This is a genomic window from Mesorhizobium sp. B2-3-7, assembly GCF_006442695.1.
GTDB lineage: Bacteria > Pseudomonadota > Alphaproteobacteria > Rhizobiales > Rhizobiaceae > Mesorhizobium.
Genome location: NZ_VFVV01000007.1, coordinates 56024 through 112004 on the forward strand (window position 1 = coordinate 56024; position 55981 = coordinate 112004).

The window sequence follows — 55981 nt, forward strand, 5'->3', positions numbered from 1 at the left end:
GCCAAAACCGCCCGGCGCCAGGAGCGTCAGCGAGGCGACTTTTGCCGGCTCCGCCAACGCCATCAGCGCTGCAACCGCGCCGCCCATCGAATGGCCGACGAGGTGGACGCGCTTGATCGCGCGTGCGGAGAGGTCGGCAAGGATGGCGTTTGCCGCGACCTTGGCCGGTCCGGCCGACGGAAAGTCGAGCGACAGGCCGTGTCCCGGCAGATCATAGGCCAATGTGCGTACGGAAGGCGGCAGCAAGGAGATCACCTCGCGCCAGACATCGTGGCTGCCGCCAAAACCATGCAGCAGGACGATGGTCTTCGAACCCACACCCCGTTCGTCGGCATAAAGTGATGAAGTCATGAAAGATTGAGGCTTTATTCGAGAAGGCGCGATGGAAATGTGGCTGAATTGCTCCTAGTCCAGAGCGTTCGCCAGTAAAATTTTCGCGATTAGGCGATTGGCCGAACAGCGAGCCGGCTGCTGGTGGATGCCGCTCCCAAAAGCGACCTCGATTTGGGCGAACGACACGCACGAGCAAAAAGACCTAAGGCGTGTCGCATGAATCCGTTTCGACGCGAAACGCTTTTGGGCCTTTCATTATTCGATGGACTCGCTGTCCGCTTGAAGTCCTCATTTTCACGCAACTCCGGAAGGGAACCCGGCACTAGCTGCCCTGGAATGGCTCACATCTAGCTCGCGTTGAAGAGCCCGGCGGCACGCAAGGCGTCGACCAGCCGCTCGGTCAGATCGGCGGGATATTTTCTGTCGATGAAGGTTGCGCGCGGATTGGCGGCGAATTTCGGAAATTCGGTTATCAGCTCATCAAGCAGCCTGCGTGCCTGGTTGTCCCGACCGGCGATCTTGGCGCCGATCAGACGGGCGGCGAGATAGTGCGATTTCGCCGCAGTGGTTCTCAGAGCGCTGCTGGCTATCGCTGCCTTGCTGGTATCGCCCAGCATTAATTCTCCGGCGAAAAGCCCAAAGTCCCACCAGGTCGGGTGGCCGCTCGAGGCATCCACGGCATGCGCCAGAAGAGGTGTTCCTTCGGCGTACCGGCCGGCGAAAACCAGCCCGTAGCCATAGGCGGCGGCCATGGCGAGATCGTAGGGGTTAAGATCATGGGCCTTCCGCATCCATCGCAGGGCCTCGTCGGCATTGCCGAGGCGCGAATTGATGTAGCCGTAGGAGCGATGTGCGTACGGGCTGGTCGGCCCCATCTGCACGGCGCGATGGGCAAACGTCATCGCCTTCTCGATCGTTGCGTCCGGCGGGTAGGCGTAGTGGTCGGTCACGGCCTCCAAATGCAATGAGGCGAGTTCCGAATAAACCAGTGACGATTTCGCGCCACTGTTGGCAAGGGCTTCGAGGCAACGATAGGCGGTCTCGTGAGTCCTGGCGTTCTGGTCGAGATAGTACTTGTCGTTGAGCAGCAGGCACTGCGTCAGGCCGGTCTCCGCGCCGGACTGCTCGATGTAATTGTAGATGGTGCCAGAAGCGGGAAGTGCCGCACTGAGAATGCCGGATATGCGATCCTCGACTACGGTTGGTGCGCTGTCGGCGGCGGTCAGGTTGCGCGACAACAGCACCCGTCCGGACGCCAAGCTTTGCAGTTCGATGGTAACGTCGCCCGCGTCTGGTCCAGGCAGGATATCGAAAATGAAACTCGTCGCATCGGCGACCGGATCGGCTTTGTTGACGGTGTTGCGACCGATGAAGTCGATCGTGTCAAAGCCGCTCAGGCCGGCACGCAGCGATGCGGCGACGCGACTGGCATTGGGAGTGTTGGCCCTGAGGGCGATGTAGACGAGCGGCAGCGCTTCGACCATGGGCGACGGCGTGATGCTGCCGGTTTCGCCGGCGGTCTCGAACGTTGCCGGGATGTCGCCTCCCGCCAGCAAGGCACCGCCGCCCTGGCGCAGGATCAGAACGCCCAACATGGCGATAACCACGGCGATCGCGATCCAGAAGAACCTGAGATGGCGCGTCACCGAGAGGCCCGCCGCAGGAACCTGGCCGAGCAAGGCCGCCATGGGTGCGGCATCATCGGCGGCACCGGACTGTTCGGGCAGGCTGGCTGTCGGCTCTGCGTGACTGGCGGCTTCCGCTGCTTGCGGCAGGCGGATGGCATTGAGTTCGTAGGCCGGGACGTAACCGCCGCGCGGAATGGCTATGCGGACCGGCTCGGCAATGCCTTCATTGGCGAAATAATGTTGCAGCAGTTCGCGCAGGCGGCCCGCCTGCACCCGCACGACGGCATCGGTGGACGGATCGAAATCGCCGTCCTTGCCGAAAACATCCATAGCGATGGAAAAGCCCTTGAGCCTGTCGGCTTCCCCGGCCTGCTCGCGCTCGACGAGATAGCGAAGCAATTTGCGCGCGCGCTCGGATCTCCCGAACGTTTCGCTGGCAAGCAGTCGCTCCAGTGTCTCGCGCACTGCGGGGGCGGCAGGCGTGGCATGCTGCAAGTGTCGATCCTCTCGAAGTCGGCACAGGTTGAGGCGCGATCATATCGTTACCGCACCACCGTACAAGCATACACGTATTATGCGATCGCGTACCACACCGGATAATTTCCCGGTGGTTAATGACACAAAAGTCGGGACCAATCGCTAAACGACGATGGTCCCGAATTCGTTCCAGGCCTGTATCAACCGGCTCTTTTGCCGATAATCCGGTTGGCGGCGGACACCACGGCCTCCAGCGAGGCAGCGACGATGTTGGTGTTGATGCCTGCGCCGAACAGCTTGCCGTCAGGATGTTCCATCTCGACATAGGAAATGGCCGAGGCGTTCGAACCGCGCTGCATCGAGTGCTCGGAATAGTCGAGCACCGACATATCGACGCCGACATGGCGCGACAGCGCATCGACGAAGCCGTCGATCGGGCCTGTGCCTGTGCCTGATATCGTCATCTCCTTGCCGTCGTCGATAATGACCGCCTCGACAACGCGCCGGCCCTTTACCTCGGTGTCCGGATAGGTGTGGTGATCGAGGAATTTCAGCCTGGCGCCCGGCTGGTCGACATAGGTATCGAGGAAGCGCTCATAGATGCGCCTGGCCGGCACTTCCTTGCCTTCGGCATCGGTGATCGCCTGGATTGCCTGGCTAAACTCGATCTGCAGGTTGCGCGGCAGGTTGAGCCCGTAATCCGCCTGCAGCACATAGGCGATGCCGCCCTTGCCGGACTGCGAGTTGATGCGGATGATGGCTTCGTAGCTGCGGCCGACATCGGCCGGGTCGATCGGCAGGTAGGGAACCTCCCACACTGGCGTGTTGGCCTTCTTCAGCGCCTTCATACCCTTGTTGATGGCATCCTGGTGCGAGCCGGAAAAGGCGGTGTAGACGAGTTCGCCCACATAGGGATGGCGCTCGGGAATCTTCAGCTGGTTCGAATATTCGTAGACATCCTTCATCCGGTTGATGTCGGAGCAGTCCAGCTTCGGATCGACGCCTTGCGTGTACATGTTGAGCGCCAGCGTGACGATGTCGACATTGCCGGTGCGCTCGCCATTGCCGAACAGCGTGCCTTCGACGCGATCGGCGCCGGCCATCAGGCCGAGCTCGGTGGTGGCGATGCCGGTGCCACGGTCATTATGCGGGTGCAGCGAAATGATCAGGTTCTCGCGCCTGTCGAGATTGCGGCACATCCACTCGATGCGGTCGGCATAGATATTGGGCGTCGACATCTCGACGGTCGACGGCAGGTTGATGATGAGCTTGTTGTCAGGCGTCGGCTTCACGATCTCGGTGACCGCGTTGCAGATCTCCAGCGCCACCTCGAGCTCGGTGCCGGTGAAGCTTTCGGGCGAGTATTCGAAACGGTAGCCGCCGCCGGCACCCGCTGCCATGTCGGTGATCATCTTGGCGGCATCGGTGGCGATGCGCTTGATGCCGGCGACGTCCTTCTCGAAGACGACGCGGCGCTGCAACTCGCTGGTCGAATTGTAGAAATGCACGATCGGGTTGGTGGCGCCCCTGAGCGCTTCGAAGGTGCGGGTGATCAGTTCGGGCCGGCACTGCACCAGCACCTGCAGCGAAACGTCGGCCGGTACGCTGCCCTCTTCGATGCACCAGCGGGCGAAGTCGAAATCGGTCTGCGAGGCCGAAGGAAAACCGATCTCGATCTCCTTGAAACCCATGTCGAGCAGCAGCGCGAACATGCGCGCCTTGCGTTCGTGGCCCATCGGGTCGATCAGCGCCTGGTTGCCGTCGCGCAGGTCGACCGAGCACCAGATTGGCGCCTTGTCGATCACTTTCGAGGGCCAGGTCCGGTCGGTGAGGCCGACGATTGGGTAGGGTTGGTACTTGCGGGCGGCGTCCGGCATGCCGCCGTTCTGCTGGCCCGCCGGGGCCTCGCTTACGCGGATTTCTTCTCGTGCGTTCATCGTCGTTTCTCCCGGCGACCCTCGAATCCGCCTTCAGGCGGATGGGTGGCGAGTGGCGCCTTTACCAGATTTTCGTTCGCTTGATGTGACTGCCAAGGAGCATGCGCTTGCGCGGCGGCTCGACCGCCGGGCGCTCCTTCAGCGAACCCGGCGATCGCCGATAAGGCCGAGAAGAAGAAGCAGCGTCGAGGCAAGCGCGCGCACGGTCTCGCCGGCAAAGCCGGTCTGACGGGAAGCGGTGGTGGCGCGCGTGTTCATGGCGGTTTTCATACAGGAGCGGCCAGCCGGAGGCAAGCCGTACCGAAAGCCATGCCGACAGCCGGGCGCGTGCCGGGCCACGTTCCGTCTGACGTCGCCGACGTGCGTGCCCTTCCAACAGGCCGAGGCCGGACCTGGCCGCCAACGGGACGTAGCGGTTCAATATATAAGATGACTTATGTATTCAAGTTTCTGTGGAAACTTCGGAACGTCTATGGCATGCCGCTGCCGGCGCGGCCCTCCTGCGGCCGATTGCTTCAAACCGTTTCGAAAGACGCGAACGATGGACCAACTGCGAGCGCAAACCCGGATCAGCGATGCGGCGATCAGGTCGGTGATGGACCGGCTGCGCACCGAGCACAGCGAATTCGAGGTCGAGACCGGTGTTGCCGATCGATGGGAACTTCGCCTGTACTACGGTTCGCTGAGCGCGGCACTCGAGGGCGACTCCATGCTGATCCGCGTCTCGGCCGTAGACGAAACCTGCCTGTCCTACATGAAGATGACGGTCGCCGGCCACGTCGCGCAGCACCTTGGAACGACGAGCGGACTGCGCTGGCAAGGCGACGGCAGCGACACCGGCACCCCAATCTTCTTCCGCGAAATCACGGTTGTGTCGTCAACGCGGATTTCTCCGCATATGCAGCGCCTGCGCTTTGCAGGCGATGATCTTGGCCGGTTTACTCATGGCGGCCTGCACATCCGGCTGCTGCTGCCGCCGCGGGGCAGGCCGCCCGTTTGGCCCTCGATGGGCGCCGACGGCCTGCTTGTGTGGCCTGCCGGTGAGGATGCGCTCACCGTCCGCATCTACACGATCCGGGCGGTGGATCCGATAAGCGGTTGGCTCGATGTCGATTTCGTGCTGCACCCCGACCATGACACGCCCGCTGCCACATTCGCGCAGAACGCGGTGGCGGGAGACGTGATCGGCATGATCGGGCCAAGCGGCGGCGAGACGCCGACGGCGCCGACCCTGCTGCTGGTCGGCGACGACACAGCGCTGCCGGCAATTGGCCGGATTCTGGGGGAACTGCGGCCGTCAACCCGCGTCGAGGCGCTCATCGAGGTCGATGGCCCGGACGACCGCATCGCGCTGGCGCAAGGCGACAACATCGAAATCACCTGGCTTTACCGGCACGACCGCGCGGCCGGCACCGCCGGCCTGCTGGCGGCCGCCCTGCGCGAGCGCAGCCACATGGCGCTTGCCGATAACCTCTACGTCTGGGCCGGATGCGAGTTCACGGACTTCCGCGAGATCCGCAAGATCGTGCGCAAGGAGTGGGGCCTGGGCCGCGACCGGCACCTGGTAACGGCCTATTGGCGTCGCGACGCGCAGGCCGAGGGCGACGACGAGGGTTAGGATCGATCCATAAGTATGCCGGCAGCCGGGGCGGAGCAGCCTATTCCTTCACCGCGCGCGCTACCAGCCGCGCGATGCTCGGGCCGACAAGCAGCACGATCAGGAAACGCGCCGACTGGAGCGCCATGATGAAGGAGATGTCGACGTTCTGGGCGGCGGCGGCGATGATGGCGACGCTGTCCATGCCGCCGGGGCTGGTCGCGAGATAGGCGGTCAGCGGATCGATGCCGAGCAGATGGCTGATCATGAAGGCGAGGCCGCCGCAAAAGGCGATCAGAGCCACGATCGAAGCGACGATCTGCGGCAGGGCACGTGTCGCATGGCGCAGGATCGGCCTTGTGAAGTTCAGCCCGATCGACCATCCGACCATGGCGTAACTGACAGCCAGCAGCCAAGGCGGCAATTGCATCGGCACGCCGAGGCCAAGGTGGATCACCGCGCCGAAGATGAAGGTGCCCAGAAAGGAGGGCGAAGGCAACCGGCAAAGCCTTCCCGCCAGCCCGCCGACCAGCGCGATGCCAATGGTTGCTGCTAAGGCTTGGGCATCGATCGGCGGAAACCAGATAATCGGCGGGATTTCGACGCCTGACGTGTCGACCCACATCTTGGCGACAATGGCCGCCGTCATCGAGACGAAGATGACACGCAGATACTGCATGAAGGCGACGAGGCGCTGGTCGGCGCCGAAGGCGCCGGCCATCAGCACCATTGCGGTGGCGGCGCCTGGGGAGGATCCCCAGACGGCGGTCGTGCCGGGCAGGATGCGCCACCGGCTGATCAGCCAGCCGAGCAGGCTGGACGCCGTGACGGTGGCTGTCACTGCGCCGAGGAACAGCGGCCATTCGGCATAGAAGACGCGAAAAATGTCGGCCGAGATCGAAGCGGCGATGAGGCAGCCGACGATCGCCTGGGCGGAGCCGAACAGAAGCCGCGGCACGCGCACGGTAGCGCCGTTGGTGCCGGCGACGATAGCCGCCAGCATCGGCCCGATGAGCAGCGCCGCCGGCAGCGCGGCCAGTTCGAGCGCACCGGCAAACAGCACGGAAATGACGAGGAGGGCCAGCCATTGCCAAGGCTTGCGCATGCGCGCCATGCGCTCGACGGCCGGCTGGCCAGGAGACGGCTGCTTGGGCGAGGAATCCATGTTCTGGTCTTAGACTGAGCGGTAAGGGATGCGAACCCCCGCTGCATCGAAAAGCGATCGCCTCAGATGTCTGTGCCGAACAGTTGCTCGATTTCTCCACCGCTCATGCGATCGAAACGGTCGGACACCGAAAACTGACCAGCCATAAAGCCAACCCGTCGCGATTGTACCGGCACCGATTGATCCATAGGAATGACCTTGACCAATGACTTGCCAGCCTTGGCGATAATGAAAGGTTCGCCGTTGGCGGCTCGCTGAACGAGACGTGAAAGATTGGCCTTCGCATCGCTAATGTTTACGATCTGCGTCGAGTCGTCCACCCGGATCAGCCCGTCTTGTCGTCAGCCAATCCAAAGCCGCCGACGGGGTTGGTTTCCACCTGGAACTCGAAGCCGGCGATGAAGGGCCTCGCCTTGGCGATGGCCGCCTGGACTTCGGGAAGCTGCAGCGAGGCCTTGTGGCTTGCCTGGTCAGTCCACACTTCTGTGACCCAGATGGCATCGGCATCGGCCGGGTCGGTGGCAACGATATAGCTCAGGCAGCCGGGCAGGGCGCCGGTGCTGGCGCGCAGGACGTCCATGACAGCGTCGCGCTGGCCGCGGGCCGCCCGCATCTTGCCGATCAGACCGTACATCCCTTCGTCTCCCTTCAGCGTTTTCGACAAGAGTATACCGTTCGTCAGTATGCAGGTCGCGGCTCAAGGCATCAACTGGCCACCATTCACCTCGATCACCTGGCCGGTGATGTAGCCGCTCAACAGATCGGAGGAGAGGAACAGATAAGCACCGACGCAATCTTCAGCCGTGCCGGCGCGCCCCTGCGGAATGGTGGCAACCATGCCCCTGATCTGCTCTTCGGTCGAGTAGCGTTCGTGGAACGGCGTGAGAATGGTGCCGGGTGCCACCGCGTTGACGCGAATGCCGAAGCCGATCAGTTCCTTGGCCATGCCGCGCGTGACGTTGGAGACGAAAGCCTTGGCCGAGCCGTAAAGCCCGGCGCCACCGCCGGCGCCGTTGCGGGCGGCGATCGAGGAGGTGTTGACGATGAAGCCGCCTTGTCTCTTCAACCACGGCATCGCCTTGCGCGAGGCGGCCAACACCGAACGCGCGTTGAGATCCATCACCGCGTCGTAATGCGCCTCTGTCTGCTCGGCGTAGGGCACGCGGCCGAGCATCCCGCCGGCATTGTTGACCAGCCCGTCGAGGCGGCCGAAATGCTGCGCGCTGTCCTCGACGACGCGTTCGACGTCGGCGGCCAGGGAAAAATCGCCCTGGACGAGAAGCACCTCGCCGCCATTGTCGCGAATGGCCTTGCCAAGTTTTTCGGCGGCGTCACGGCTGGAATTGTAGTGCAGTGCGACCAGACATTTCTGCGTCGCATAAGCCAACGCGAGTGCCGCGCCGATGCCGGTCGAGGCGCCGGTGACCAGCACCGCCTTGCCGGCGAGATCGGGAATGACAAGCCCGAGGGGAGTGGTTGTCGCTGGCACTGCCGTTTCTCCGGGATTTCGCGGTTCTTAGCTGGTCTTGCTACCCTTGCATTCAGTCCATGCAGCTTCAAGGCCTGAGATAGGCATAGCCCTGGCTTTGCAGTTCGGCGAGCTTGACGACGCCGCCACTGTCGGCCGCATGAAAACCGTCGAGCAGGTCGGCGAGCGAAATATCCATGCCGTGCATGGTGTTGGCGCAGGCATGCGGATCGAGCCCTTGCTGGACGAGACCGGTGAAACGACCGGAGATCGCCGCCGATATGCCCTTCGACTTGAAACCGGCAAGAGCCGGACCATGGACGACCAGCGCGATATCGACATTGCCGCCGGTGCCTTCGTAATGGTTCTTGATGTTGCCCAGCACGAAATTGACCTTGTCGAGGTCACTGAGATGATAGGCGACCTTCAATCTCGTGGCCTCGGTGGCCGCGGCTTGCGCCACCCGCAGTCCAATCAGCGTGCCGGCTCCGACGAGAATCGCGCGGAACATGTCGCGTCGACGCATGGCGATGGTTCCCCCGGGTTGAAAGATGGCAGCGAATTGCGTGGCCGCGACGCCGAGTGTAGCATAAATCGGCGTCGCGTCCTGCCGATGCGGAGGGTCACATGGCGTTCGAACAGAGACTGGCAAGCGTCCTGTCCGGAGCGGCCTTGTTGAGCCTGCTGGGCGCGACGGCTTTCGCCGACGAGGCGGCCAAGCTCACCGAACTCAGTCCCAACGGTCAGGACGCCTGTTTCGGCCGCATCTACGATGCCAACCACCTCAAGGCGCATCCGGACCAGAAGGTGGCCCGGATCTTCTTCTACTACGGCCATGATCCGGTCAGCAGGCCGAACGAGGAACCGGCCGCGAATGCCGGCACGTCCTACAATGGCTTCGTCACAACCACGGTGCGTGGCGCCAAGGCTCCGGAATGGGCCGGCGGCTGGTGTAGTCACCAATCCGAGGATGGCGCATCAAACCCGATCCATTGCGGCATGGAATGCGACCGCACGCTGGCGTCGCTGAAAGTCGACCACAAGGGCCGGCTGATCCTTTCGGACCTGCAGCCCGATATCTATCTCGATGCCGGTTCCGAGGAGGAACTCGGCACGACTGAATACAACAGGCAGGCGCTGGGGTCGCGGGACGACAATTTCCGCCTCGACCCGATGCCGGCAGCGACCTGCAAGGCGGAGTTCGCCCGCATCGACCCGATCGACCCAGCGATGGGTCCGCCGCTGCGCGACCGGCTGAAGCCCGACCAGGCCTTCTGCTACGGACGCGACTACGATGCCGCGCATTTCGGTTCGCATCCCGACCAACTGACGCAGTCGATCCGCGTGTTCCGTGGGCCGGTCGAACTGGCTTCATTCGCGGCGGGCGGCGACCTTGCCAATTGGCCTGACGGCGCCGACATCGCCGTTTCGGTCACGACGCGGCAAAAGTCGGGCAAGGTCACGCAGGTCTATTCCTGCCAGGGCGAGGCCGACCAGTGGCGCTGCGCGGCGAGTTCGAAGATGAGCGATTTCTCCTGCGATATCACGCAGAAGGAGATTTTCCTCAAGCGCGGCGCCAACGGCATGATGATGCTGGCCAATACCAACAACAGCCTGGCAATCGTCGATTTCTGTTCACAGGCAGCCGACGGCAAGACGAAGTCGGACGATAAGATCTACCGGCTGGAACCGATGCCGCAATCGGCTTGCGCGCCTTGAGCGGAGCCTTGTTTAGGTCAGCACGAAGGGATATATCTTTGCTATATCTCATTTGAGGATAGCACGATGGACAAAGCAAAAGTGTTCTGGTCAGGCAGATCCCAAGCCGTGCGCCTGCCGAAGCAGTTCCGTTTCGACACGGAGGAGGTCTCGATACGCCGTCACGGGCAAACCGTCATCTTGGAACCGCTTGCGCAGGACTGGGCGTGGCTCGACCAAGTGATTGGACCGCTTGATAATGATTTCGCCGAGGCAGCACTGGAACGTCAGGACGGGCAGGATCGACCTGCCTTGGACGACGTCTTCAAGTGATCTACCTGCTTGACACCAATGCCGTCATCGCGGTCATGAAGGGCGATGAGGATCTGCTTGCACTGCTGAAACGGCATAGGCCGCAGGACTTTGCCGTTTCAGCGATCGTCGTGCACGAACTGTGCTATGGCGCCGAAAAGAGCCAGCGTCGGGTCGAAAATATGGCGCGTATCGAAGCTCTGCTGTTTCCTGTGCTCGAATTCGATCGGGAAGACGCGAGACATGCCGGAGAGATTCGGGCAACGCTTGCCACATTGGGAACTCCAATTGGTCCCTACGATGCGTTGATTGGTGGGCAGGCGCGCGCGCGGAACCTCACGCTGATGACCCGCAATGTCCGGGAATTCGAGCGGATCAAAGCTCTGTCAATCGAGACGTGGTGAACTGCCTCACGCGAACGGCACCGCCGTCGTGCCCTTCGGCAGCTTGGCCTCATCATCGGGCTCGACATGGATGGTGACGCGCACGGAAGGGATTTCCGCCTGCAGCGCATCCTCGATGCGGTCGCAGATGACATGGCTGGCGCCGACCGACATGTCGGCATCGACGACGAGATGGAATTCGATGAAGGTGGCGCGGCCGGCGATGCGTGTCTTGAGGTCGTGCACTTCGAGCGCGCCTTTGCAATTGGCCGAAATGATGTCGCGGATGCGCATATGCTCCTGGGTGTCGACTGCGCGGTCCATCAGCCCGTTCATCGACGAGCCGATAACATGCCAGCCCTGCCAAAGAATGTTGAGCGCGACGATCACGGCCAGCGCCGGATCGAGGATCTGCCATCCGGTCAGCACCGCGCCGACAAGGCCGGCGAAGACGCCGACCGAGGTCACGACGTCGGTCATGATGTGTTGGCCGTCGGCGACCAGTGCCGGCGATCTTGCGTTGCGCCCTGTACGGATCAGCGCCCAGGCCCAGAAGGCGTTGATGACCGTCGCCACACCGTTGACGGCAAGGCCTTCCCATGGCTGCTGGAGCGGGACGGGGTTGAGCCAGGATTGCCAGACCTCGTTCAGGATCAGGAGTGCCGCGACCACGATCAGCACGCCTTCCAGGACGGCCGAGAAATACTCGGCCTTGTGGTGGCCGAACGGATGGTCCTGGTCGGCAGGCTTGTAGCTGACCTGGATCGCCCAGAACGCGGCGGCCGAGGCGATGACGTTGACGATCGATTCCAGCGCGTCCGAATAGAGTGCGACGGAACCGGTGATGTACCAGGCGGCAAGCTTGAGTGCGAGCACCACACAAGCGACGACGATCGACCAGAAGGCAAGCCTTGCGACCTTGCGCCTGGTCGCGGCCTTCGCCGCGACCGCCATCGTGTCCCGCGTTTCGACCATCGTCTCTAGGCGGCCTTGTCCTTGGCCTTGCGCGGCAGGTGGGCGACGATGTTCTCGATGATGCGCATGCCGGCATTGTGGCCGAGCGTCATGATCGATTCCGGATGGAATTGCACCGCGGCGATCGGCTCCTTGCGGTGCTCGAAGGCCATGATGACGCCGTCTTCGGTCTCGGCGGTGACCACGAAATCGTCGGGTAGCCGCACCGGATCGGCGAAGATCGAATGGTAACGGCCGACGGTGACTTCCTTGGGCAGGCCGGAGAAGATGATGCCGGGCTTGGAGACGCGAATGCGCGACGGCTTGCCGTGCATCGGCACATGCAGCTGCCGCAATTCGCCGCCATAGGCCTCGGCCAGCGCCTGCAGGCCGAGGCAGACGCCGAAGATCGGCAGCTCGCGGGCGCGCGCTCGTCCGATGGTGGCGGCGCAGTCGAAATCCTTGGGCGTGCCGGGACCAGGCGACAGCACGACGAGATCCGGCTTCAGCCGGTCGAAAACTTCTTCCGGCACGGGGGTGCGCACGGTCGAGACATTGGCGCCGGTCTGACGGAAGTAATTGGCCAGCGTGTGGACGAAGCTGTCTTCATGGTCGACGAGCAGGATGTTGACGCCGTCGCCGACGCGCGCGGTGGTGCGCTCGGTGCTGGCGGCATTGCCCGTCTTGGCGTCGCGGATGGCGGAGAGCATGGCGGAGGCCTTCAGTTCGGTTTCGGCTTCTTCTTCCTCGGGAATGCTGTCGAACAGTAATGTGGCGCCGGCACGCACCTCGGCAATGCCGTCCTTGATGCGGATGGTGCGCAGTGTCAGGCCGGTGTTCATATCACCGTTGAAATTGACCATGCCGATGGCGCCGCCATACCAGGCGCGCGGGCTCTTCTCGTTCTGCTCGATGAAGCGCATGGCCCATAGTTTCGGCGCGCCGGTGACGGTCACCGCCCAGGCGTGCGAGAGAAACGCGTCGAAGGCGTCCATGCCTTCGCGCAGCCTGCCCTCGATATGGTCAACCGTGTGGATAAGCCGCGAATACATCTCGATCTGGCGGCGGCCGATGACGCGCACCGAACCCGGCTCGCAGACGCGCGACTTGTCGTTGCGGTCGACATCCGAGCACATTGTGAGCTCGGATTCGTCCTTCTTGGAATTGAGCAGCTTCAGGATCTGCTCTGAGTCGGAAATGGCGTCGTCGCCACGCTTGATCGTGCCCGAGATCGGGCAGGTCTCGACACGGCGGCCGTTGACGCGCACGAACATTTCGGGCGAAGCGCCGATCAGGTATTCGCCTTCACCCAGATTGATGAAGAAGGAATAGGGCGAGGGGTTGATTGACTTCAGCTTGCGCGAAATCTCGGAGGGTTGGGTCTCGCAGCGTTCGTAGAACATCTGCCCGGGTACGACCTCGAACAGGTCACCGCGCTTGAAGCTGTCCATCGCGCGGCGCACAAGATTGGCGTATTCGCCGGGTTCATGGTCGCCGCGCGGCGGGATACGGTCGGCAGTCTTGAACGGCTCGGCGATCTCGTCGCGCGGCAGGCCTTCGGTCGAAAAACCCTTGCCGGCGTAGTCATATCGATCGGTCCAGGCCTTGGCCGAATAATGATCGACGACCAGGATCTCGTCGGGCAGGAACAGCACGAGATCGCGCTGGCTTGGCTTGCGTTCGAGCTTGTAGTCGACCGGATCGAACTGGAAGGCGAGGTCGTAGCCGAAGGCGCCGTAAAGGCCGAGATTGGCGTCTTCGGCGGTCTTGAACAAGGCGGTGATGGCGCGCAGAACCGTGAAGACGGAAGGAACGCGGCTGCGTTCTTCTTCGGTGAAGACACGGCCCGGCTTGGCGACGTCGAGGCGGATCAGCTTTTTCGACGCCTCGGCGATCGTGATCTCGGCGATATCGCCGAGCGTCTTGACGATGACCGGCAGAAGCACCTCGCCCCGCCGGTTCAGCGCCTCGATGCGCATGGACCGGCCACGCGCCGAGATCACCAAAGGCGGGTCGATGATGGCGGTGTCCCAACGCGTATAGCGGCCGGGATATTCATAGTTCGAAGAGAACACCGCGCCCCGGCGCGCATTCAGCCCGTCGACATAGGCGTCGATGGCGCCTTCATAGGGCCGGTCGTGGCGCTCGCGGGTGATGGTGATGCCACCCCCGGTCACAAAACTCTCTGCGCCGTTGTCCAGAACCTTCATCGTCATTGCCGTCTCCATCAGCTTCTTGGGCAACGGACCCGGGAATGGCTTGGAAAAAACAAATGGCCGCCCGGACATTCCGCTGCGGCCACCCTCTCTTTTCACGCGCACGCGTTCGAACAGGCCGCTGTCAGCAGGCCCACCACCAAACGGTCTTGATCGAACGCATGTTCATGGCGATTCCCATAGCGGCGATTGAGCGACCGCGCAACTGGATTCGATGGAGGCTCAATCTTCCAGTGTGCCGGACCTTGCGTCGGCGCTCTTCCTGTCGCCCACCAGTTTCAACAGATCCTCGCCGGCGCGGATGATACGGCGCGAGCGCCGGGTCAGGACGATGCCGGCCTGCGGCGCGAACACCTCGGTGCGGCCATCGGCTTCGCCCGGTGCGTGGACGATGACGGCAAGCCGCGTGTCCTTGGCGACGCGGTCGCCGGGCTCCACGTCATAGAGCACGGCACCCGCCCGGGGCGCCGGCATCATGTCGATGTTTTCGAGCGGCGCGACAACCCCGGTGAAGGCACCGGGTGAGGGCAGGGCCGGGTCGGCGACTACGCCGCGCGCCACCAGCAGCCGGTAGAGCCCCGCGGCGTCCGACGCCGCGAACGCGCCATCGACATCGAGGATGCCGCGATATTCGACCGTCGTGACGACGCGCCGGCCGAGCTTCGCCACATCGGCGGGAACGTTCTGATAGGGCATGATCGAGGCGCCCTCGAAAGTGCCGTCCGTGTCTTCACTCCACAGCACCACCGCCTCGACGCCCATGGCGGCGGCGCAGTCGGCCATTGCCGGCCACAGGCTTGTGTGGACATACAGGTAGGAGAGACCCTCGTCGTCGCAATGCAGGTCGAGCACGATGTCGTGGCCGAGCGAAAGCTGCACCAGTCTCGTCTTCAGCCGCTGGTCGGGCGTGCCATGCGCGGTGTCGGGCAGGAGTGCCGTGTCGGGCGCAGCGAGCAGCGGGAAACCGCGGTTGAAGTTGGTGCGCGTGCCCAGATGAAAACGGCCCTGATGTTCGCCGAAATGATACTGGGCGCGGCCGATCGGATTGGCCCAGGGCACGATGGTGATGTCGCCCTTGATGCGCCCCTCCGCCTCGGCCCTGGCCAGCATCGGCATCAGCGCGTCAATGGCGACGACTCCGGGCAGTTCGCCGGCATGAAGTGCTGCCTGCAGATAGGCCGAAGGCGCGGATTTGTCGGTTCCAGCGAAGCGAAACAGCGGGAATTCGTAGGAAACCCCTTCGCTGTCGCCGGCTATGCGTTCGATCGATTTCTGCATGGGGTCTTTCTCCGCCGAGAGGCGAGAAGACATGCCTCTTCGACTGTGCGCTTGTCGATTGGTCCAGGCTGTCGCGCTATGGGCGCAAGCAGCTACTGCGCGGCAGGTTGAAGAGTGACGACCGGAGCGCGCTGGTCCAGTGCCCGCGAGGCAACGGCTACGGCGACCGCCAGCAGAGCGAGTGCCGCGCCCACCAGCGGCAGGTTGGCATAGGAAACGCCCCAGGAGAGCGCCACGCCGCCGATCCAGGCGCCGCTGGCGTTGCCGACATTGAAGGCGCCCTGGTTCAGCGTGGCGGCAAGGTTCGGTCCCTCGGAAGCGGCTTCCACGACACGGATCTGCAACGGCGGCACGACGACGAAGACGAGCATGCCCCACAGGAAGACGATGCCTATGGCGACACTGGCGATAGCGCCGAACTGCATGAAGCCGACAAACAGGACCGCCAGCAGCAGCAGCGTGCCGATCACCGTCGGCATCAGCTTCCAGTCGGCCAGCCGGCCGCCGATGATGTTGCCGATGGTCATGCCGGCGCCGAACAGCAAGAGCACCCAGGTGACCGCCGCCGTGGACAGGCCCGACACGTCGGTGAGATAGGGCTTGATATAGGTGAAGACGGCAAACAGGCTGGCTGAGGCGAGCGCCGCGATCAGCATGGCCAGCCACATCTGCAGCTTGCCGAGCACGCGCAATTCGCCGCGCAAGCCGTCGCCGCTTGGTTCAGTGACATCCGGCGGCACTAGCCAAGCGATCGCCGCGACCGAGATCAGCCCGATGCCGACCACCGCCAGGAAGGTGGCGCGCCAGCCGAAGGCTTCGCCAAGCGCCGTTCCGGCGGGAACGCCGAGGATGTTAGCCAGCGTCAGGCCGGCGAACATCAGCGCGATGGCGCTGGCACGCTTGTTGCGGGGCACCAGGCTGGCGGCGACGACCGAACCGATGCCGAAGAAGGCGCCGTGGCCGAAGGCGGTGAAGACGCGCGCGCCCATCAGCATCCAGTAATTGGGCGCGATGGCGCAGAGCAGGTTGCCGACGACGAACAGTGCGGCCAGTCCGACCAGCACCGGCTTGCGCGGCAGATGCGCGGTGGCCATCGCCACGATTGGCGCGCCGAAGACCACGCCCAGCGCATAGCCCGTGACCAGCAGCCCGGCCGCGGGAATGGTCACGCCAAGGTCGGCGGCGACCTCCGGCAGCAGACCCATGATGACGAATTCGGTGGTGCCGATGCAGAAGGACGCAATGGCAAGCGCAAGGATCGGCAAAGGCATGGGAGGTCCAGGCTGAATCGGTTCAAATGGAAACTGCGCGAGCGCCCCATGGCGCACAAGCGCCATTGCCGCAATGCAGCAATGCAGAAAGCGGAGAGCAAAGAGGCACTGGCAGCGGTGCTTGTGCCGTGCCCTGCCGGGCTAGACGACCCTGACCGAACCCGCCCGAGCGGCCGAACCGACCGGCTGAGCCGGAGTTCAGACCAGCGGCTTCAACTCCTGGGCGATGGTAGGCAGCAGTTCCGAGACATTGGGGTGGATGTGCATGGCGCGCGCCAGCGTGTCCACAGGTGCCTTGGCGTACATCAGGTCAAGCACGCAATGCACGGCTTCATCGCCGCCGGGGCCAAGCACGCAGCAGCCGAGGATTTCCCTTGTGTCGGCGTCGACGAGGATCTTCATGAAGCCTTGCGTCTCGCCTTTCTCGATGGCACGGCCGACACGGGTCATCGGCCGCTGGCCGACCAGCGCGCGGCGTCCCGACTTCTTCACCGACGCCTCGGTCATGCCGCAGCGGCCGAGCGGCGGGTCAATGTACAGAGCGTAGGCCTCGATGCGGTCGGTGACCTTGCGCGGATCATTGTCGAGCAAATTGGCCGCAACGATCTCGTAATCGTTGTAGGACGTGTGGGTGAAGGCGCCCTTGCCATTGCAGTCGCCCATCGCCCAGATGCCGGGCACGCTGGTGCGCAACTGGTCGTCGACGGTGATGAAGCCGCGTTTGTCGACCTCGATGCCGGCCTGGTCGAGGCCGAGATCGTCGGTATTGGGCGTTCGCCCCAGAGCCAGGAGCACATGCGAGCCGACGGCCGGCGGCTTGCCGGCGGAGAAGGCAACAGCAATATCCTCGCCCTGCCTGGCGAAGCTTATGGCGTCGGCGCCGAGATGGACCGCGATGCCTTCGTTTTCGAGGATCGACAGGATGGCGTCGGACACATCCTCGTCTTCGCGGCCGATCAGCCGCGAGCCCTTTTCGACAATCGTGACCTCCGCGCCGAAGCGGCGGAACATCTGCGCGAATTCGAGCGAGATGTAGCTGCCGCCGACCACCACGAGGTGGCGCGGCAACACGTCGAGGTCCATCATCGAAGAGTTGGTGAGAAAGTCGATGTCGTGAATGCCGGGCAGATCCGGTACCGATGCGCGGCCGCCGGTGTTGAGAAAGATCTTGCCGGCGGTCAGGAGATCATCGCCGACGCGCACCGTGTTGGCGGATTCGAAACGCGCATGGCCGCGATAGAGCGTGCATTTATCCATGTCGGCGATCCAGGTTTCCAGATTGCCGCGGGCGTCGTTCGACACCTTGTCCTTGCGCGCCTTGACCCTGGCATAGTCGACGCCGACCGGGCCGGAGAGGGTCACGCCATAGTCCGGGCCGCGCCGCGCCAGATGCGCGGCATAGGCGCTGGCGACCATGGCCTTGGTCGGCATGCAGCCGGTGTTGACGCAGGTGCCGCCGACCAGCTTGCGCTCGATCAGCGCCACGCTCATGCCGGCCGCGGTCAGCCGGCCGGCCAGCGAAGGGCCGGCTTGGCCGGCACCGATGACGATAGCATCGAAGGTTTTCGCCGTCATGCCACCGCCGCCAGGATCAAGAGGCCGCCAACGATCGCGACCGCGTCCTCGATGAAGGCCGCGGGCTGGTCCTTGCCGAAGGCGGCCGCCAGCCGGCCGCGCGCCTCCGCGCCGCCGAGCGTGCCGATAACGGCCCCTATGGCGCCGGCGATCAGGCAGACGATGGTGGCGCCGCCAGTGGCGCCGATCACGGCGCCGCTGAAGGCACCGAGCAGGATACGGGCGCCGAATTGCTGCGGCACCTTGCGGCTCGGCGTCGACGGCAACTGGTCGGTGACCAGCTCGACGATGGCCAGGATAGTGAAAATGCCGACAGCGGCCCAGTGGCTCATGAAGCTTGCCCAGGTGCCGGCAACCGGCAGCCAGCCGAGCCAGGCGCCCCAGGCGACGGCGGCCGGCGCGGTCATGGCGCGCAGGCCGGCAATGACCCCGATCAGAAGTGCAAGAATGTAAAGCATGTTCATCCCCCTCGATCCCGGGCCGGGACAGCCCTGAAAAGGCAGGCTACCATAGGTCCGGTATTTGGCCAGTACTTGCATAGGCGCTCTCTTACGCCGCAACGGTGCGTGGCAATGATGACGGAGGCACCGCATGGCTGAGAGCGAACGCGCAAAAATGGCGGCGGGCGAGTGGTATACGTGCATGGATGACGAACTGGAGGCGCTGCGTGGCGTGGCTGCGGGCGCCGTATTCGAGCACAATTCGCTTGCGCCCCGTCAGCGCGGCAACATCGGGCCTGCCTTGCGGGATCTGCTCGGCGGCGCGGGCGAGGGCGCCCGCATCGAGGCGCCGGTCCACTGTGCCTATGGCTTCAACATCTTTCTCGGGGACGGCGTCTTTCTCAATGCCGGCTGCATCATTCTCGACACGGCAAGCGTGCGCATCGGCAAGGGAACGCTGCTCGGCCCCAATGTGCAGATCTATTGCGCCGAGCATCACAGGGAGGCCGCGGGGCGACAAGCCGGGCTGGAAATCGCCAGGCCGGTCGAGATCGGTGCCGATGCCTGGATCGGCGGCAGTGCCGTCATCCTCGGCGGCGTCAGCATCGGCGAGGGCGCCATCGTCGGCGCCGGCGCCGTGGTGACGCGCGACGTGCCCGCGAACATGACGGTGGTCGGCAATCCGGCGCGGGCGGTCAAACGCGGTTGAGTGCCCGGCGGGCGCTCAGTGCGAAAGCGCGTGCGGCGACCGGTCGCCCTGGTCGGCCCGCCTGGAAAATTCACGCCGGTATTGCGCCGGGGAGGTCCTGAGACGCGCCGAAAAATGCTGGCGTAGCGAAGCGGCGCTGCCGAAGCCGGCCTCGAAGGCCACGACGTCCATCGATTTTTCCGTCGCCTCGAGCAGACGCTGCGCCAGTTCAAGCCGTTGCTCGATCAGCCAATCGCCGAAACTGGTGCCGATCGATTTCTGGAAGCGGCGGGTGAAGGTGCGCCGTGTCATGCCGGCGGCTTCGGCGACGCGGTCCAGGCTGTGCGCATCGCCGAGCGTCGCACGCACCGCGTCGAGTGCTTGTGTGAACCTGTCGGTATCGGCGCTCCTCGCCAGCGGACGCTCGATGAACTGCGCCTGTCCGCCTTGCCGGTGCGGGGAGAGCACGATCTGCCGCGCGAGCCGCAGTGCTGCCTCGGCGCCGTAGCGGGCGCGAACGATATGGAGGCAGCAGTCGAGCCCGGCCGCGACGCCGGCCGACGTCACCACGTCGCCATTGTCGACATAGAGCACCTCGGCATCCACCGCGATGTCGGGATGAAGCTTCTGAAGCCGCTCGGCGTAGGCCCAATGCGTGGCCGCACGCCGACCGCCAAGCAGTCCGGCAGCAGCGACTGCGAACGTTCCCAGGCAAAGGCCGACGATCAGGGCACCATTGCGGTGGGCCCGCCGCAGTGCCTGCGTCAGCAGTTCCGGCAGCGGGTCTTCGAGATCCCGCCAGCTCGGCACGATGACGATGTCGGCGCCGTCGAGCCCCTCAAGCCCATGCGGCGCGGCGACGCTCAGCCCGGCCTCGGTGTGGACGGGCCCGGCCTCGATCGCGCAGATGCGGAAGTCGAAGCGCGGCAGGCCGAACGATGTGCGATCCTCGCCGAACACCAGGCAAGGGACGGAGAGATGGAACGGGCTGATGCCGTCGAAGGCGAGGACGGCGACGATCGGGTGGGTCATGTCTTTGCCAGGGATTTCTGCGCGGGTTATGGCGGATTGTCCCAATTCTTTCGAATGATGTCAATCGGGCCACTTTCGTCCGATGGTGGCGGACCTATGCTCGGGCATCACATCAAGCCTCAAAGGAATGCATCATGTCCGAACCAGCCAGCAAGACGCCGCGCCGCGCGCTCGTCGTCGTGGACGTCCAGAATGACTATGACGGCGGCAATCTCGCCATCCAGCATCCGCCGTTCCGCGACAGCGTCGTCAACGTGGCGCGCGCCATGGACGCGGCAGCCGCGGCCGGCATCAAGGTGGTGGTCGTCAAGCAGATGGCGCCGGAGACGTCACCAATCTTCGCCAAGGGCAGCCATGGCGCGGAATTGCATCCCGAGATATCGAGGCGGCCACGCGACCACTATGTCGAGAAGACGCTGCCTTCCGCCTTCACCGGCACCGATCTCGAAGAGTGGCTGCGCGCCAACGCTGTCGAGACGATCGTGGTGGTCGGCTACATGACGCATAATTGCGACCTGTCGACCATCATCCATGCCGTGCATATGGGCTTTGCCGTCGAGTTCCTGTCCGACGCGACCGGCTCGGTGCCTTACGCCAACAGCGCCGGCTATGCCTCGGCCGAGGAGATCCACCGCGTGGTGACAATCATCCTGCAGTCGCGCTTCGCCGCCGTGCTCAAGACCGCCGAATGGATCGAGTGCCTGAAGACCGGCACCTTGCCGGAACGCGATACGATCTTCGGCTCCAACCAGCGGGCGCTGTCGCGCAACGCTGCGTAGGAATTTCCGGAAACAGAAAGGGCGCCGCATCGCTGCGGCGCCCTTAGCACTTTTTGGAATTGAGGATTTCTAGAACAGGCCTTCGATCTGGCCGGCTTCGTTGAGGAAGATCTTTTCCGACGACGGCGCCCTGGGCAGGCCGGGCATGGTCATGACCTCGCCGCAGATGATGACGACGAAACCCGCGCCCGCCGAAAGCCTGACCTCGCGCACCGGTACGGTGTGGCCGGTCGGCGCGCCGCGCAGGTTCGGGTCGGTCGAGAAGGAATACTGCGTCTTGGCCATGCAGACCGGCAAGTGGCCGTAGCCGGCCTGCTCCCAGGCGTGCAACTGGTCGCGCACCGACTTGTCGGCGATCGCTTCCGAGCCGCGATAGATGCGCTGGACAATGGTGTTGATCTTCTCGAACAGCGGCATGGCGTCGGGATAGAGCGGCGCGAACTGCGAGGCACCGGATTCGGCCAGCGCCACCACTTTCTTGGCGAGATCCTCGATGCCGGCCGAGCCGTTGGCCCAGTGCTTGCACAGGATCGCCTCTTCGCCCATCGAGGCGACATAATCCTTCATCGCCTGGATTTCGCCATCCGTGTCGGAGTAGAAGTGGTTGATGGCAACTACCGCCGGCACGCCGAACTGCCTGATGTTCTCGATGTGGCGGCCAAGATTGGCGCAGCCCTTCTTCACCGCCTCGATGTTTTCCTTGCCGAGGTCTTCCTTCTTGACGCCGCCATTCATTTTCATGGCGCGTACGGTGGCGACGATGACCGCCGCCGCCGGCTTCAGCCCGGCCTTGCGGCACTTGATGTCGAAGAATTTTTCCGCGCCGAGGTCGGCGCCGAAGCCGGCTTCCGTCACGACGTAGTCGGCAAGCTTGAGCGCCGTCGTGGTGGCGACCACCGAGTTGCAGCCATGCGCGATGTTGGCGAACGGGCCGCCATGCACGAAGGCCGGATTGTTCTCCAGCGTCTGCACCAGACTCGGCTGCATGGCGTCCTTGAGCAGCACGGCCATGGCGCCGTCGGCCTTGAGGTCGCGGGCATAGACAGGCGACTTGTCGCGGCGATAGGCGACGATGATGTCGCCCAGGCGCTTCTCCAGGTCCTTCAGGTCGGTGGCGAGGCACAGGATGGCCATGACCTCCGAGGCGACGGTGATGTCGAACCCGGCCTCGCGCGGATAGCCGTTGGCGACGCCGCCGAGCGAGCAGATGATCTCGCGCAGCGCCCGGTCGTTCATGTCCATGACGCGGCGCCAGGCAACGCGGCGGGTGTCGATGCCGAGCTCATTGCCCCAATAGATGTGGTTGTCGATCAACGCCGACAGGAGGTTGTGCGCCGTGGTGATGGCATGAAAGTCGCCGGTGAAATGGAGGTTCATATCCTCCATCGGCACGACCTGCGCGTAGCCGCCGCCGGCCGCACCGCCCTTGACGCCGAAATTCGGACCGAGCGAGGCTTCGCGGATGCAGATGATCGCTTTCTTGCCGATGCGGTTCAGGCCGTCGCCGAGGCCGACGGTGGTGGTCGTCTTGCCTTCGCCGGCCGGGGTCGGGTTGATGGCGGTGACCAGGATCAGCTTGCCGTCCTTGTTGCCCTTCACCGATTTGATGAATTCGGCGGAGACCTTCGCCTTGTCATGGCCATAGGGCAAAAGGTGTTCGGTCGGGATGCCGATCTTGGCGCCGATCTCCTGGATCTGTTTTTTCTTCGCACCGCGGGCGATCTCGATGTCGGACTTCACTTCTGCCATGACGGCTTTCCTTTGGATTGGACGGTGGAGGGGACGGGTTGATCACTGGTGCATGTTCGATACGCCGCGCGGGCAAGGGCATGTTCTAGCCCTCTCGCTGCCGTGGCGTCAACTTTCATGCAACTATGTTTCCTATGAAGAAAATTCCTCTGCGGCGGGCCGACCTGCCTCCGGTTCTTTCTGGCTCCGCTTGCCGCGCCGTATAGAAGCCAGAGCGGGGACGCGTCCGCCGTCTCAAAACAGCCGCGCAATGCACGGAATGCGACAGACACGGCGGCGCAAATCCGCCATCGCCGGCCTAAAGCGCATCGCGCTTCAGGCATTTGTTTCCATGCATATCGTTCTTCCCAGGCCGGACCACTTTTGGGTGACATGCATTGGGCCGACCGGCCCTACTGCGTCAGCACGTTGCTGATTTCGACCATGTTGGAACGCACCCTGAGCACATAGAAACCCATGGTCGTCAGATGCGTGGGCAGCAGCCAGCCGTCCTCGCGGCCATTGGCGATGATGAAGGGCTGGATGCGCAGCGCCGAGACGAACTGCGCGTCCATCGTATCCCACAGGCTCTGCAGGTGCTTTTCCTTGATGACGTCCTCGAAGTCGGCCTGCGCGCCCTTCATCAGTCCGTAATAGGCGTAGAGCTGGCCATAGGCGAACCAGTAGCGGTCGTCGGCGCGGAAATCGAACCAGCCATTGTTATGGTTTTCGGCACGTTCCTTGAGGATGGCCGAGGTCGAGCCGATATCGCTGGCGATACGGTCGATATATTGCTTCAGATTGTCGGCACGGGCATCAAAGGTGGCCTGGCAGGTGGCGAGGCGGGCGTTGAAGGAGCGCAGCTTGCGCACGGCGTCGCGATAATAGCTCGGGGTCGGCGTCTTCGGGCCGAACGGGCTTACACCGAAATACCAGGTGTACTCGTCGAACTGCAGATTGCCGCGCGCATCCTGCAGGTCGGCGTCGATCTGCGATGTCGTGCGCACACGGCCGAGATTGTCGGCGAGCTCGGTCGCGGTGCGGCGCACCGCCTGGTTGATGCCGCGCTGGAACGAGGCCTTGTTGTCCATCCACGGCGTGTTGTCCCAGCTGATGCCGAACAGGCCGAGCTTGTAGAGGATCATCGACGAGATCCAGGCATTCTGGTTAACGTTGAAGTCGGTCAAATCGGCGGCAATCTGGGCGATGCCGGAGTTGCCACAGGTCCTGGCAGTGTCGGCACCGGCACCGGCTGCTACCTGTTCGCCCGCCGAGATGTTGCGCTTCTCGAACGTGTAGGTGTCGGGATAGCTCGGATTGAAATTATTCCACCACTGGGTGGCGTAGAAGAAATTGGCGTAGAGGCCGAGCAGCACCAACAGGGCGAGGCCGAGCACGGCCTTGAGGATCCAACCGCGCTGCGCATACCAGCGGCCGGCCCACATGAACGGCCACAAGATGACGCCGATCAGGAGGCCGATGCCGCGGCCGATCCATTGGAAAATCCTGACGAAGAAGTTCACGATCGGATCGAGCATGGCTGTGTCACCCCTCAAGGCATAATGTCAAAAAGTTGCGGACTTTTGGATAACATCATGCGCCAAAACAACAAGTTAGAACGAAATGACGGCCGGTTTCGTTCTAGTCAGTCAGGCCGTAGAGGCGCGTGCGGAACGCCACCTTGTCCTTCAGATATGTGGTTTTCAGAACGTCCACAACATGCGATCGCCAGGCGTCGCTGAAGCCCTCATAGTCCTTGTAGAAGCCCTGCTTGTTGAAGACGTAGCGCGAGACGAAGTCCGACGGCACGAAATCCGAGATCAGCCGGTTGGTCAGCCAGGCGTCGGGATGGTCGGGCTTGGCGCGGACCACCAGGAAGCGCTGCTGCGGGAACACATCCTCGATCTTGAGATGGCCGAGCTGGGCAATCTCGCGCTTGGCGGCGTTGAGGAAGGGGAAATTGCCGTCCCTGGTGATCAGGTCGGCATGACCCTGGATCCAGGTCTGCAGCCAGACCTTGTCGACGTCGGTCAGATTGCGGTTCGGCTCGGCGTCGCGGATCAGCGCACGCACCACCATCTCGGCGCGGTGCTCGAGATAGCCCGAGGCTTCGATCCAGGAGGCGCGCGGCAGTTCGATGCGGCCGGTGGCGGCGAGGAACTTGAACACCTTGTCGGCGTCCTTGATCGAGAGATAGCTTACCTGCCACGGCCGCGAGCGGCGGAAACCGGGGGCCGCCGGATCGCTGATGACGGTCGTCATGTCGGGGTCGACGAACACGTAGAGCCCGCCGAAATGGCTGGTCCAGTAGGCGTTGTGGCGGAAGATTACCTGGTCGGGCACCAGCGCGTTCTCGCGGATGTCGCCGCAGATCTTGGCCAGTTCCACCATGCGGGTGAGCATGGCGTTGTCGCGCCAGGCGTCAGGCTCCTGTTTCAGGCGGTCGACGAGCTTGCCGAGCTCCGCGGCCTTGCCCAGCACATCTTCGGCCGACAGCACCTTGAACTCGACCTGGTTGATCGACAGCAGATCCTCGATATCGTTGACCTTGGGAATGGAATCCTCGATCTCGCCGTAGATGACATCCTTGATGGTCAGCGCGTCGATGGCGCGCTGATTCCTGGACATGAACTCGAACATCAGCTGCGAGGTGTTGGAGAAGGCGGTGTGCACCACCGGCAGGTCGATCTGCGACGGCGTCAGGATGATGAAGCGGCGGTTGACCTCATTGGGATCGAGGTAGCCGTAGTCGCCGCATTCCTCCGCCACTTCCGGCGAAAAACCGGTGCGGTCGATCTGGAAGCTCTTCAGCTTGGTGGGCTCGAGGCCAAAGGCGGCAAGCGCCTTGTTGTAGCGCTCGATGAGATGCGGCTCGTCGACGACGAGCAGCCGGCCGTAAATGAGCTCGTTGTCGCGCAGGAGATCGGGTTTGCGGGCCATTATTCCTTCTCCCACAAGGGGAGAAGGAAAGGCCGGAGCGCATCACGCATTCCACAGCCCCTTTTTCTTCATCTCCTCCATCTCACGCGCTGCCCGTTCGCGCAGCCGCGCGTCACGCAGCAGCTTTTCCACGGCGGAGTCGTCGGACTTGTCGGAGTAGCGGAACTCGCTGTCGGCGTAGCGGTTGATCTCCTGCATGACCATGTCCATCGAGAACGGGCCGCGCAGTTGCTCGATCATCACTTTCTTCTCGTCATAGCTCTTGTGCATGAAAACCTCTGGTTTTTCGAACCAGTCGTCGGGAAGCTCGATGTCCATGGCGCGCATCTTGATGGCGTCGGTGACGTTCTTGATGGCGCGGCCGGTGAAGCGCGGCTCGGCCTGCTTGATCAGGTGCAGATAGGTGCCGATGTCGGCCATGGTCTTGGGCGCGCCATTCTCCTTCATGTAGCGCTCATGGACCCGCATCAGCCCGTCCTCCTGCGGCTTCTCGTGCTCCTCATAGGCTTCGGCCACGGCGCGCTGGATCTCCTGCGCGGCGTAGAGTTCGTGGTCGCCGAGCGGGATCTTGTGGTTCTTGCCGGCGAGCAGCACGAAAATGTCGATGTAATCGTCACGCGTCTGCGGCCCGTCGACCAGCCAGCGGGCGCCGGCGCGCTGGCGCAGCGCATCGTCGACATTTTCGGGATAGTTGGAGAACATGCCGAACGAGCAGTTGCCGCGCACCACTGTGGCGGCACCGGCGAAGGCGTCCATCAGCACGCCGGTGATCTCCTGCTGGCCGGCCGAGGCGCGGTCGTCGGAACGGCGCGCCGCCACCTGGTCGATGTCGTCGATGGTGCCGAAGCCGATGACGCGCGGGTTCAATACATTGTTGATGAACTGGCGGCAGTTCTGGCCGGACTTGCCCTGATATGACGAGATCTGGTCGACGCCGAAATTCTCGTAGGCGAAGGGATAACCGGCGACCTGGCAGTAACCATTGACAAGACCGGCAATCATCTGGATCAGGGTCGTCTTGCCGGTGCCCGGCGCGCCGTCGCCGATGAAGGTGAACAGGAAGCCGCCGAGCTCGACGAACGGGTTTAGCTCGCGCTCGAAATCATAGGCCATCAGCATCTTTGCGAGCTTGACCGACTGATATTTGGCGATGTGGTTGCCGACGACCTCTTCCGGCTTCTTGAAGGACATCACCAGCGGCTTGGAACGCTTGCCCGGCGCGACGTCGAAGCCGTCGAGCGTGAAATCGTCGGCATCGATGCGGATATGCGCGTTCTCGAATGGGCCGATGCCGTCGAAGCGGCCTTTTCGCGCCAGGAGGCCGTCAATGGCGACACGGGCGAAGGCGCGCGCCCTGGTCATCAGGTCGGCATCGTCGGATGCGCCCGAAATCGCCTTGTCGAGGCCGGCCAGGATCGACTTCACCGCGTCCTGCGGCGTGTCGAAGAGGAAATCCGGCTCGGGAATGTCGTTGGGCGCCTCGCCGTCGCTGTCGATGAGCTGGAACAGATAGGAGGACAGGCTGAAGGCGGCAATGTAAGCCGAGGCCGACAGAAGCTTCTTGAACGTGGCGGCCTCGTCGCCTTCGAGGGGAGCGCGGGTGTTCCTGGCCTGCAGGCTTTCGAGATCCGAGCCTTCGGCGAAAACATCCGATATGGCGAGCGCGAGCGCCGTACCGCGCCGGGCACGAAACAAAAGCGTGTGCTGCGGGATGGTCAGCAACTGGTCGTCGGGGTGAACGGCGCCGACGGTCTTCGCCAGCTCGACCTCGCGCGTGCGGCGCACCGAACCGACCGAGACGGTGGAGACGAAGCGGCGATTGGTGCCGGCAAGCGCGGAGCCGGAGGAGCTAGACGGGTCTTCCAGCACGACGATGCGGGTGATGAAGCTCTGCGCGGTGGCGCGGTGCTTCTCGATCGCCGCTTCCGGGATGGTGGTCAGGCCGGTATCCATGAAGGTTGCTCCGTGGTGTGACGGTCAGACGTCCGAGATGACCTGTCCGTTGGACAGGATATGGACCTTGTAGCCGGAAAAGATCTTCTGCGCCTCGCCGGCGGCATAGAGCGCCTGGTAGGCCTCGTGCGGGATCAATGCGTGGTTTTCGTAGCTCGACACGCCCTGGCGCGCGGCCTCGAGGTCGTCGGTGTTGATGAAGAACTCCTGCGTCGTCTTCTCGCTCGAAAACAGCCCCTTGCGGCCGGGCTTCTCGCCCTTGGAATAGACCTCCTGGATGGTCCAGGTCAGCAGCCAGGCGTTCTCCGGCTTGCGCACCTTGGCCAGAACCTCGGTCACCGTAGAATTGTTGTCGGTGATCCCGGCCGAATAGAAGGGGCCGAGCACGACGCGCCGAAGCTGCTTGGGGTGCAGCGGCTCGAAGTCCTTGTCGAGGTTGACGGCGATGGTTGCCGGCGACAGCGTGTAGGCCGAGTTCTTTTCGGTGAAATCGTCGAAGCGATGGGCAAGCTCGGGATTGAGCAGGCCATCGACTGGCAATGGAATGTCGATCTGGTCGTTGAGCTTGCCATTGCGGTCGACGAGCTGGCGGATCATGTCTTCGGAGGAATCTTCCACCGTCACCATGTAGACCAGCGGCAGGTTGGCGCTGCCGTCGAAGGTCGCCCAATGGACGAGGTAGTAGGGCCGCGCCGTCTTCGGATTGACGGAAACCTTGGCCGTCTGCGCCAGGGTGAAGGGGCCGAAGGTCTGCTCGCTCTTGACGTCCTCGAGATAAAGCCTCTCGGCCATCGACTTCTGCAGCGCTTGGGGGAATTCCTTGTGGCGCAGGATGAAGTCGGCCATCTCCTCGCGCAATTCGTCGGCCAGCGGGATGTTGGCGAGCCGCGTGTCAGCCTGGCGGCGGTCGTTTTCGAGCTCAAGCAGGTTCTGGAACACCGGGAATCCGCTTTCGGCGCGCGAAATGCGGAACGTGTCCATGAAGCCCAGCCGGTTGCGCCAGCAGGAGAACGACTTGTCGAGCCGGGCGATGTATTCCGCGACGATCTTGGCGACGATGCCGTGCCGGTAGAGCGGCGAGCGATCGTCGCGCATGAACACTTCCAGCCCGCTGAGCGCTGCCGTGATTGCCGAGAAATACCGCGCCGCCGCGTCGTTTTCGGAGGTCATGCTATTGGCCATGGCATTGTCGCACCGGTGCGGGCGGCAATTACGACTGCACGTAATTGGCCGAATTGTGCTTCTTCAGCACTTCGTCGAAACGGCGGGCGAAGGCGTCGTCGGCCAGCTTCTTGCGGCGCTGGATGTCGGCGGTGGCCACCATGTTCTTCTCGTGCATCTCGAGCAGGTCGCCAATGTGCTTCTGCGAGGCGGCACCAATGCCGGCCATGGTCTCCTCGGCGGTGTTGTCGACCTGGCTGCCCAGCGTGTTGATCTTGTGGGCGACGTCCTGCTGAGCCGCGGTCTTCAGCGAATCCTCCAGCGCCTTGTAGAGAACGATGCGCTGCTCGGTGTCGATGGTCAGCTTGTTGATCAGGGTCGACTGTGCGGCGATCTGGTTGTTGAGCGAATCGACGAAGGTCTGGAACATCGAGGTGTAGCGCTCCAGCGTCTGGCTCTCGGCCAGCAACTCCTGTTCCTTGGCCTGCTTCTCATTGTATTCCGTGGCGAGCTTGGAACGTTCGCCTTCGAGCTGCGTGCGTTCCTTCTGGCTGGTGGAGGCCGCGATCTTGTTTTCGATGTCGAGCAGCATCGGATTGAGCTCCTCGATGCGCTTCTGCACGGTTTCCAGGTTGGACATGGTGGCCTTGCGGCGCTCGATAACCTGCGACAGGCTGGTCTCGGAGGTCTTGTAGCGCTGGTCGAGGACTTCTTTCTGCGCCTTCAATATGCCGACGATGGTGTCGGACTTGGCCAGCAATTCCTGCAGGTTGCCCGCCAGTGACATGTTGCGGACGCGGTCGGTGCGCAGACGCTGCTTGCGTTGGCTGGAGAAGATGCCGATGAAGTTTTCCCAGCCGGTGTAGTTCTTCATGCTCTCGAACTCGGCGCCGAAAACGTTGGTGGCGTCCTCCAGCCCGATGATCAGGTCGGCGATGTTGCCTTCCATCACCTTCTGTTGCTTCAGCACGTCTTCGATGCGGGCGTTCTCGATATCGAAATTCGCATCGCCGATCTTCTTGTCGGCGGTGGCAAGTTTGTCGAGCACGGTGCCGGACTGGTCTATCTTGGTGCGCATGTCCTGGACGACCTGCTTGGTCCTGGCAATTTCGGCATCGAAATTCTGCAATGTCGCCATAAGGGCCTCCCGCTGCGGCATCAGGTCGCTGATTGCGAACAGCGGCGAATATATGTGGGGCTTCAGGGGATTGAAAGACGTGAAGACAGGGGCGCTTCGAAAACAAAAACCTTGCCCACGCCCTTGAAACGCAATCGATTCGCGATCATGGCGAAAGGATCGTTTGGAACGCGCGTGGTTCAACTGTCATTGAACTTCAACGTCGGTGGATGTCGGCCAGGCATTCAATCCCCGCTGCCACGAATGCCTGAAATCCGACAGAGCATTGAGCGCGGTGAGGACGGTGGCAGCTCGGCGTCCGTCGCGGGGACGGAATAATCCTGGCTCAGGGCTTGGGATCGGCCTTCAGATAAGCGATGACATTGGCGATGTCCTCGTCGTTGCTCAGGCCGGCAAAGGCCATCTTGTTACCGGGCACTTTTTGCCGCGGCGCCTTCAGATACTCGGCGAGGTTGGCCTCGTCCCAGACGAGACCGGCGGCGCCTGCACTCTTCATCGCTTCGGAGTAATGGCCGAGGAAGCTCTCGGCACTGCCGGCGGCGCGGCCGACGACACCCATCAGATGCGGGCCGACCTTGTCGCGGTCGCTCGCTGCTTCATGGCAGGCCATGCATCGGTTGAAGACCCTCTTGCCCAGTGCCGGATCGCCGCCGGCATGGGCGGCAAGGACGCCGGCAAGCAGAAAGGCTGCGGCAGACGAAGCGGCTCGAAACATGGCTGACCCCGACGAGTTCTGGCTGGAACGAGAGGACGCAGAATAGGACCGGGGCCTTAACAAACTTTGCATCGTGGCGGATCGCTGAGGACTGCACCATGGGGGCAAGAGCGGCGGCCGTGATACCACAGCCCGGTCAAGGCGCGACAAAGCCGATGAAATCGTCGGGGGCGGCGCGACCCATTTCTTCTTCCCAATGGCGACGGCAGAGCGAGACATAGACGTCCTTGCCGATCGCCACCTGCTCCCCCTGCCGAGCGACCTTGCCGTCGCGGCCGAGGCGCACCACCATCGTGGCCTTGCGGCCGCAGCGGCAGATGGTGCGCACTTCGCGCAGCTCATCGGCTATGGCCAGCAAAGCGCGCGAGCCGGAAAACAGCTTGCCCTGGAAATCCGTGCGCAGGCCATAGCACATGACCGGAATGTCGAGCCGGTCGGCGATCCGGGCGAGCTGCCAGACCTGCTCCTCCTCGAGGAACTGCGCCTCGTCGACGAAGACGCAATGCACGGCACCGTGCTGATGATGTTCGGCGACGCGGGCGAACAGGTCGTCGCCGTCACGAAACATCTCGGCTTCCGTTTCCAGTCCGATGCGTGACGAAATCAGGCCGGTGTCGCCCTTGCGGTAGTGGCCGGCGACGAACAGCATCGTCGTCATGCCGCGCTCGCGGTAATTGTACGACGCCTGCAGGAGCATCGTCGTCTTGCCCGCATTCATCGTCGCGTAGTGGAAATACAGTTTGGCCATGGCGCCCTTTTAAGCCCACTTGGCCGGGCCCGGGGAAGGCCCCTGGCAGGCCTTCCACCAAAAAAGCCGGCTTGCATGGAAAAAGCGGCAGACGTGTCGCTGATCGGCCAGCCAGCGCCGTTGATCGTGATTGCCTTAATGCTTGAAACCGCACGAGAATGGTGTTTGGCTGACGAAACAAGGCGGGCACAAAAACCGTGACTTCGCCTCGCCAAAGAATCGAATGGGAGAAAGTTCATGTCGCGTATGAATTCCTTCGTCGCAGGCCTCGGCCTTGCGGCTTTCTTGTCGACGAGCGCTGCCTTCGCCGGGGATCCGGCTAGCTGCAAGGCGGTACGCCTTTCCGATGTCGGATGGACCGATATCCAGGCGACGACCGGCATCGCCTCGGTGCTGCTCACGGCGCTCGGCTACGAGCCGCAGGTAATCCAGCTATCGGTGCCGGTGACGATGGCGTCGCTGAAGAACAAGGACCTCGATGTCTTCCTGGGCAACTGGATGCCGTCGATGACCAACGACATCAAGGACTACACGGCCGACGGTTCGGTGGAGACCATCAGCACGAACCTGACCGGCGCCGGCTACGGCATCGTCGTGCCGACCTATGTGGCGGATGCCGGCGTCAAGACACTCACCGACCTCGGCAAGTTCAAGGACAAGTTCGACGGCAAGATCTACGGCATCGAGGCCGGCAATGACGGCAACCGCATCATCCTCGACATGATCAAGAACCCGAAGGACAATCTCGAAGGCTTCGAACTGGTCGAATCCTCGGAGGCCGGCATGCTGACGCAGGCCGAGCAGTCGATGAAGAACAATGAGTGGATCGCCTTCCTCGGCTGGACGCCGCACCCGGTGATGGGCGCCATGAAGATCACCTATCTCGACGGCATGGGCGACAGCGGCTTCGGTGCCGCCACCGTCCACACCAATGTGCGCAAGGGCTACACCACCGAGTGCCCGAACGCCGGCAAGCTCATTGCCAACCTCAAGTTCAACCTGGACATGGAAGGCCAGTTGATGGACGCCATCCTCAAGGGCGGCGACGCCCAGACTGTCGCCACCGACTGGCTGAAGAAAAATCCGGATGCCGTGACACCCTGGATCGCCGGCGTGACCACCTTCGACGGCGGCGATGCGGCAGCGGCCATCAAGACCGCACTGGGGAGCTGAGCCGACTGACTTCGGCATGCACGCGTGAGAACAAAAGGGCAGCCACTGGAAAAGGCTGCCCTTTTTCATATGCTGTGAGAAGATGACGTGACGACAGCGGACACCGCGGCAAAGCGATGCCGGTAGGAGAGGGGGCAAGATGGATCCGATTTCCAAATTCCTGGTCAGCTACAAGATTCCCATCGGCCCATGGGGCAAGGCGTTCTTCGGGTTTCTCACCGACAATTTCGACACCGTCTTCAGGGCCTTTTCCAACGGCCTGAACTTCATCCTCGACGGCCTGGTCGACCTCCTGCTGGTGGTGCCGCCGGTGCTGCTGGCGCTCATCATCGCCATCATTGCCTGGCTGCTGCAGCGTTCGCGCCCGCTCGCGATCGGCGTCTTCCTCGGGCTGATCTTCATCATCAACCAGAACCTGTGGAAACAGACGGTGCAGACGCTGGTGCTGGTCGTGGCCGCCGCCGCCATGGCAATGGCCATCGGCGTGCCGCTCGGCATCTGGGCGGCGCACAAGCCGAAGGTCTACCGCTTCATGCTGCCGGTGCTCGACCTGATGCAGACGCTGCCGACCTTCGTCTACCTGATCCCGGTGCTGACCCTGTTCGGCCTTGGCAACGCGCCCGGCCTCATCGTCACCATCATCTTCGTCATCCCGACCGCGGTCCGGCTCACGCATCTCGGCGTCGTCTCGGTGCCCAAATCGATCATCGAGGCCGGCGAGGCCTTCGGCGCCACCAGGAGCCAGCTGCTGTGGAAGGTCGAGCTGCCCTCGGCGCTGCCCACCATCATGGCGGGCCTGACCCAGTCGATCATGCTGTCGCTGTCGATGGTGGTGTTCGCGGCGCTGATCGGCGCCGGCGGGCTCGGCACCGAGATCAACCGCGCGCTCGGTTCGCGCCGCATCGATCTCGGCCTCGAGGCCGGGCTCGCCATTGTCGTGCTCGCCATCGTGCTCGACCGCATGACCCGCATTGGCGTTGGAGGCAAGAAATGACCGTCGCCGTCGATTTCAGGAACGTCGATATCGTCTTCGGCGCCGACCAGGCGGGTTCGCTGGCGCTGATCGACAAGGGTGCGACGCGCGCCGAGATCCTCGAGCAGACCGGCAATGTGCTCGGTTGTGCCGGGGCCAGCCTTACCGTGCATGAGGGCGAGATTTCCGTCCTCATGGGTCTGTCCGGCTCGGGCAAGTCGACACTGCTGAGAGCGGTCAATCGCCTGAACGTCGTCTCGCGCGGCCAGGTTCTGGTCAAGGATGGCGACCGCACCGTCGATGTCGTCACCTGCGACGAGGCTACCTTGCGGCGCCTGCGGCAGAAGCAGGTTGCCATGGTGTTCCAGCAGTTCGGCCTGCTGCCGTGGCGGACGGTGGAAGAGAATGTCGGGCTTGGCCTCGAACTTGCCGGCGTGCCGGACGCCGAGCGCAAGGAGCGCGTGCACAGGCAGCTCAAGCTGGTCAATCTCGAGCAGTGGTCGAAGAAATACGCGCATGAGCTTTCGGGTGGCATGCAGCAGCGCGTCGGGTTGGCGCGCGCCTTCGCCACCGAGGCGCCGATCCTTCTGATGGACGAGCCGTTCTCGGCGCTCGACCCGCTGATCCGCACCAAGCTGCAAGACGAGTTGCTGCAGCTGCAGGCCGAACTGAAGAAGACCATCATCTTCGTCAGCCACGACCTCGAGGAAGCGCTGAAGATCGGCAGCCACATCACAATCATGGAGGGCGGACGCATCGTGCAGACCGGCGCGGCGGAGGACATCGTGCTCAAGCCCGCTAACGATTATGTCCGCGACTTCATCGCCAATGTGAATCCGCTGTCGGTGCTCACCGCCTGGAACGTGATGCGCGACCGCCGCGATCTCGAACAGGGCAAGGACGGCTGGGTGTGGCTCGACCGGCGCAAGACGACGCGCTTCAAGATCGACGACCATGGCCTCGTGGCGGCGGCTGAGCGTGACGGCAAGCCGGCGGTATGGGTGTCCTGCGCCGAGGTCGAAGGCCAGCCCGAGGAAGCGGCCCAGGTGTTCTGGGCCAATCCCGGAACGTCGCTGAAGACCGTGATGCTGGCCATGCACCGGTCGCAGACTGCGCCCGTGGCGCTGTTCGATGACCAGTCGCGCTTCGTCGGCGCGATCGGCATCAGGGACGTGCTGAGCGCGGTGCTGCGGCGGTAATCCCTCAGTCGCGTCTCAAGTCGCCAGCGGCAGACGCAGCTCCGTCAGCAGGCCGCCGTCCGGATGGTTGGACAGGCGGATCTCGCCGCCGGCGGCACGCGCGATGTTGCGGGCGATGGTGAGGCCGAGGCCGAGGCCGCCGGTCTGGCGGTTGCGGGACTGTTCCAGGCGCACGAAAGATCCGAACACGGCGTCGATCTGGGCTTGCGGAATACCCGGCCCTTCGTCGCGTATGGCCAGCGTGATCATGTCGCCCGACCGGTACAGGCTGAGATGCGCCTTCTTGCCGTAGGTGACTGCATTTTGCACAAGATTGGTGACGCAGCGCTTGAGCGCGACCGGCCGCGCCATGCAGATCAGACCGCGCGAGCGCGTATCATCATTGTCGAAGGAGACCTCGGCGTAGCCGTCGGCGATCGATTCCACCAGCGACCAGAAGTCGATGCGCTCGCTCTTTTCCTCGTTCACCTCGAAAGTGGCAAAGTCGATCACCGAGCTGGCGATGCTCTCGACATCGGCGAGATCGTGCGCCAGCGCCTCGCGAACCGCCGACTTGCGCAACAGTTCCAGGCGCAGCCGCATCCTGGTCATCGGCGTGCGCAGGTCGTGCGCCAGCGCGGCGGCCAGGTGCTCACGGTCCTCGACATATTCACGCAGTCTCGCCTGCATGGCGTTGATCGCCTTGGCGGCGGCGCGCACCTCGCGGCTGCCGCTTTCGGCGATCGGCGGGCTCTTGAGGTCATTGCCGATCCGGTTCACGGCGGTTTCCATCATTCGGTAGGGCGCGGTCAGCCGGCGCAGCGACCAGATCGACATGATCACCACCAGCCCCGCTATCAGCGAATAGAGCGGCAGGCTGTCGAAGCTCAGGATCGGGCCGACCGGCGTGATCGGCTCGGTGAAGTTCAGCCATTGGCCGTCGGCGAAGCGCAGCGAGGCGGTCAGCTTGTCACTCTGGGCGAAATTCGCCGCCAGCACCAGGAGATCGCGTTCCACCTGGCCGACGTCCCTGTTCATGACCTCGCCACCGGGGCTGTCGGATTCCTGCGTCGCCGGATCGCGCCGGACGCGCGCGTCGGTGACGCCGAACTTCGACAGCCGTCCAACGAGAATGTCTTCCAGCTCGGCGAGTTCATCGTCGCCGGCGATCGACGAGGTGACCGCGGGGGTGTCTGAAACCGTGAGAGCGTAGGTGGCGTTGAACAGGCCGGATGCGGTCGCCTTGCGCTCCTCGGGCGTGGCGGCATGCATCAGCTGCACCAGCGAATAGGCGCGGTCGTTGAGGCGGTAGAGATCGACCACGTCATTGGCGGCCGCGCGGTCGCGCGACACGATGTAGAGCGTCGCGACCTGACTGATCAACAGGCCGGCAATGACGATCAGCAGCACCCACACAGGCAGGGTCTGCGGCAGGAAACGTCTCATTCGGAAGTCGTTTCGGGGAGGAACTGATAGCCGCCGCTGCGCACCGTCAGGATCAGCTTGGGCGTCTTGGGGTCATCTTCCATCTTGCGCCGCAGCCGGCTGACCAGGATGTCGATGCTGCGGTCGAAGGAATAATCGCTATCGCCGCCGGAGAGTTCGATGAGCTGGTCGCGGGTCAGCACGCGCTGTGCGCTCTTGACGAAGGTCTGCAACAGATTGAACTCCGCCATGGTCAGTTCGACCCTGACATCGTCGGGCGCGGTCAGCCGGCGCCGCGAACAATCCATCGTCCAGCCGGCGAAGCGGTAGATCTGCTTCGATGTGACGCGTTTGGGCTCGGGGGCACCGTTGCGCCGCAGCACGGCGCGTATGCGGGCCAGCAATTCGCGGGGGTCGAAAGGTTTGGGCACATAGTCGTCGGCGCCCATCTCGAGGCCAACCACGCGGTCTGTCGTCTCGGTGACGGCGGTCAACATGATGATCGGCGTCGAATACTGGGCCCGGACGTCACGGCACAGTTCCAGCCCGCTCCTGCCGGGCAGCATGACGTCGAGCACGATGAGATCGACCTGTGCACGGCGCAGGATCGTTTCCATCTCGGTGCCGTCGGCGGCAACCGATGTGTGCAGGCCGCGCTTCTGGAAGAACTCCTGCAGCAGGTCGCGAATGCCCTTGTCGTCGTCGACGATCAGTATGTGTGCGTCGGATTTCACGGGGATCCTGTCTTCGTTGACCTGCCAAGCCGGCAGGCGGCCACCCACACGATAGAATTCGGGCCATATGTTGGCCAGTGCCTTGGATTTCAAGGCAAGGTAAATCTGGCAATCTCCACACCGAATGCGCTGGAGGCCTCCCGCCGGGGCGCACAGACACAATCCAGAAACAAAATTCTATAATCGGGAAAAACTCCTGAAAAACTAGGCCGGCATAACGGTGCCGTGGCGGTCAGGTCATTTGGCCGCGACGCAAGTCTCCGGGTTCACGGATTAACCGATGCCAAGGTTGTCGATCAGTTTGTTGGGTGCGTTGATGGGCATTTCGCTCGTCACAGCCGCTGCTGGACAATCGGATGCAAAAGTGACGCCCACCACCCGGACCGAGCGGTGTGCCAATCTCAGCCACCAATTCGATGAAGCCCTCGAAACCCATGCCGCGGCAACGCAGGTCACCGCGGCAAAGGCACTTCAGAGAAAGGGCAACCGGTACTGCGCCGCCAAGAAACAGGCACAGGGTATCCGGATGCTCGCCAACGCTTTGAAGTTGCTGGGGGTGACACCGAACGACCCGGTTCAGTGACACTCGAAACCCGACCCGCATGAAAAGGAAATGAAGCCATGAAAAAGTCCATCCTCTCCGCCACCGGTCTCGCCGTTGCTCTTGCCTTCGCCATGCCGGCTCTCGGCAACGCTGCTGCCACCACGACCGCCGCTCCGGCTGCTTCCTCGACGACCACCGCTCCAGCGACCACGACCGCCAAGCCTCCGGTGAAGAAGGTCGTTGCCAAGAAGCACAAGAAGGCGAAGAAGACTGTCAAGAAGACCGACAAGAAGGTCGCTCCGAAGGCTTAATCCAGGTCGGGCACAACTGCCTGCCTTATGACAAGGCCGCTCCAGTCGCGTTTTGCTGGAGCGGCCTTCTTCCTGTCCGAAAAAGCCGAAGGCCGTGTATCGGCAGTGAAGCGAACGGACAGGTCCGAACGATGTGGCCGAAGCCGGCGCCGGCGGCTTTGTCTCGATCGGCCTTAACCCGATTGCAAGGCCGGCGCCGTAGGACAATCCGCATGAAGAGGCGGCTTTCGTCCATTCTGCGCTCGATCGTGTTCGGCAGCCTGGTCGCCACCGGCGCCGCCCGGCTTATGATCCTGTTCACCGCCAGTCCCGTGCCGGATCCGGCCAGCGGCCGCACCGAGCCGTCACTGTTCGCGCCTGTGATTTCCACCGACTGGGATTACATCACGCCCGCGCAGACCTGGCTGCTCATCGCACTTGCCAGCGTGACGCTGATCTGCGTCGTCGCCTGGCCGGTCGCATCCTGGATGGAACGCCGGTCGGATGCTGCCGGAAACTTGCCCTCCCGGAGCGGCTTCGGCCGCCAGGGCCGTTGAACCGCGGGCCGCACTTCCCACATAGCTCTGTGATTGGACGCTCGCTTTCGCCCGTGCGAAAATAGGGGCGTAGCCGAGGCTCGCGCAATTGCCGGTTCCCATGCCTGAAATCACGACAAAACCCCGTACGCAGACCCTACCCAAGACCGAGCGGCCGAAGCTCTACAAGGTCATCCTGCTCAATGACGATTTCACGCCGCGTGAATTCGTGGTGACGGTGCTGAAGGGCGAGTTCAAGCTCAGCGAAGACCAGGCGCATCGGGTGATGATCACGGCGCATCGGCGCGGCGTCTGCGTCGTCGCCGTCTTCACCAAGGACGTCGCCGAGACAAAGGCGACACGGGCCACCGACGCCGGCAAGGCCAAGGGCTATCCGCTGATGTTCACGACGGAGCCGGAAGAGTAGAGCAGGTTTCTTCCCTTCTCCCACAAGGGGAGGAGGGAAAATGCTCCTATCGTCCTTCGCGGTACCACATCGAACCCATCGCCAGCAGCAGCAGGCCGAGGCCGAGAAAGCCGCCGAACAGCGGAACGCGCGAGACCGCCTTGAGCACGCTGTCGTCGGTGGTGCGCAGGCCGATCCAGTCGGCGCCGGACGCTTCTCCCGAGGACCGTACGGGGACGATCGAGGGCAAGGTCACGTCGCCGCCTCCAAGGGTCGATCCCGCAAGCCTGCGAACGCTGCCGCCGGTGGCTTCGGCGGGAGCCTTCAGCCGGTCCTGCGTGGAAACGACGTCGGCGAATTCGGGTGCGTTGACCGGCCCGACATGGGCGAGCGCGGTAAGGTCGCCATTGCCGACCTGGTAAAGGCCGATCTCGGAGGTCTGGGCGCTGCCCAGGAAGACACCGGGTTCGGATTTCTCGAGCTTGACGGTAATGGTCTTGCCGGAGGGCGTAATGATCTGGGCCGGGCCGGGGTCGTCGGCCATGGTCTGGCGGCGGATTTCCAGCACCATGCCGCGCCCGTCGGCGGTCAGCCGTTCCTCCTCGAGCTCTGGCTCCTTCATCAGCCAGTGGGCGATGCGGCGGTAGAGCTGGACATGCGGGCCGCCGCCTTCGAAGCCGCGCGCCCACAGCCAGCCCTGGTCGGACAGAAGCATGCCGACGCGGCCTTCTCCCTTGCGGTCGAGCAGGAGCAGCGGCCGGTTGTCGGCCCCCTTCATCACCACCTCGCCTTCGGGATTCTGCACGCCTATGGTGCGGAACCAGCGGCTCCAGTGCGGCGGCTCGCTGGCAGAACCGTCGAGACCGCGCGTCACCGGATGGCGCTGGCCGATGTCGGTGAGGCGTGGGTAGAACGCCTTGTCGACGACCTCGCCGGTCGGCATCGCCGGCAGCGCCGACATCAGCGGCGTGCGCGCGATCGAGCTTTCACCGGCATATTCGGGTCCGGCCGCAATCAGCAGCGCGCCGCCTTTTTCGACATATTCGGAGATGTAGTCGTAATAGAGGATCGGCAGCACGTCGCGGTGCTGGTAGCGGTCGAAGATGATCAGGTCGAAATCCTTGATCTTCTCGACGAACAGTTCCCGCGTCGGGAAGGCGATCAGCGACAATTCGTTGATCGGCGTGCCGTCCTGCTTCTCCGGTGGCCGCAGGATGGTGAAATGGACGAGATCGACCGAGGCGTCGGATTTCAACAGATTGCGCCAGGTGCGCTCGCCCGCATGCGGCTCGCCAGAGACGAGCAGCACGCGCAGGTTCTCGCGAATGCCGTCGACCAGCGCGATGGCGCGGTTGTTGGTGTCGGTGAGCTCGCCCGGCTCGCGATCGATGGCGAGTTCGATGATGTTGCGCCCAGCGCCGGGAATGGTCACGTGCAGCGGCATGGCCTGGCCGACGGTGGCATGCTCGACAGCGACCTGCTCGCCATTGACCGAAACGCGCACATCGACCGGCCCGGTCTCGTTGCTGGTTGAAATGACGCGATAGGTCATATCGAGCGGCTTGCCGACGAGGGCGAAGCGGGGCGCGTTCTCGAAACGTATGCGGCGATCCTTCTCGTGGTCGTTGCCGGTGATCAAGGCGTGCAGCGGGGCATTGAAATCAGGCGCGCCGGCGGGTGCGTCATGCACTTCGCCATCGGTGATCATGACGGCGCCGCCGATGCGCGAGGGCGGCACGTCGCGGAAGGCGTTTTCGAGCGCGCCGAACAGCCGCGTTTCCGTGCGTTCCTCGGCGGCTTCCGACTTGCCGGCCTCGACGACGCGGACGTCGAACTGCTTGAAGCGGCCGAGGCGCTGCTCAAGCCCGGCCAGCGCCTCGTCGGTCTGTTTGGTCCGTTCACCGATGTCCTGGCTCTGGCTCCGGTCGACGATCAGGGCAACCACGCTTTGCTGCGGCTCGCGCTCCTCGTTGAGGAACACCGGATTGAAGAGAGCGGCGGCGAGCGCCAGCAATGCGACGAGGCGCAGGACCGCGCCGCGCTGGCGAAACCACAGGCCGACGGCCGCGAGCAGGGCCAGCGGCACCAGCACAAGGGCCAGCAGCGGCCAGGAGATCAGCGGTTCGAAGGAGATCGACCAGTTCATGCCTTACCCTCCCCCTTGCAGGGAGGGCCGATCCGGGGAGCGAGCGCAAGAAGGAGCGTCATCTTACTGGCCCAACCGTTCAAGCAATATGGGCACGTGCACCTGGTCGGATTTGTAGTTGCCGGTCAGCATGTACATCATGATGTTGACCCCGGCGCGCAGCGCATAGATGCGCTGCATCGGATCGTTGGGCACGGTCGGCAGCAGCGGGTCGCCATTCTCGTCGACGGCCCAGGCGCCGGCGAAATCATTGGCGGTGATCATGATCGGCGAGACGCCGTCACCGGTACGCACCGGCCGGTTTTCGGCATTGCTGGCGTCGAGCGATGCCTCGACCCAGAGCGGGCTGCCGGCGAAGCGGCCGGGGAATTCGGGCAGGATGAAGAAGGATTTGGTCAGAACATGATCCGACGGCACCGGCTCCAGCGGCGGCACGTTGAGGTTGCCGAGGATGTCGCGCAGCCGCTCGGTGGCGGGGCTGGTCGAGTCGGCGCCGATGCCGTTGGCGAACTGGTCGCGCGTGTCGAACAGCACGGTGCCGCCCTGCTGCATATAGGCATCGATACGGGCAATCGCGGCCTGGCTGGGCATGGCTGCGGCCGGATCGATCGGCCAATAGATGAGGGGAAAGAACGAAAGCTCGTCCTTGGAGATGTCGACGCCGGCCGGCGCGCCCGGCTCGAGCGCGGTCTTCTCAATGAGGAAGCGGGTCAGGCCCTCGAGCCCGGCGCGACTGATCGAATCGTCGCCGGGCACGCCGGTCAGCACATAGGCTATCCGGGTCTTGGAGATGTCCTCTATCGCGGCGGTGTCGCCAGGCTTGGCATCGTCGGCGCGCGCGGGGCCGACATGGCCGAACAGCGCGCCGAGCCCGATCAGAATGGCCGCCATGGTGGTTACGGCCGCAGCGCGGCGCGGCCTGCGCGTCAACAGGCCGCCCATCCAGAACACCGCCAGCGTATCGAGCACCATCAGCGCCAGCGCGGCGGCCACCAGCGCGCCCTTCAAATTACGCGATTCGTCAAAGGCATACTGAATTGTGGTGACCGGGACAGTGATTTGCGGGCGCGCCAGCGGCGCAAGCGTGCTTGTCGCATCGAGCAAATTGTGGGCGAAAACGCCGGCTTCCGAGCCATAGAGGCCGGGCGGGTTTTCGAAGGTCACCGGCAGTGTACCGGCGCCCGGCACCAGCGGGCGCGCATCCGGCGTCGGCGGCACCAGCATTCCGTCGGCCGCTATCATGCGGTAGGGCGCCAGCGAGGTGGCGGCGGCTTCGGCATTGGCGATGGCGGCTCCCTGGTTGCGCGACAGCTGCACGATGCGGCGCAGCATCTCGACGAAGCTGCCTGAGATCGGCAGGTTCGACCAGGTTGCTTCGGGCGTGACGTGGAACAGCACGAGCGTGCCCTTGCCCTTCTTCAGGCCGGTGACCAGAGGCGTGCCGTCGGCAAGCGCTGCCCAGGTGCGCTCGACGATATCGGGCGTCGGTTCGGCCAGCACCTGCCTGGAAACGGTCACCTCGGTCGGCGGCGCCAGATCGGCGAAGGGGCCAGCCTTGGGGAATTCGGTGACCGGCTGCGGCGTGGTCCATGACAATGCGCCGCCGAGCGAGCGTTCGCCGGTGCGCAGACGCACCGGCAGCAGGTCGTCGTCATTGCCGGCGGCGGCCAGCCGCGACCCGGCGAAACGCACCAGGGTGCCGCCCTTTTCAACCCAGTCGACGAGCCTTGGCCTGATCTGTGCGGGAATGGTACCGATATCGGCCATGACGATCATCGCCGGCTTCTGGTCGAGGATCTGCGGAATGGCGTCGGCCAGGTCGGCGCTGGAAGGTTCGACCAGGTCGGCGAAGGGCTGGAGCGCGCGCCTGATATAGTAGAGCGGCGATAGCAGCGGCTGCGCCTGGTCGGCCTCGGCCTGCGACAGGAGCCCGACACGGCGGCGCTTGGAGCTTTCGTCCAGCACGCGCACCGCGCCCGCCTGACGCTCGCCGTCGAGCGCGATCGAGGCGAAATCGTTGCGCAACTCGAACGGCACCGCCATGGTGCCGGTGGCGGTTGATTGGCCGGGTGCGAAAGTCAGCGTCGCATCAGCGATGCGGCGGCCCTTGTCGTCGAAGGCGCCAGCGGTGACTTGCGCCGGGGCCGCATCGCCGGGCGCGCGGATGGCGGTGAGGGCAAAACCGTCGACGTCGTTCTCGGCGCCTGTCAGGCCGGTCAGCGACATCCGGTCGGCAACGGCCCACACGACGCGGGCGGCGTTTTTGGACAGGAGCGTGTTGAAGGCGGCCTCGTCGCCCTTCGCCGCCAGTCCGTCGGCCAGCACGGCGACGCTGGCGCCCGGCAGGCGCTCCAGGGCGGCGGCGACGCGGGCGTAGACCGCCGGCCGGTCGGTCGGGATCGGCCGCGGCTTTGCCGCGCGCAGGCGGTCGAGCGCCGCGGCCGCATCGAAGGGGCCGATCTCGGCATTGGGTTTTTCGGCGGTGAAGGCGATGATGACCGGCACGCCGTTCGAACCGGCGTCGGCGATCAGCCGCTCGGCGGTTGCGATGCGCTTGTTCCAGTCGGCGGCGCTTGCCCAGCCATTGTCGACGACCAGCGCCAGGGCCGCGCCCTCGGCCGGCAGTTTCTCGCGCGGATTGAAGACCGGTTCGGCAAGGGCGGCGACGATGAGCGCCGCCATCAGCAGCCTGAGCAGCGTCAGCCACCAGGGGCTCTGCTGCGGGGTTTCCTCGCGCTTCAGCACGCGCGCCAGGATCTTCAGCGGCGGAAACACCTCGGTCTGCGGCCTGGGCGGGGTCAGCCTGAGCAGCCACCAGATCACCGGCAGCGCCAAAAGACCCCACAGCAGCATGGGCGCGCCAAAGGAAAGCGGCAGCCAGCTCATGCGACGGCCTTTCCTGGCTGATCGCCACCAGCGATCATGCCGCCACGATCGCCAGCGATCGGCCTGGGCTGATCGCCACCGGCGATCATGCCGACGTGGCCAATAGCGGTCAGCCCGGGCTGACCGCCATCCGTCATCGCCATGTGCAGGCGTACCAGGGCGTCGGAAGCCAGCCGATCGGTGTGGTTGACGGTGAAGCTCCAGCCGAGCCGTTTGCACCAGCTGGCCAGTTCCTGGCGTCGGGCGCCATAGAGCAGGCGATACTCATCGGCCAGCATCTCGGCGCGGCCGGCGGTCAGCTTCTCGCCGCTCTCCGGGTCGGTGAATTCGGTGCGGCCGGCATAGGGGAATGTCTCCTCGGCCGGGTCGGCGACCTCGATCAGATGCGCGCGCACGCCATGGCGGGCGAGCACGTCGAGCCAGGCCATCGTTTCCTCGACCGGGTCGAGGAAATCACTGGCGATGACGATGTCGCAGAAGCGGCGGATGCCGGAGAGATCGGGTTTGGCCGGCAAGTCGCCGGCATGCATGAGCTGGGCGGCGATGCGCTCGGCGCCGTTGCGGGCGGTGAACGGATCGGTAAGGCCGGGCCAGGCGATGCGCTCACCGCTGCGCGACAGCAGCTCGGCCATGGCCAGGGCCAGCACCAGGCCGCGCGATTGCTTGGAAACGGCGGCACCGGTCGATTTGTAGAGCATGGACGGTGAGGGGTCGGCCCACAGCCACACCGTATGGGCCGCTTCCCATTCGCGGTCGCGCACATAGGTGTGGTCGTCGCGAGCCGAGCGGCGCCAGTCGATGCGCGAGGAATCGCCTTCGACATAGGGCCGGAACTGCCAGAAATTCTCGCCGATGCCGCGCTTGCGGCGGCCATGCCAGCCGGCGATCACGGTGTTGACGATGCGGCGCGCCTCGACCAGCAAGTCGGGCACGAGCGAAGCCCGCAACCGGCCGCGGGCGAGCGCGTCACGCGTCGCTGCCGGAGCCTGGAGCTCGCCGATGCGCGCCATCAAATCCCTTTCACGAGCTTGGCCACCACATCGCGCACGCTGGTGCCTTCGGCGCGGGCGGCGAAGGTCAGCGCCATGCGGTGCTGGAGCACCGGCTCGGCCAGAGCACGCACATCGTCGACCGACGGCGCCAGCCGCCCATCATAGAGCGCGCGCGCCCTCGTGCACAGCATCAGTGCCTGGCTGGCGCGGGGACCCGGGCCCCAGGCGACATGCCTGTCGGTTTCGGCATTGCCCTGGCCGGGGCGCGCCGAGCGCACCAGGGCCAGGATTGCCTCGACCACGCTTTCAGGCACCGGCATGCGGCGGATCAGCGTCTGAATATCCCTCAGCCGCGCCGGCTGCAGCACATTCTGTGCCTTCGCGTCCTCGACCCCAGTGGTTTCCAAAAGGATGCGGCGCTCGGCCTCGAGTTCGGGATAGAGGATGTCGACCTGCATCAAAAAACGGTCGAGCTGTGCCTCGGGCAGCGGATAGGTGCCTTCCTGTTCCAGCGGGTTTTGCGTCGCGAGCACATGGAAAGGCGAGGGCAGGTCGTGGCGGGCACCGGCAATGGTGACGTGATACTCCTGCATGGCCTGCAGCAGCGCCGACTGGGTGCGCGGCGAGGCGCGGTTGATCTCGTCGGCCATCAGCAATTGCGCGAAGATCGGCCCGGAAATGAAGCGGAAGGAGCGCTTGCCGAATTCGTCCTGCTCCATCACCTCGGAGCCGAGAATGTCCGAGGGCATCAGGTCGGGGGTGAATTGGATGCGGCGCGAATCGAGGCCGAGCACGATGCCCAGCGTCTCGACCAGCTTGGTCTTGGCGAGGCCCGGCACGCCGACCAGCAGCGCGTGGCCGCCGGCCAGAAGCGCCACCAGAGCGCGTTCGACGACACTTTCCTGGCCGAAGATGATGCGACCGACCCCGTCGCGGACCCTGGAAATGTCGGCCAGCGCCTTCTCGGCCTCGGCGATCATGTCTTTTTCGCTGATCGGGCTTTCCTTGACCATCACGCTCATGCAGCATCGATCCTTGTGGTTGGAAATACCAGCTTGACGCAGAATGCCGCGATTCGGCTCCGTCTGGCGCCTGCCTTCAAATTTAAATCACAGAGTTAGGCTGACAAGCGCAACAACAGTGACTATTTCGTGACGATGGCAGAGGGCTCCGAACAAAGACAGCAAAGCCTGGCGGCCGCGACCGAGGCGCGCGGCCTCGAGGCGCTGATCTCGCGTGCGGCCCGCGCCGGCAAGGGGCCGGCCCCGGTGGAGCGCTGGAATCCTGACTTCTGCGGCGATTTGGATATGGAAATCAAGGCTGACGGCACCTGGTTCTATCTCGGCACGCCGATCGGCCGCATGCCGCTGGTACAGCTTTTTTCCTCGGTGCTGCGCAAGGACGCGGACGGCAGGACCTATCTGGTGACGCCGGTGGAAAAGGTCGGCATCCGCGTCGCCGACGCACCCTTCATCGCCGTCGAGATGGATGTCTCGGGCAGCGGCGAGGGCCAGATCATCACGTTCCGCACCAATGTCGGCGACGTCGTCGAGGCCGGACCGGAGCGGCCGCTGCGCTTCGTCGACGAGCACGAGACCGGCGGGCTGAAGCCTTATGTGCTGGTGCGCGGGCGGCTGGAGGCGCTGGTGGCGCGGCCGGTGATGTACGAACTGGTCGAGCATGGCGAGGAGATCGAGATCGGCGGCAGGTTGATGTTTGCCGTTCGTTCGAAAGGCCAGGCCTATCCGATCATGCCGGCCGACAGGCTGAGGCAGCTGAGCGCGTGACGGACAGTTCATGATGGACCAGGTGACGCCGACGCCCTTTTCCATTGCCGATTTGCGCGCGCGCTTTGCCGCGCAGCCGCAGGCGCATGCCGGCGACGACTATGGCGATCATCGCTTCAATCCAGGCCATCCGCGCCTCCACCGGGCGAAACCGCTGCGCGAAGCGGCGGTGCTGATCCCGATCGTCGATCACCAGGACGATGCCACGGTTCTTTTGACCAAGCGGGCCGAGACGCTGCGCAACCATTCCGGGCAGGTGGCCTTTCCCGGCGGGACGATCGATCCGACCGACGCCAGTCCGGAAGCGGCGGCGCTGCGCGAGGCTTTCGAGGAGATCGGCCTTGGCCGGGACCATATCGAGGTCATCGGCCGCATGCCCGATTATGTCGCGGGCAGTGGTTACAGGATCGCGCCGGTGCTGGGCATCGTGCGGCCGCCTTTCCAGCTGACGCTCAATGCCGAGGAGGTCGACTTGGCCTTCGAAGTGCCGCTGCGCTTCCTCATGGATCCGGCCAACCACATCAGGGACAGCCGCATTTGGAACGATCTCGAATGGTTCTTCTATGACATGCCCTATGGCGACCGGCGCATCTGGGGCGTCACCGCCGGCATCATCCGCACGCTCTATGAAAGGCTCTATGGGTGAAGGTCTCGATCGCTGACAGGGCCGACTGGCTCGGCGACAAGCATCTGCAGCGCCTGCTTGCCATTCTGGCGAGTGGCGGCGAGGCAGCGCGGGTCGCCGGCGGCGCGGTGCGCAACACGCTGATCGGCCAGCCCGTCGCCGACATCGACATCGCCACCACCTGCCTGCCGCAGGAGACGATCCGCCGCGCCGAGGCGGCGAGGTTCAAGACGGTTCCGACCGGCATCGAGCACGGCACGATCACCGTGATTGCCGGCGGCAAGCCTTATGAAATCACCACGCTGCGCGCGGATATCGAGACCGACGGCCGCCGCGCCAAGGTGTCGTTCGGGCGAGACTGGAAGCTTGATGCCGAACGGCGCGACTTCACCATCAATGCGCTCTACGCGGAAGCCGACGGCACGGTCGTCGATCTGGTCGGCGGCGTCGCCGACATAGAGGGGCGCCGGCTGCGCTTCATCGGCGATCCGGAAGCGCGCATCCGCGAGGACTATCTGCGTATCCTGCGCTTTTTCCGCTTCTTCGCCTGGTATGGCGAAGGCCGGCCGGACGCTGAGGGGCTGAAGGCTTGCGCCCGGCTGAAGGGAGGGCTCGTGCAGCTCTCGGCCGAGCGCGTCTGGTCCGAACTCAAGAAGCTGTTGTCGGCGGCCGATCCGTCCCGCGCGCTGTTGTGGATGCGGCAGGCAAGCGTTTTGACCAGCGTGCTGCCGGAAAGCGAGAAATGGGGCATCGACGCGATCCACGGCCTGGCCAGAGCCGAGAAGGATCTGGGCTGGACCGCGGACCCGCTGCTCAGGCTGGAGGCGATCGTGCCGCCGGATGCGGCGCGCATGAAGACGCTGGCCGAGCGGCTGAGACTGTCGACGGCGGAAGCAAACCGTTTGCGCGACTGGGCGCTTACGCCGGGAATCGAGCCGAAAACGACCGAAGGCGAACTGGCCAAGACGCTCTACCGCGGCGACCGGCAGGGGGTCGTCGACCGGCTTCGCCTGTCACTCGCAGCGGCACGGGTGCGCGCGGTGGACCAGACCGATGCGCTCATCGAGGCAGGCGGCTTTTCCCGACTTCTCGCCTTCGCATTGAGATGGGAAAGGCCCGTGTTTCCGCTCAAGGGCGCCGATCTGACGGCGATCGGGGGGATGCCCGGGCCAAAACTCGGCGCGATCCTCAGGAATCTCGAAGTGGAATGGGTCGATGCCGGGTTTGGGCCCGATCGCGACGCGCTGCTCAAGCGCGCCGCGCAGGCCCTGAAGGCCGGATAGAGCATTCGTCAACGCAATCCGGGCGGAAATCGCCGCGATTTCCGGAACTTGCTCCAAATCAGGCCGCGTCGCGGACCTTCTCGATGCGCGAGCGGATCGCTTCGATCATCGTTTCGCGGATGATCGTCTCGCCATGCGTCTCGCGCATATGTTCGACGGCACGGCGCATGACCTCGGCTTCCTCCTCGGCGCGCGTGTGCCATTCACAACCTGGAACGAGCGAGCCGCAGTGGAATTCCTTCATGGGATTTCTCCTTTTCCTCCATGGAGTCCGGTCGACCGTCCTGCAAAAGGCGGCAGGGACTCCGCATCTTCTTGGCACGTTGTCCGACCCTAAGACCGGTTGGACCGCAAGCGGGTGAAACCATAACACAGATGGGGTGGCATTGATTGCCGTCAACGGAAAAAAAGGCGGAGCAGCGCTGCTCCGCCCTCTTACGCCAGCCCTATGGGCAGGTCATCACTTCATGATCTTGACTGCCTCGGCAACCTTATCCTTGCCGCTCATGTCCCATGAAACTCTGACCTTCTCGCCGACCTTCAGGCCAGGATCCTTGAAGGTCCGGGGAAGCGTAAAAGACGATCCATTGTCGAGAACCAGGCTTTTGGCCGCCGTATCAAAGGTCTTGATCGTGCCGGTGGTGTGCTTGACGGCGGCGAATGCCACCGAACCGGAAGCAAGAAGGGCAGCCGCTGCGGCCGAAACAATGATCTTGCGCATTGCGAAGTACTCCTGGAAAGCGCGGGCACCCTTTTGGCAGAGGTGTCCCGCATCGTCCTGGGCCGTCCGGTTGCGTCGAGTCGCGATCCGCTTCGTTCTGACGCAATTCCGAACGGAGCACCGCTCTGCACTCCTGGAATTGCGCAGGCGAACCGCCGGCGCTTCCCGACCCGTCCCGACAAATAGCCCAGTCTTTTCCGAAGCCTATTAGACGAAAAAGAAACTTTGCGACGGCTCCCGCGCCACATTCGATGCCCATTTCGAAGCGAATGGGACATCAATGCGGCTCACGGCGCGCTCACCATCTTTTTACGGCCAGCGGGCCTCCGGCGGCAGGCTGGAGAGGATCGAGGCGACATTGCCGCCGGTTTTCAGGCCGAAAATGGTGCCGCGATCATGAAGCAGGTTGAACTCGACATAACGGCCGCGGCGGATGAGCTGTTCGTCGCGGTCGCCATCGGTCCAGTTCTCGTTGAAATTGCCTCGCACGAGATGGCCATAGACGACGAGAAAAGCGCGCCCGACATCCTGGACGAAGTTGAAGTCGGCATTCCAGCCGCCTTTGTCCTCGCCCGAATGCAGCCAGTCGAAAAAGATGCCGCCGGTGCCGCGCGGCTCGTTGCGATGCGGAAGGAAGAAATACTCGTCGCACCAGGCCTTGAATTTCGCATGGTCGGCGACGCCGGCATTCTTCTCGCAGGCGAACTGCATGGCGCGGTGGAAGGCTGTCGTGTCGGGGTCGTCCTGTGTGCGGCGCCGGTCGAGCACCGGGGTGAGGTCGGCGCCGCCGCCGAACCAATGGCGCGAGGTGACGACCATGCGCGTATTCATGTGCACGGCCGGAACGTTGGGGTTCCAAGGGTGCGCGATCAGCGAAATGCCGGATGCCCAGAAGCGCGGGTCCTCCTCGGCGCCGGGCATCTGCTTCCTGAATTCGGGCGAGAACTCGCCGTAAACCGTCGAGGTGTGGACGCCAACCTTCTCGAAGACTCGGCCGTGCATCATCGACATGGTTCCGCCACCACCCTTGCCGGAATCACGCTCCCACGGCGTCCTTTCGAACCGGCCCGGCGACCACGAAGCGAGCGGGCCCTGGAGATCCTGCTCGATCTGCTCGAAGGCGCCGCAGATGCGTTCTCGCAGCGCCTCGAACCACAGCCGTGCCTTCATCTTCTTTTCTTCGATGTCGGCGGGCAGGCCAACCGGTATTTCAGGTCGTTCCAAGTGCTGTCTCCGGTTTCGGGGCGGCCGGCCCCTACAAATGACTCGTCTTTTGCCGGCGCGATCCCTAATCTCTTAGGGGAAAGGGTCAAGTCTGATCTGATCGGAGCAAGGAGACCTTCGTGCGCACCCCGGCAAGACCGCCGCTGGATGGCCTGAAGAAAAAGCTCGATCAAAGCCGGGCTGAACGTGCGCGCATGCCGCGCGACGGATTTTTGCGCGAAACCTTCGTCCTGCCGCGTTCGGACGCCCGCCTGAAGGCAAAGGAATGGTTCGAGCGCTTCCCCAAGCAGGCCTACTGGACCGAGATCGAAAGCTGGTTCGAACGGCCGGGCGATTTGATCGAATTCACCATAAGGCGCCTGCCGGCGGCGGATTAGAATTCCTCGCCCTGTTTACGGGGACAACCCAATACAGGCGTCGCCCCTTGTATCCGCCTTCACTACGCTCAGGCACCTTCTCTCCGTGAACCGAGAGAAGGAAGAACCAGCCTTCTCGCCCCTGTTCCTTCCCTGGCCAGCCGGTCATCCTTGTTGCGGAGCGGACATTTGTCGATCGACATGCAGCCGCAGCCGATGCAGTCGGTCAGCCCGTCGCGCAATTTCTTCAATTGACCGATCTTGCGGTCGAGCCCGTCGCGCCAGGCGGTCGACAGCAGGCTCCAGTCGTCGCGCGTCGGGGTGCGGCCCTCGGGCAGGGATTGAAGCGCCGTCGCTATCTCGGCCAGCGAAATGCCGACCTCCTGCGCGATTTTGATGATGGCCACGCGCCTCAGCACGTCGCGGCCGTAGCGGCGCTGGTTGCCTGACGTGCGGTGGCTGCGGATCAGGCCGCGAGCTTCGTAGAAATGCAGCGCCGACACCGCGACACCGCTGCGCGCGGCCACTTGGCCAACCGTTAATTCCGCTGCTGGCGCCATCTCGCACTTTTCCGCTTGACCTCAAGTTAAGTTGAGCTTGTAGCGAAGAAGCCATCGACATGCAAACGACAGGAGATGGCGATGTGCGCCTGGGTGAGAATGACGGGCGAGGGCAGTGTCGCGGGCGCCGGCGGGACCGTGGCCGCCGCTTCAGCGGATGGCATTCTGGCCCAGTTGTCGCGTGGCTTCGCCGGCCACCATGGCGGCGGAGAGCGCCACATTGATGCTGCGCGCGCCGGCCTGCATCGGGATCGTCAGCCGCGCGTCCGCCGCCTGATGGACCGGATCCGGCACGCCTGCGGATTCACGGCCGAACAAAAGGATATCGCCAGTGGCGAAGTTGAAGCTGGTGTATGGGGTCGCGGCCTTGGTCGACAGCAGCACCAGCCGGCGCGCGCGGGCCTTGCGCCACTCCTCGAAGGCGTGCCAGTCGACATGCCGGGTCAGGGCAGCCATTTCGAGGTAATCCATGCCGGCGCGCCTGAGCGCTTTATCGGAGAGCGGAAAGCCGGTCGGTTCGATGATGTCGACGCCGATCCCGAGGCAGGCGGCGAAGCGCAGGATTGTGCCGGTGTTGCCGGCGATGTCAGGCTGGTAGAGGGCGATGCGGAGACGGTCGTTCATTTCCGCATCCTTCTATTAAGTGGCAAATCGGCCACAGCGGCTTCGCGGTTTTGGAAATTGCTGGACCTGCGGGTGGCCATTTTCTGCGAAGTCGGGTATACAGCGTACATTGTCAACCCGAACCGAAGGAGGGGTAATTCATGATGACCATGCACATCCAGCACCCTCTCCGTGGGCTTACATGCCCGGTGGCGGTTTCGGTACGACGGTTCTCCTGATCTCTTAGACGCTTCCGCACCGATTTCCGCCGAAACCATTCCCTGGTCTTCGAAGGAATCCTGCGATGTTTTTCAAGCTGCCGAAGGGGCCGATGGCCCCGCCCCAACGCGTCTCGACTGATCAGCCGCCGATCCCGCGGCAGGACGTCGAGCACCCTTTTTATCTCTATTTTCACACGGAGGACGGACCGATGTTCGATCCCTACAGAATACCGGGCTCGAGGAGCCTGCATATCCACCGGCTGCCGACCTGGGCGCTGCTGATCGGCGAAACCTATTCGTCGGCGGTCCACGCCGAGGTTCGCCGGCGTCCGCATCGCGGCATGCTGCCCGATGTCGATTTCTCGCGCGCGGTTCCCGACCCGAGCCGGCCCTCGTTGGTGCGCCGTATCATCCGGGCGATCCGGCCGGGCGCGAAGATTCGCCTTGTCGACACCGCACCGTCAGGATCAACAAAAGAGCCTGTCGGCGAAAAGCCCGCGAACCCCTATATAGCGCGAAGCAGGGCCGACGGTCCGGATGATTCCGGACCGTCGGCCCTCGGCGCCATGCGGTCCGAGGACTTCGTACGTTCACGCGCCGCGTGAGCGGAAACAGATTTCATGAGCATGACCTATGTTGTTGTTTAGCTGGTTTGAAAAAAGGCTCGATCCGTTCCCGGGCGCGGAGCCGGTCGAGCCGCCCAAGACGCTGGTTGCCTTCTGCCTGCATTACACGCGCGGCGCATGGCCCTATATCCTGGTCGATGCGGTGCTGGTGGCGGCAATCGCCATCGCGGAAGTGTGGATGTTCGGCTTCCTCGGCCGCATCGTCGACTGGCTTTCGGCGCAGAACCGCGAAACCTTCCTGCAGACGGAGGGCTGGAAGCTCGCCAGCATGGCCTTTATCGTGCTGTTCGCGCTGCCTGGCACGGTATGGCTGCATTCGCTGCTCAACCAGCAGACGCTGATGGGCAACTATCCCATGCGTATCCGCTGGCAGGTGCATCGCTATCTGCTCAAGCAGTCGATGAGCTTCTACCAGGACGAATTCGCAGGCCGCATCGCCACCAAGCTGATGCAGACGGCACTCGCCGTGCGCGAATGCGTGATCAAGGTGATCGACGTCCTGAACTACGTCATCGTCTATTTCCTCGGCATGCTGCTCATCGTCGGCTCGGCCGACTGGCGGCTGGCCGCACCGCTCGGCGTCTGGATGGTCGGCTACATCCTTCTGCTGCGCTATTTCATTCCTCGGCTGGGCAAGGTCGGCGAGGAACAGGCCAATGCGCGCTCGGTCATGACCGGCCGCGTTGTCGACAGCTACTCCAACATCCAGACGGTCAAGCTGTTCAGCCATGCCCGCCGCGAGGCCTCCTTCGCCAAGGAGGGCATGATGGGCTTCCTCGACACGGTCTACCGGTCGATGCGGCTGGTGACGGTGCTGTTCGGCTCGCTCTACATCCTGAATGCGCTTCTCCTGTTCTCGGTTACCGCCATCTCGTTGTGGCTGTGGCTGGGCCAGGCGGTGACGATCGGCGCGGTCGCCGTGGTCATCGGCCTGGTTCTGCGGATGTGGGGCATGTCGCAGTGGATCATGTGGGAAATGTCGGGCCTGTTCGAGAATATCGGCACGGTGCAGGACGGCATCGCCTCGATTTCGCTGCCGCGCCTTGTCGAGGACAGGCCCGGTGCGAAGGAGATCACGGTCTCCAAAGGCGAGATACGCTTCGAGGACATCCGCTTCCACTATGGCAAGCAGAAGGGCGTCATCGAGAACCTGTCGCTGGTGGTGAAACCGGGCGAGAAGGTCGGCATTGTCGGCCGCTCCGGCGCCGGCAAGTCGACGCTGGTCAACCTTTTGCTGCGATTCTACGACCTCGAAGCCGGCCGTATCCTGATCGACGGCCAGGAGATCGCAGCGGTGAAACAGGATTCACTGCGCGCCCAGATCGGCATGGTCACGCAAGACACCTCGTTGCTGCATCGTTCGGTGCGCGAAAACATCCTCTATGGCCGGCCCGACGCCAGCGACGACATGCTTGTCGAGGCTGCGCGGCGCGCCGAGGCGCTGGACTTCATCGCCGGGCTTTCGGACCATAGCGGCCGCAAGGGATTCGACGCCTATGTCGGCGACCGCGGCGTCAAACTGTCCGGCGGCCAGCGGCAACGCATCGCCATCGCTCGCGTTATGTTGAAGGACGCGCCCATACTTATCCTTGACGAGGCGACGTCGGCGCTGGATTCCGAGGCGGAAGCGGCCATCCAGGAGAACCTCTACAAGCTCATGCAAGGCAAGACTGTCATCGCCATCGCCCACCGGCTGTCGACCATCGCGGCGATGGACAGGCTTGTGGTGATGGACCAGGGACGCGTCATCGAGGAAGGTTCGCACGAGGAATTGGTGGCCAAGGGCGGGCTCTACGCGCAGCTCTGGCAGCGCCAGTCGGGCGGTTTCCTGCTGGATGACGGCCCGATCGGTGCCGCAAGCGACGTTGTTGCCAATGACGTTGGCGCAAAGGGACAAGCCGCTGAATGATGGCCGCCGCCGCATGATGACAGCCGTCTATCGCTGGTTCGAGAACTGGGTCTATCCGTTCAGGGAGCCCACGAATCTTCGGCCGCCGTCCGGCGTCGCCGGTTTTCTCTGGCACTATGTCGGCCAGGCCAAGTTCGCCTTCTTCGCCATGCTGGTCATCGGCGGCATCGCGCCGCTGGTCGAGGCCGGGCTGTTCTACTTTGTCGGGCGGCTGGTCGACATCCTTGACCAGCTTCCCGGCGAACGCAGCTGGCATGCGCTGTGGACGGCCGCCGGGCCGGAACTTGTGTTCATGATCGTCGTGGTGCTGGTCGTCCGCACCATCGTCGTCGGCCTGTCGGCCCTGGTCGACGAGCAGACGATCACGCCTGGCTTCTACAACCTGGTGCGTTGGCAGGCGCACCGGCACGTGTCGCGCCAGTCCTACTCCTTCTTCCAGAACGATTTCGCCGGCCGCATCGCGACAAAAGTCTGGCAGGCTGGGCAAGCGACCGGCGACCTGATGGAAAGCTTCATCGAGGTCGTCTGGTTCATGATCGTCTATACGGTGACGACGCTGGCGCTGGTCGCGGGGCTCGATATCAGGCTCGCAGTGCTGGTGCTGATCTGGATCGCCGCCTTCGCCTGGCTGGCCAGGCTCTATCTGCCGGCAATCCGCAAACATGCCGAGGCGACCGCCGAGGCGGGGTCGATGATCACCGGCCGCATCGTCGATTCCTACTCCAACGTGCAGACGCTGAAACTGTTCTCCGCCGATGGCGACGACCGCTACATCAGGAGCGGCTTCGACATCTATCTCGACGCGTTGCGCCCGTTCACGCGCCGGCTGACCGGCGTGCGCATGGCGCTGACGACGCTGTCGGGCATCATGATCACGGCGATCGGTTGCTTTGCCGTCTATCTCTGGGTCGAGGGCTCGATCACCGTCGGGGCGGTCGCCTTCACGCTATCGCTGGTGCTGCGGCTCAACATGCTGCTTGGCCGGCTGATGATGCAGCTCAACAGCATCCTGCGCAATCTCGGCGTGCTGGAGAATTCCAAGGCGCTGATCTCGCAGCCGCTCGGTCTGGTCGACGCACCCGACGCCCGGGAACTGGTCGTGGCCGGCGGGCGCATCGAGGTGAAGAATGTCGAGTTCCACTACGGTAAGGGGTTCGGCGTGCTCAACG

General features: G+C 63.8%; 55 protein-coding genes (2 of these 55 cut by a window edge). 21 read left to right on the forward strand and 34 right to left on the reverse strand.

Annotated features, from left to right (window positions below):
* The 3 genes from FJ940_RS15155 to leuA form a co-directional block, all read right to left on the reverse strand.
* Positions 1-351, reverse strand: the beginning of a protein-coding gene (locus FJ940_RS15155; RefSeq protein WP_140518309.1) for an alpha/beta fold hydrolase. The gene continues 453 nt to the left of window position 1, outside the view; 351 of the gene's 804 nt are visible here — the first part of the coding sequence; its start codon is at positions 349-351; its stop codon lies beyond the left edge, outside the window.
* 329 nt (positions 352-680) lie between these two features.
* Entirely contained in the window at positions 681-2456 is a 1776-nt protein-coding gene (locus FJ940_RS15160; protein WP_140524941.1) for a hypothetical protein, read from the reverse strand.
* A 182-nt stretch (positions 2457-2638) separates the two neighbouring features.
* The gene (gene leuA, locus FJ940_RS15165; protein ID WP_140657050.1) at positions 2639-4375 is read right to left on the reverse strand and encodes a 2-isopropylmalate synthase; all 1737 of its coding nucleotides are present in this window, start codon (positions 4373-4375) and stop codon (positions 2639-2641) included.
* A gap of 595 nt (positions 4376-4970) precedes the next feature.
* On the opposite strand from leuA, the gene FJ940_RS15175 reads away from it, so the two are divergent.
* Positions 4971-5993, forward strand: a complete 1023-nt coding sequence (locus FJ940_RS15175; RefSeq protein WP_224518883.1) for a siderophore-interacting protein — start codon at positions 4971-4973, stop codon at positions 5991-5993.
* A gap of 40 nt (positions 5994-6033) precedes the next feature.
* On the opposite strand, the gene FJ940_RS15180 is transcribed toward FJ940_RS15175, so the two are convergent.
* From FJ940_RS15180 to FJ940_RS15200, 5 genes are all read right to left on the reverse strand, one after another.
* Positions 6034-7137, reverse strand: a complete 1104-nt coding sequence (locus FJ940_RS15180; RefSeq protein ID WP_140496085.1) for an AbrB family transcriptional regulator — start codon at positions 7135-7137, stop codon at positions 6034-6036.
* Between the two features lie 62 nt (positions 7138-7199).
* The gene (locus tag FJ940_RS15185; protein WP_140496084.1) at positions 7200-7457 is read right to left on the reverse strand and encodes a type II toxin-antitoxin system prevent-host-death family antitoxin; all 258 of its coding nucleotides are present in this window, start codon (positions 7455-7457) and stop codon (positions 7200-7202) included.
* Positions 7458-7462: 5 nt separating this feature from the next.
* A complete protein-coding gene (locus FJ940_RS15190; RefSeq protein WP_140496083.1) occupies positions 7463-7771 on the reverse strand; it encodes a putative quinol monooxygenase in 309 nt (102 codons plus the stop codon).
* A gap of 63 nt (positions 7772-7834) precedes the next feature.
* Positions 7835-8626: an SDR family oxidoreductase gene (locus FJ940_RS15195; RefSeq protein WP_140556137.1), complete on the reverse strand. Its 792-nt coding sequence runs from the start codon at positions 8624-8626 to the stop codon at positions 7835-7837.
* A 67-nt stretch (positions 8627-8693) separates the two neighbouring features.
* Positions 8694-9131 (reverse strand): DsrE family protein, encoded by a 438-nt coding sequence (locus FJ940_RS15200; protein WP_140524937.1) that lies wholly within the window; start codon positions 9129-9131, stop codon positions 8694-8696.
* A 101-nt stretch (positions 9132-9232) separates the two neighbouring features.
* On the opposite strand from FJ940_RS15200, the gene FJ940_RS15205 reads away from it, so the two are divergent.
* The 3 genes from FJ940_RS15205 (at position 9233) to FJ940_RS15215 (ending at position 11019) form a co-directional block, all read left to right on the forward strand.
* On the forward strand, positions 9233-10324 hold the full coding sequence (locus FJ940_RS15205; RefSeq protein ID WP_140556136.1) for a hypothetical protein: 1092 nt from the start codon (positions 9233-9235) through the stop codon (positions 10322-10324).
* A 66-nt stretch (positions 10325-10390) separates the two neighbouring features.
* Positions 10391-10636, forward strand: coding sequence for a type II toxin-antitoxin system VapB family antitoxin (vapB, locus tag FJ940_RS15210; protein ID WP_140556134.1), 246 nt, complete (start codon positions 10391-10393; stop codon positions 10634-10636).
* Complete coding sequence (locus tag FJ940_RS15215; protein ID WP_140496079.1) at positions 10633-11019, forward strand: type II toxin-antitoxin system VapC family toxin; 387 nt, start codon at positions 10633-10635, stop codon at positions 11017-11019. Before vapB ends, FJ940_RS15215 begins: the two co-directional genes overlap by 4 nt.
* A 6-nt stretch (positions 11020-11025) precedes the next feature.
* Here the strand turns inward: FJ940_RS15215 and FJ940_RS15220 are convergent, their stop codons facing one another.
* The 6 genes from FJ940_RS15220 to FJ940_RS15245 all read right to left on the reverse strand — a co-directional run bounded on the left by FJ940_RS15220 (position 11026) and on the right by FJ940_RS15245 (position 18750).
* A complete protein-coding gene (locus FJ940_RS15220) occupies positions 11026-11973 on the reverse strand; it encodes a cation diffusion facilitator family transporter (RefSeq protein WP_140556132.1) in 948 nt (315 codons plus the stop codon).
* Between the two features lie 5 nt (positions 11974-11978).
* Positions 11979-14168: an anthranilate synthase gene (locus tag FJ940_RS15225; protein WP_140624198.1), complete on the reverse strand. Its 2190-nt coding sequence runs from the start codon at positions 14166-14168 to the stop codon at positions 11979-11981.
* Positions 14169-14390: 222 nt separating this feature from the next.
* Entirely contained in the window at positions 14391-15446 is a 1056-nt protein-coding gene (locus FJ940_RS15230; RefSeq protein WP_140657054.1) for a succinylglutamate desuccinylase/aspartoacylase family protein, read from the reverse strand.
* A 92-nt stretch (positions 15447-15538) separates the two neighbouring features.
* Entirely contained in the window at positions 15539-16717 is a 1179-nt protein-coding gene (locus FJ940_RS15235; protein ID WP_140524932.1) for an MFS transporter, read from the reverse strand.
* Positions 16718-16915: 198 nt separating this feature from the next.
* Positions 16916-18292 carry an FAD-containing oxidoreductase gene (locus FJ940_RS15240; RefSeq protein ID WP_140657056.1) on the reverse strand — a complete coding sequence of 459 codons (1377 nt, stop codon included), beginning with the start codon at positions 18290-18292 and terminating at the stop codon, positions 16916-16918.
* A complete protein-coding gene (locus FJ940_RS15245; protein ID WP_140567131.1) occupies positions 18289-18750 on the reverse strand; it encodes a DUF4126 domain-containing protein in 462 nt (153 codons plus the stop codon). Before FJ940_RS15245 ends, FJ940_RS15240 begins: the two co-directional genes overlap by 4 nt.
* A 133-nt stretch (positions 18751-18883) precedes the next feature.
* On the opposite strand from FJ940_RS15245, the gene FJ940_RS15250 reads away from it, so the two are divergent.
* The gene (locus tag FJ940_RS15250) at positions 18884-19441 is read left to right on the forward strand and encodes a sugar O-acetyltransferase (RefSeq protein WP_140624194.1); all 558 of its coding nucleotides are present in this window, start codon (positions 18884-18886) and stop codon (positions 19439-19441) included.
* Between the two features lie 15 nt (positions 19442-19456).
* On the opposite strand, the gene FJ940_RS15255 is transcribed toward FJ940_RS15250, so the two are convergent.
* Entirely contained in the window at positions 19457-20452 is a 996-nt protein-coding gene (locus FJ940_RS15255; RefSeq protein WP_140657058.1) for a helix-turn-helix domain-containing protein, read from the reverse strand.
* Positions 20453-20586: 134 nt separating this feature from the next.
* On the opposite strand from FJ940_RS15255, the gene FJ940_RS15260 reads away from it, so the two are divergent.
* Positions 20587-21231 carry a cysteine hydrolase family protein gene (locus FJ940_RS15260; RefSeq protein WP_140556122.1) on the forward strand — a complete coding sequence of 215 codons (645 nt, stop codon included), beginning with the start codon at positions 20587-20589 and terminating at the stop codon, positions 21229-21231.
* A gap of 69 nt (positions 21232-21300) precedes the next feature.
* On the opposite strand, the gene FJ940_RS15265 is transcribed toward FJ940_RS15260, so the two are convergent.
* The 8 genes from FJ940_RS15265 to FJ940_RS15300 all read right to left on the reverse strand — a co-directional run bounded on the left by FJ940_RS15265 (position 21301) and on the right by FJ940_RS15300 (position 31614).
* Positions 21301-22980: a formate--tetrahydrofolate ligase gene (locus FJ940_RS15265; protein WP_140657060.1), complete on the reverse strand. Its 1680-nt coding sequence runs from the start codon at positions 22978-22980 to the stop codon at positions 21301-21303.
* Positions 22981-23372: 392 nt separating this feature from the next.
* Entirely contained in the window at positions 23373-24497 is a 1125-nt protein-coding gene (locus FJ940_RS15270; RefSeq protein ID WP_140516950.1) for a DUF2333 family protein, read from the reverse strand.
* 103 nt (positions 24498-24600) lie between these two features.
* Complete coding sequence (locus FJ940_RS15275) at positions 24601-25899, reverse strand: DUF6638 family protein (protein WP_140657062.1); 1299 nt, start codon at positions 25897-25899, stop codon at positions 24601-24603.
* Between the two features lie 42 nt (positions 25900-25941).
* Entirely contained in the window at positions 25942-27852 is a 1911-nt protein-coding gene (locus FJ940_RS15280; protein WP_140657064.1) for an ATP-binding protein, read from the reverse strand.
* A gap of 24 nt (positions 27853-27876) precedes the next feature.
* Positions 27877-29022: a hypothetical protein gene (locus FJ940_RS15285; RefSeq protein ID WP_140624186.1), complete on the reverse strand. Its 1146-nt coding sequence runs from the start codon at positions 29020-29022 to the stop codon at positions 27877-27879.
* Between the two features lie 40 nt (positions 29023-29062).
* A complete protein-coding gene (locus FJ940_RS15290) occupies positions 29063-30151 on the reverse strand; it encodes a hypothetical protein (protein ID WP_140549830.1) in 1089 nt (362 codons plus the stop codon).
* Between the two features lie 325 nt (positions 30152-30476).
* Complete coding sequence (locus FJ940_RS15295; RefSeq protein WP_140657065.1) at positions 30477-30866, reverse strand: cytochrome c family protein; 390 nt, start codon at positions 30864-30866, stop codon at positions 30477-30479.
* Positions 30867-31002: 136 nt separating this feature from the next.
* Complete coding sequence (locus FJ940_RS15300) at positions 31003-31614, reverse strand: thymidine kinase (protein ID WP_140524924.1); 612 nt, start codon at positions 31612-31614, stop codon at positions 31003-31005.
* A 75-nt stretch (positions 31615-31689) separates the two neighbouring features.
* Here FJ940_RS15300 and FJ940_RS28995 point away from each other — a divergent pair, with 75 nt between their 5' ends.
* From FJ940_RS28995 to choV, 4 genes are all read left to right on the forward strand, one after another.
* On the forward strand, positions 31690-31815 hold the full coding sequence (locus FJ940_RS28995) for a hypothetical protein (protein WP_263483040.1): 126 nt from the start codon (positions 31690-31692) through the stop codon (positions 31813-31815).
* Between the two features lie 36 nt (positions 31816-31851).
* Positions 31852-32787: a choline ABC transporter substrate-binding protein gene (locus tag FJ940_RS15305; RefSeq protein ID WP_140496061.1), complete on the forward strand. Its 936-nt coding sequence runs from the start codon at positions 31852-31854 to the stop codon at positions 32785-32787.
* A 139-nt stretch (positions 32788-32926) separates the two neighbouring features.
* Positions 32927-33781, forward strand: coding sequence for a choline ABC transporter permease subunit (gene choW, locus FJ940_RS15310; protein ID WP_140496060.1), 855 nt, complete (start codon positions 32927-32929; stop codon positions 33779-33781).
* A complete protein-coding gene (gene choV, locus FJ940_RS15315) occupies positions 33778-34959 on the forward strand; it encodes a choline ABC transporter ATP-binding protein (RefSeq protein WP_140496059.1) in 1182 nt (393 codons plus the stop codon). Before choW ends, choV begins: the two co-directional genes overlap by 4 nt.
* Before the next feature lie 15 nt (positions 34960-34974).
* Here choV and FJ940_RS15320 read toward each other — a convergent pair whose 3' ends face one another.
* On the reverse strand, positions 34975-36384 hold the full coding sequence (locus FJ940_RS15320) for an ATP-binding protein (RefSeq protein WP_140496058.1): 1410 nt from the start codon (positions 36382-36384) through the stop codon (positions 34975-34977).
* Complete coding sequence (locus FJ940_RS15325; protein ID WP_140496057.1) at positions 36381-37097, reverse strand: response regulator transcription factor; 717 nt, start codon at positions 37095-37097, stop codon at positions 36381-36383. Before FJ940_RS15325 ends, FJ940_RS15320 begins: the two co-directional genes overlap by 4 nt.
* A gap of 280 nt (positions 37098-37377) precedes the next feature.
* Between FJ940_RS15325 and FJ940_RS15330 the strand changes: the two genes are divergently transcribed.
* The 4 genes from FJ940_RS15330 to clpS all read left to right on the forward strand — a co-directional run bounded on the left by FJ940_RS15330 (position 37378) and on the right by clpS (position 38894).
* Positions 37378-37680, forward strand: a complete 303-nt coding sequence (locus FJ940_RS15330; RefSeq protein WP_140496056.1) for a hypothetical protein — start codon at positions 37378-37380, stop codon at positions 37678-37680.
* A gap of 38 nt (positions 37681-37718) precedes the next feature.
* Positions 37719-37952 (forward strand): hypothetical protein, encoded by a 234-nt coding sequence (locus FJ940_RS15335; protein WP_140496055.1) that lies wholly within the window; start codon positions 37719-37721, stop codon positions 37950-37952.
* Positions 37953-38164: 212 nt separating this feature from the next.
* Positions 38165-38488, forward strand: coding sequence for a hypothetical protein (locus tag FJ940_RS15340; RefSeq protein WP_140496054.1), 324 nt, complete (start codon positions 38165-38167; stop codon positions 38486-38488).
* A 100-nt stretch (positions 38489-38588) separates the two neighbouring features.
* A complete protein-coding gene (clpS, locus tag FJ940_RS15345) occupies positions 38589-38894 on the forward strand; it encodes an ATP-dependent Clp protease adapter ClpS (RefSeq protein ID WP_140496053.1) in 306 nt (101 codons plus the stop codon).
* A 46-nt stretch (positions 38895-38940) separates the two neighbouring features.
* Here the strand turns inward: clpS and FJ940_RS15350 are convergent, their stop codons facing one another.
* The 4 genes from FJ940_RS15350 to FJ940_RS15365 all read right to left on the reverse strand — a co-directional run bounded on the left by FJ940_RS15350 (position 38941) and on the right by FJ940_RS15365 (position 45919).
* Positions 38941-41019 carry a hypothetical protein gene (locus FJ940_RS15350; RefSeq protein ID WP_140496052.1) on the reverse strand — a complete coding sequence of 693 codons (2079 nt, stop codon included), beginning with the start codon at positions 41017-41019 and terminating at the stop codon, positions 38941-38943.
* Between the two features lie 63 nt (positions 41020-41082).
* Positions 41083-43905 carry a DUF4159 domain-containing protein gene (locus FJ940_RS15355; protein ID WP_140496051.1) on the reverse strand — a complete coding sequence of 941 codons (2823 nt, stop codon included), beginning with the start codon at positions 43903-43905 and terminating at the stop codon, positions 41083-41085.
* Positions 43902-44915: a DUF58 domain-containing protein gene (locus FJ940_RS15360; RefSeq protein WP_140657067.1), complete on the reverse strand. Its 1014-nt coding sequence runs from the start codon at positions 44913-44915 to the stop codon at positions 43902-43904. The genes FJ940_RS15355 and FJ940_RS15360 overlap by 4 nt, the downstream gene beginning before the upstream one ends.
* The gene (locus FJ940_RS15365; RefSeq protein WP_140496049.1) at positions 44915-45919 is read right to left on the reverse strand and encodes a MoxR family ATPase; all 1005 of its coding nucleotides are present in this window, start codon (positions 45917-45919) and stop codon (positions 44915-44917) included. The genes FJ940_RS15360 and FJ940_RS15365 overlap by 1 nt, the downstream gene beginning before the upstream one ends.
* 135 nt (positions 45920-46054) lie before the next feature.
* On the opposite strand from FJ940_RS15365, the gene FJ940_RS15370 reads away from it, so the two are divergent.
* From FJ940_RS15370 to FJ940_RS15380, 3 genes are read left to right on the forward strand one after another with little or no spacing between them, the layout of a single operon-like run.
* Positions 46055-46684 carry a DUF1285 domain-containing protein gene (locus FJ940_RS15370; protein WP_140517010.1) on the forward strand — a complete coding sequence of 210 codons (630 nt, stop codon included), beginning with the start codon at positions 46055-46057 and terminating at the stop codon, positions 46682-46684.
* Between the two features lie 13 nt (positions 46685-46697).
* The gene (locus FJ940_RS15375; RefSeq protein WP_140524963.1) at positions 46698-47330 is read left to right on the forward strand and encodes a CoA pyrophosphatase; all 633 of its coding nucleotides are present in this window, start codon (positions 46698-46700) and stop codon (positions 47328-47330) included.
* Positions 47327-48592 (forward strand): CCA tRNA nucleotidyltransferase, encoded by a 1266-nt coding sequence (locus FJ940_RS15380; protein WP_140657069.1) that lies wholly within the window; start codon positions 47327-47329, stop codon positions 48590-48592. Before FJ940_RS15375 ends, FJ940_RS15380 begins: the two co-directional genes overlap by 4 nt.
* Before the next feature lie 58 nt (positions 48593-48650).
* Here the strand turns inward: FJ940_RS15380 and FJ940_RS15385 are convergent, their stop codons facing one another.
* From FJ940_RS15385 to hemF, 3 genes are all read right to left on the reverse strand, one after another.
* On the reverse strand, positions 48651-48836 hold the full coding sequence (locus tag FJ940_RS15385; protein ID WP_140496047.1) for a DUF1059 domain-containing protein: 186 nt from the start codon (positions 48834-48836) through the stop codon (positions 48651-48653).
* Positions 48837-49052: 216 nt separating this feature from the next.
* Positions 49053-49313 carry a DUF1344 domain-containing protein gene (locus FJ940_RS15390; RefSeq protein ID WP_140516926.1) on the reverse strand — a complete coding sequence of 87 codons (261 nt, stop codon included), beginning with the start codon at positions 49311-49313 and terminating at the stop codon, positions 49053-49055.
* Between the two features lie 309 nt (positions 49314-49622).
* Positions 49623-50537 (reverse strand): oxygen-dependent coproporphyrinogen oxidase, encoded by a 915-nt coding sequence (gene hemF, locus FJ940_RS15395; RefSeq protein WP_140496045.1) that lies wholly within the window; start codon positions 50535-50537, stop codon positions 49623-49625.
* Positions 50538-50656: 119 nt separating this feature from the next.
* Here hemF and FJ940_RS15400 point away from each other — a divergent pair, with 119 nt between their 5' ends.
* Positions 50657-50914, forward strand: coding sequence for a hypothetical protein (locus tag FJ940_RS15400; RefSeq protein WP_140496044.1), 258 nt, complete (start codon positions 50657-50659; stop codon positions 50912-50914).
* A gap of 68 nt (positions 50915-50982) precedes the next feature.
* Here the strand turns inward: FJ940_RS15400 and soxR are convergent, their stop codons facing one another.
* Positions 50983-51453, reverse strand: a complete 471-nt coding sequence (soxR, locus tag FJ940_RS15405; RefSeq protein ID WP_140496043.1) for a redox-sensitive transcriptional activator SoxR — start codon at positions 51451-51453, stop codon at positions 50983-50985.
* 150 nt (positions 51454-51603) lie between these two features.
* Positions 51604-52077 carry a tRNA (cytidine(34)-2'-O)-methyltransferase gene (locus tag FJ940_RS15410; protein WP_140516924.1) on the reverse strand — a complete coding sequence of 158 codons (474 nt, stop codon included), beginning with the start codon at positions 52075-52077 and terminating at the stop codon, positions 51604-51606.
* 283 nt (positions 52078-52360) lie between these two features.
* Here FJ940_RS15410 and FJ940_RS15415 point away from each other — a divergent pair, with 283 nt between their 5' ends.
* The 3 genes in view from FJ940_RS15415 to FJ940_RS15425 are tightly spaced (at most 28 nt apart) and all read left to right on the forward strand, a layout consistent with a single transcriptional unit that may run on beyond the window.
* Positions 52361-52882: a hypothetical protein gene (locus tag FJ940_RS15415; RefSeq protein WP_181167235.1), complete on the forward strand. Its 522-nt coding sequence runs from the start codon at positions 52361-52363 to the stop codon at positions 52880-52882.
* Positions 52883-52910: 28 nt separating this feature from the next.
* Entirely contained in the window at positions 52911-54812 is a 1902-nt protein-coding gene (locus tag FJ940_RS15420; RefSeq protein ID WP_140624170.1) for an ABC transporter ATP-binding protein, read from the forward strand.
* Between the two features lie 13 nt (positions 54813-54825).
* Positions 54826-55981, forward strand: the 5' portion of a protein-coding gene (locus FJ940_RS15425) for an ABC transporter ATP-binding protein (RefSeq protein ID WP_140496430.1). It continues 728 nt past the right edge of the window; the window shows 1156 of its 1884 coding nt (coding positions 1-1156); the start codon lies at positions 54826-54828; its stop codon lies off the right edge, out of view.

Coding starts and splice junctions, on each gene's coding strand:
- leuA (WP_140657050.1), bottom strand. CDS start 4,375: ATGAACGCACGAGAAGAAATCCGCGTAAGCGAGGCCCCGGCGGGCCAG.
- FJ940_RS15175 (WP_224518883.1), top strand. CDS start 4,971: ATGGACCGGCTGCGCACCGAGCACAGCGAATTCGAGGTCGAGACCGGT.
- FJ940_RS15180 (WP_140496085.1), bottom strand. CDS start 7,137: ATGGATTCCTCGCCCAAGCAGCCGTCTCCTGGCCAGCCGGCCGTCGAG.
- FJ940_RS15190 (WP_140496083.1), bottom strand. CDS start 7,771: ATGTACGGTCTGATCGGCAAGATGCGGGCGGCCCGCGGCCAGCGCGAC.
- FJ940_RS15200 (WP_140524937.1), bottom strand. CDS start 9,131: ATGCGTCGACGCGACATGTTCCGCGCGATTCTCGTCGGAGCCGGCACG.
- FJ940_RS15205 (WP_140556136.1), top strand. CDS start 9,233: ATGGCGTTCGAACAGAGACTGGCAAGCGTCCTGTCCGGAGCGGCCTTG.
- vapB (WP_140556134.1), top strand. CDS start 10,391: ATGGACAAAGCAAAAGTGTTCTGGTCAGGCAGATCCCAAGCCGTGCGC.
- FJ940_RS15220 (WP_140556132.1), bottom strand. CDS start 11,973: ATGGTCGAAACGCGGGACACGATGGCGGTCGCGGCGAAGGCCGCGACC.
- FJ940_RS15225 (WP_140624198.1), bottom strand. CDS start 14,168: ATGACGATGAAGGTTCTGGACAACGGCGCAGAGAGTTTTGTGACCGGG.
- FJ940_RS15230 (WP_140657054.1), bottom strand. CDS start 15,446: ATGCAGAAATCGATCGAACGCATAGCCGGCGACAGCGAAGGGGTTTCC.
- FJ940_RS15235 (WP_140524932.1), bottom strand. CDS start 16,717: ATGCCTTTGCCGATCCTTGCGCTTGCCATTGCGTCCTTCTGCATCGGC.
- FJ940_RS15240 (WP_140657056.1), bottom strand. CDS start 18,292: ATGACGGCGAAAACCTTCGATGCTATCGTCATCGGTGCCGGCCAAGCC.
- FJ940_RS15245 (WP_140567131.1), bottom strand. CDS start 18,750: ATGCTTTACATTCTTGCACTTCTGATCGGGGTCATTGCCGGCCTGCGC.
- FJ940_RS15250 (WP_140624194.1), top strand. CDS start 18,884: ATGGCTGAGAGCGAACGCGCAAAAATGGCGGCGGGCGAGTGGTATACG.
- FJ940_RS15255 (WP_140657058.1), bottom strand. CDS start 20,452: ATGACCCACCCGATCGTCGCCGTCCTCGCCTTCGACGGCATCAGCCCG.
- FJ940_RS15260 (WP_140556122.1), top strand. CDS start 20,587: ATGTCCGAACCAGCCAGCAAGACGCCGCGCCGCGCGCTCGTCGTCGTG.
- FJ940_RS15265 (WP_140657060.1), bottom strand. CDS start 22,980: ATGGCAGAAGTGAAGTCCGACATCGAGATCGCCCGCGGTGCGAAGAAA.
- FJ940_RS15270 (WP_140516950.1), bottom strand. CDS start 24,497: ATGCTCGATCCGATCGTGAACTTCTTCGTCAGGATTTTCCAATGGATC.
- FJ940_RS15275 (WP_140657062.1), bottom strand. CDS start 25,899: ATGGCCCGCAAACCCGATCTCCTGCGCGACAACGAGCTCATTTACGGC.
- FJ940_RS15280 (WP_140657064.1), bottom strand. CDS start 27,852: ATGGATACCGGCCTGACCACCATCCCGGAAGCGGCGATCGAGAAGCAC.
- FJ940_RS15285 (WP_140624186.1), bottom strand. CDS start 29,022: ATGACCTCCGAAAACGACGCGGCGGCGCGGTATTTCTCGGCAATCACG.
- FJ940_RS15290 (WP_140549830.1), bottom strand. CDS start 30,151: ATGGCGACATTGCAGAATTTCGATGCCGAAATTGCCAGGACCAAGCAG.
- FJ940_RS15295 (WP_140657065.1), bottom strand. CDS start 30,866: ATGTTTCGAGCCGCTTCGTCTGCCGCAGCCTTTCTGCTTGCCGGCGTC.
- FJ940_RS15300 (WP_140524924.1), bottom strand. CDS start 31,614: ATGGCCAAACTGTATTTCCACTACGCGACGATGAATGCGGGCAAGACG.
- FJ940_RS28995 (WP_263483040.1), top strand. CDS start 31,690: ATGGAAAAAGCGGCAGACGTGTCGCTGATCGGCCAGCCAGCGCCGTTG.
- FJ940_RS15305 (WP_140496061.1), top strand. CDS start 31,852: ATGTCGCGTATGAATTCCTTCGTCGCAGGCCTCGGCCTTGCGGCTTTC.
- choW (WP_140496060.1), top strand. CDS start 32,927: ATGGATCCGATTTCCAAATTCCTGGTCAGCTACAAGATTCCCATCGGC.
- choV (WP_140496059.1), top strand. CDS start 33,778: ATGACCGTCGCCGTCGATTTCAGGAACGTCGATATCGTCTTCGGCGCC.
- FJ940_RS15320 (WP_140496058.1), bottom strand. CDS start 36,384: ATGAGACGTTTCCTGCCGCAGACCCTGCCTGTGTGGGTGCTGCTGATC.
- FJ940_RS15330 (WP_140496056.1), top strand. CDS start 37,378: ATGCCAAGGTTGTCGATCAGTTTGTTGGGTGCGTTGATGGGCATTTCG.
- FJ940_RS15335 (WP_140496055.1), top strand. CDS start 37,719: ATGAAAAAGTCCATCCTCTCCGCCACCGGTCTCGCCGTTGCTCTTGCC.
- FJ940_RS15340 (WP_140496054.1), top strand. CDS start 38,165: ATGAAGAGGCGGCTTTCGTCCATTCTGCGCTCGATCGTGTTCGGCAGC.
- clpS (WP_140496053.1), top strand. CDS start 38,589: ATGCCTGAAATCACGACAAAACCCCGTACGCAGACCCTACCCAAGACC.
- FJ940_RS15350 (WP_140496052.1), bottom strand. CDS start 41,019: ATGAACTGGTCGATCTCCTTCGAACCGCTGATCTCCTGGCCGCTGCTG.
- FJ940_RS15355 (WP_140496051.1), bottom strand. CDS start 43,905: ATGAGCTGGCTGCCGCTTTCCTTTGGCGCGCCCATGCTGCTGTGGGGT.
- FJ940_RS15360 (WP_140657067.1), bottom strand. CDS start 44,915: ATGGCGCGCATCGGCGAGCTCCAGGCTCCGGCAGCGACGCGTGACGCG.
- FJ940_RS15365 (WP_140496049.1), bottom strand. CDS start 45,919: ATGAGCGTGATGGTCAAGGAAAGCCCGATCAGCGAAAAAGACATGATC.
- FJ940_RS15370 (WP_140517010.1), top strand. CDS start 46,055: ATGGCAGAGGGCTCCGAACAAAGACAGCAAAGCCTGGCGGCCGCGACC.
- FJ940_RS15375 (WP_140524963.1), top strand. CDS start 46,698: ATGGACCAGGTGACGCCGACGCCCTTTTCCATTGCCGATTTGCGCGCG.
- FJ940_RS15385 (WP_140496047.1), bottom strand. CDS start 48,836: ATGAAGGAATTCCACTGCGGCTCGCTCGTTCCAGGTTGTGAATGGCAC.
- FJ940_RS15390 (WP_140516926.1), bottom strand. CDS start 49,313: ATGCGCAAGATCATTGTTTCGGCCGCAGCGGCTGCCCTTCTTGCTTCC.
- soxR (WP_140496043.1), bottom strand. CDS start 51,453: ATGGCGCCAGCAGCGGAATTAACGGTTGGCCAAGTGGCCGCGCGCAGC.
- FJ940_RS15410 (WP_140516924.1), bottom strand. CDS start 52,077: ATGAACGACCGTCTCCGCATCGCCCTCTACCAGCCTGACATCGCCGGC.
- FJ940_RS15415 (WP_181167235.1), top strand. CDS start 52,361: ATGTTTTTCAAGCTGCCGAAGGGGCCGATGGCCCCGCCCCAACGCGTC.
- FJ940_RS15420 (WP_140624170.1), top strand. CDS start 52,911: ATGTTGTTGTTTAGCTGGTTTGAAAAAAGGCTCGATCCGTTCCCGGGC.